At 65.8% G+C, this 57,671-nt stretch carries 47 protein-coding genes and 6 pseudogenes (2 of these 53 running past the window's edge); 24 read left to right on the forward strand and 29 right to left on the reverse strand.

Features of this window, described 5'->3' with window-relative positions; all coding sequences use genetic code 11:
- The 4 genes from ACTPOE_RS11260 to ACTPOE_RS11275 form a co-directional block, all read left to right on the forward strand.
- On the forward strand, window positions 1-744 hold the 3' portion of the coding sequence (locus ACTPOE_RS11260) for a c-type cytochrome (RefSeq protein WP_458872815.1). 156 nt of this gene lie to the left of the window's left edge; 744 of the gene's 900 nt are visible here — the last part of the coding sequence; its start codon lies off the left edge, out of view; its stop codon occupies window positions 742-744.
- Between the two features lie 267 nt (window positions 745-1,011).
- A complete protein-coding gene (locus ACTPOE_RS11265; protein WP_458872267.1) occupies window positions 1,012-1,989 on the forward strand; it encodes an NAD(P)H-dependent flavin oxidoreductase in 978 nt (325 codons plus the stop codon).
- Entirely contained in the window at window positions 1,986-2,726 is a 741-nt protein-coding gene (locus ACTPOE_RS11270; RefSeq protein WP_458872268.1) for an enoyl-CoA hydratase/isomerase family protein, read from the forward strand. The genes ACTPOE_RS11265 and ACTPOE_RS11270 overlap by 4 nt, the downstream gene beginning before the upstream one ends.
- A 185-nt stretch (window positions 2,727-2,911) precedes the next feature.
- The gene (locus ACTPOE_RS11275) at window positions 2,912-3,142 is read left to right on the forward strand and encodes a hypothetical protein (protein ID WP_458872269.1); all 231 of its coding nucleotides are present in this window, start codon (window positions 2,912-2,914) and stop codon (window positions 3,140-3,142) included.
- 48 nt (window positions 3,143-3,190) lie between these two features.
- On the opposite strand, the gene ACTPOE_RS11280 is transcribed toward ACTPOE_RS11275, so the two are convergent.
- The 3 genes from ACTPOE_RS11280 to hemE form a co-directional block, all read right to left on the reverse strand.
- Window positions 3,191-5,413 (reverse strand): UvrD-helicase domain-containing protein, encoded by a 2,223-nt coding sequence (locus ACTPOE_RS11280; RefSeq protein WP_458872270.1) that lies wholly within the window; start codon window positions 5,411-5,413, stop codon window positions 3,191-3,193.
- A 4-nt stretch (window positions 5,414-5,417) separates the two neighbouring features.
- Entirely contained in the window at window positions 5,418-7,553 is a 2,136-nt protein-coding gene (locus ACTPOE_RS11285; protein WP_458872271.1) for a primosomal protein N', read from the reverse strand.
- Window positions 7,554-7,942: 389 nt separating this feature from the next.
- Window positions 7,943-9,013 (reverse strand): uroporphyrinogen decarboxylase, encoded by a 1,071-nt coding sequence (gene hemE, locus ACTPOE_RS11290; protein ID WP_458872272.1) that lies wholly within the window; start codon window positions 9,011-9,013, stop codon window positions 7,943-7,945.
- A 291-nt stretch (window positions 9,014-9,304) separates the two neighbouring features.
- On the opposite strand from hemE, the gene ACTPOE_RS11295 reads away from it, so the two are divergent.
- From ACTPOE_RS11295 to ACTPOE_RS11310, 4 genes are all read left to right on the forward strand, one after another.
- Window positions 9,305-12,583 carry a TonB-dependent receptor domain-containing protein gene (locus ACTPOE_RS11295; RefSeq protein ID WP_458872273.1) on the forward strand — a complete coding sequence of 1,093 codons (3,279 nt, stop codon included), beginning with the start codon at window positions 9,305-9,307 and terminating at the stop codon, window positions 12,581-12,583.
- A gap of 153 nt (window positions 12,584-12,736) precedes the next feature.
- Entirely contained in the window at window positions 12,737-13,618 is an 882-nt protein-coding gene (locus tag ACTPOE_RS11300; RefSeq protein ID WP_458872274.1) for a Slam-dependent surface lipoprotein, read from the forward strand.
- Window positions 13,619-13,638: 20 nt separating this feature from the next.
- A complete protein-coding gene (locus ACTPOE_RS11305; protein WP_458872275.1) occupies window positions 13,639-15,129 on the forward strand; it encodes a surface lipoprotein assembly modifier in 1,491 nt (496 codons plus the stop codon).
- Window positions 15,130-15,240: 111 nt separating this feature from the next.
- Window positions 15,241-16,002: a Crp/Fnr family transcriptional regulator gene (locus tag ACTPOE_RS11310; protein WP_458872276.1), complete on the forward strand. Its 762-nt coding sequence runs from the start codon at window positions 15,241-15,243 to the stop codon at window positions 16,000-16,002.
- Between the two features lie 16 nt (window positions 16,003-16,018).
- Here ACTPOE_RS11310 and ACTPOE_RS11315 read toward each other — a convergent pair whose 3' ends face one another.
- From ACTPOE_RS11315 to ACTPOE_RS11330, 4 genes are read right to left on the reverse strand one after another with little or no spacing between them, the layout of a single operon-like run.
- On the reverse strand, window positions 16,019-17,332 hold the full coding sequence (locus ACTPOE_RS11315) for an NnrS family protein (RefSeq protein WP_458872277.1): 1,314 nt from the start codon (window positions 17,330-17,332) through the stop codon (window positions 16,019-16,021).
- On the reverse strand, window positions 17,329-18,075 hold the full coding sequence (locus ACTPOE_RS11320) for an ABC transporter ATP-binding protein (protein ID WP_458872278.1): 747 nt from the start codon (window positions 18,073-18,075) through the stop codon (window positions 17,329-17,331). The genes ACTPOE_RS11315 and ACTPOE_RS11320 overlap by 4 nt, the downstream gene beginning before the upstream one ends.
- A 14-nt stretch (window positions 18,076-18,089) precedes the next feature.
- Window positions 18,090-18,944: an ABC transporter permease gene (locus ACTPOE_RS11325; RefSeq protein WP_458872279.1), complete on the reverse strand. Its 855-nt coding sequence runs from the start codon at window positions 18,942-18,944 to the stop codon at window positions 18,090-18,092.
- On the reverse strand, window positions 18,937-20,007 hold the full coding sequence (locus ACTPOE_RS11330; protein ID WP_458872280.1) for an ABC transporter substrate-binding protein: 1,071 nt from the start codon (window positions 20,005-20,007) through the stop codon (window positions 18,937-18,939). The genes ACTPOE_RS11325 and ACTPOE_RS11330 overlap by 8 nt, the downstream gene beginning before the upstream one ends.
- Window positions 20,008-20,316: 309 nt before the next feature.
- Between ACTPOE_RS11330 and ACTPOE_RS11335 the strand changes: the two genes are divergently transcribed.
- Complete coding sequence (locus tag ACTPOE_RS11335) at window positions 20,317-22,335, forward strand: autotransporter outer membrane beta-barrel domain-containing protein (protein ID WP_458872281.1); 2,019 nt, start codon at window positions 20,317-20,319, stop codon at window positions 22,333-22,335.
- A 218-nt stretch (window positions 22,336-22,553) separates the two neighbouring features.
- Window positions 22,554-23,912, forward strand: coding sequence for an alanine/glycine:cation symporter family protein (locus ACTPOE_RS11340; protein WP_458872282.1), 1,359 nt, complete (start codon window positions 22,554-22,556; stop codon window positions 23,910-23,912).
- A gap of 37 nt (window positions 23,913-23,949) precedes the next feature.
- Here the strand turns inward: ACTPOE_RS11340 and ACTPOE_RS11345 are convergent, their stop codons facing one another.
- Window positions 23,950-24,759, reverse strand: coding sequence for a helix-turn-helix domain-containing protein (locus tag ACTPOE_RS11345; protein WP_458872283.1), 810 nt, complete (start codon window positions 24,757-24,759; stop codon window positions 23,950-23,952).
- A gap of 139 nt (window positions 24,760-24,898) precedes the next feature.
- A complete protein-coding gene (locus ACTPOE_RS11350) occupies window positions 24,899-25,120 on the reverse strand; it encodes a hypothetical protein (RefSeq protein WP_458872284.1) in 222 nt (73 codons plus the stop codon).
- A 50-nt stretch (window positions 25,121-25,170) separates the two neighbouring features.
- On the opposite strand from ACTPOE_RS11350, the gene ACTPOE_RS11355 reads away from it, so the two are divergent.
- The 3 genes from ACTPOE_RS11355 (at window position 25,171) to ACTPOE_RS11365 (ending at window position 27,066) form a co-directional block, all read left to right on the forward strand.
- The gene (locus ACTPOE_RS11355; protein WP_458872285.1) at window positions 25,171-25,620 is read left to right on the forward strand and encodes a precorrin-2 dehydrogenase/sirohydrochlorin ferrochelatase family protein; all 450 of its coding nucleotides are present in this window, start codon (window positions 25,171-25,173) and stop codon (window positions 25,618-25,620) included.
- Window positions 25,521-25,862, forward strand: a complete 342-nt coding sequence (locus ACTPOE_RS11360; RefSeq protein WP_458872816.1) for an SAM-dependent methyltransferase — start codon at window positions 25,521-25,523, stop codon at window positions 25,860-25,862. The genes ACTPOE_RS11355 and ACTPOE_RS11360 overlap by 100 nt, the downstream gene beginning before the upstream one ends.
- Window positions 25,863-26,109: 247 nt before the next feature.
- A complete protein-coding gene (locus ACTPOE_RS11365) occupies window positions 26,110-27,066 on the forward strand; it encodes an ATP-binding protein (protein ID WP_458872286.1) in 957 nt (318 codons plus the stop codon).
- Window positions 27,067-27,100: 34 nt separating this feature from the next.
- Here ACTPOE_RS11365 and ACTPOE_RS11370 read toward each other — a convergent pair whose 3' ends face one another.
- From ACTPOE_RS11370 to ACTPOE_RS11415, 10 genes are all read right to left on the reverse strand, one after another.
- Entirely contained in the window at window positions 27,101-27,709 is a 609-nt protein-coding gene (locus tag ACTPOE_RS11370) for a glutathione S-transferase (RefSeq protein WP_458872287.1), read from the reverse strand.
- A 75-nt stretch (window positions 27,710-27,784) separates the two neighbouring features.
- Window positions 27,785-29,488, reverse strand: coding sequence for an FAD-dependent oxidoreductase (locus tag ACTPOE_RS11375; protein WP_458872817.1), 1,704 nt, complete (start codon window positions 29,486-29,488; stop codon window positions 27,785-27,787).
- A 2-nt stretch (window positions 29,489-29,490) separates the two neighbouring features.
- Window positions 29,491-30,216, reverse strand: coding sequence for an SDR family NAD(P)-dependent oxidoreductase (locus tag ACTPOE_RS11380; protein WP_458872288.1), 726 nt, complete (start codon window positions 30,214-30,216; stop codon window positions 29,491-29,493).
- A gap of 15 nt (window positions 30,217-30,231) precedes the next feature.
- On the reverse strand, window positions 30,232-30,987 hold the full coding sequence (locus ACTPOE_RS11385) for an SDR family NAD(P)-dependent oxidoreductase (protein ID WP_458872289.1): 756 nt from the start codon (window positions 30,985-30,987) through the stop codon (window positions 30,232-30,234).
- Window positions 30,984-31,703: an ABC transporter ATP-binding protein gene (locus tag ACTPOE_RS11390; protein ID WP_458872818.1), complete on the reverse strand. Its 720-nt coding sequence runs from the start codon at window positions 31,701-31,703 to the stop codon at window positions 30,984-30,986. The genes ACTPOE_RS11385 and ACTPOE_RS11390 overlap by 4 nt, the downstream gene beginning before the upstream one ends.
- Entirely contained in the window at window positions 31,696-32,463 is a 768-nt protein-coding gene (locus ACTPOE_RS11395; RefSeq protein WP_458872290.1) for an ABC transporter ATP-binding protein, read from the reverse strand. Before ACTPOE_RS11395 ends, ACTPOE_RS11390 begins: the two co-directional genes overlap by 8 nt.
- Window positions 32,460-33,419, reverse strand: a complete 960-nt coding sequence (locus tag ACTPOE_RS11400) for a branched-chain amino acid ABC transporter permease (protein ID WP_458872291.1) — start codon at window positions 33,417-33,419, stop codon at window positions 32,460-32,462. Before ACTPOE_RS11400 ends, ACTPOE_RS11395 begins: the two co-directional genes overlap by 4 nt.
- Complete coding sequence (locus ACTPOE_RS11405) at window positions 33,416-34,318, reverse strand: branched-chain amino acid ABC transporter permease (protein WP_458872292.1); 903 nt, start codon at window positions 34,316-34,318, stop codon at window positions 33,416-33,418. The genes ACTPOE_RS11400 and ACTPOE_RS11405 overlap by 4 nt, the downstream gene beginning before the upstream one ends.
- Before the next feature lie 95 nt (window positions 34,319-34,413).
- On the reverse strand, window positions 34,414-35,637 hold the full coding sequence (locus tag ACTPOE_RS11410; RefSeq protein WP_458872293.1) for an ABC transporter substrate-binding protein: 1,224 nt from the start codon (window positions 35,635-35,637) through the stop codon (window positions 34,414-34,416).
- 54 nt (window positions 35,638-35,691) lie between these two features.
- The gene (locus tag ACTPOE_RS11415; protein WP_458872294.1) at window positions 35,692-36,474 is read right to left on the reverse strand and encodes an SDR family NAD(P)-dependent oxidoreductase; all 783 of its coding nucleotides are present in this window, start codon (window positions 36,472-36,474) and stop codon (window positions 35,692-35,694) included.
- A 199-nt stretch (window positions 36,475-36,673) separates the two neighbouring features.
- Here ACTPOE_RS11415 and ACTPOE_RS11420 point away from each other — a divergent pair, with 199 nt between their 5' ends.
- Window positions 36,674-37,381, forward strand: coding sequence for a GntR family transcriptional regulator (locus ACTPOE_RS11420; protein ID WP_458872295.1), 708 nt, complete (start codon window positions 36,674-36,676; stop codon window positions 37,379-37,381).
- Between the two features lie 303 nt (window positions 37,382-37,684).
- Here ACTPOE_RS11420 and ACTPOE_RS11425 read toward each other — a convergent pair whose 3' ends face one another.
- The 8 genes and pseudogenes from ACTPOE_RS11425 to ACTPOE_RS11460 all read right to left on the reverse strand — a co-directional run bounded on the left by ACTPOE_RS11425 (window position 37,685) and on the right by ACTPOE_RS11460 (window position 43,803).
- Window positions 37,685-38,014 (reverse strand): YegP family protein, encoded by a 330-nt coding sequence (locus ACTPOE_RS11425; RefSeq protein ID WP_458872296.1) that lies wholly within the window; start codon window positions 38,012-38,014, stop codon window positions 37,685-37,687.
- Window positions 38,015-38,239: 225 nt separating this feature from the next.
- Window positions 38,240-38,434 (reverse strand): YqaE/Pmp3 family membrane protein, encoded by a 195-nt coding sequence (locus ACTPOE_RS11430; protein WP_458872297.1) that lies wholly within the window; start codon window positions 38,432-38,434, stop codon window positions 38,240-38,242.
- Window positions 38,435-38,523: 89 nt separating this feature from the next.
- Window positions 38,524-39,486 carry a DUF4351 domain-containing protein gene (locus ACTPOE_RS11435; protein WP_458872298.1) on the reverse strand — a complete coding sequence of 321 codons (963 nt, stop codon included), beginning with the start codon at window positions 39,484-39,486 and terminating at the stop codon, window positions 38,524-38,526.
- Between the two features lie 273 nt (window positions 39,487-39,759).
- Window positions 39,760-41,130 (reverse strand): group II intron reverse transcriptase/maturase, encoded by a 1,371-nt coding sequence (gene ltrA, locus ACTPOE_RS11440; RefSeq protein ID WP_458871249.1) that lies wholly within the window; start codon window positions 41,128-41,130, stop codon window positions 39,760-39,762.
- Window positions 41,131-41,596: 466 nt separating this feature from the next.
- On the reverse strand, window positions 41,597-42,049 hold the full coding sequence (locus ACTPOE_RS11445) for an Hsp20/alpha crystallin family protein (protein WP_458872299.1): 453 nt from the start codon (window positions 42,047-42,049) through the stop codon (window positions 41,597-41,599).
- The gene (locus ACTPOE_RS11450) at window positions 42,034-42,201 is read right to left on the reverse strand and encodes a hypothetical protein (protein ID WP_458872300.1); all 168 of its coding nucleotides are present in this window, start codon (window positions 42,199-42,201) and stop codon (window positions 42,034-42,036) included. The genes ACTPOE_RS11445 and ACTPOE_RS11450 overlap by 16 nt, the downstream gene beginning before the upstream one ends.
- A 65-nt stretch (window positions 42,202-42,266) precedes the next feature.
- Entirely contained in the window at window positions 42,267-42,614 is a 348-nt protein-coding gene (locus ACTPOE_RS11455; protein WP_458872301.1) for a two pore domain potassium channel family protein, read from the reverse strand.
- Window positions 42,615-42,769: 155 nt separating this feature from the next.
- Window positions 42,770-43,803 (reverse strand): annotated as a pseudogene (locus ACTPOE_RS11460) (IS630 family transposase).
- A gap of 195 nt (window positions 43,804-43,998) precedes the next feature.
- On the opposite strand from ACTPOE_RS11460, the gene ACTPOE_RS11465 reads away from it, so the two are divergent.
- Window positions 43,999-45,270 carry an O-antigen ligase family protein gene (locus ACTPOE_RS11465; protein WP_458872302.1) on the forward strand — a complete coding sequence of 424 codons (1,272 nt, stop codon included), beginning with the start codon at window positions 43,999-44,001 and terminating at the stop codon, window positions 45,268-45,270.
- A 6-nt stretch (window positions 45,271-45,276) separates the two neighbouring features.
- On the opposite strand, the gene ACTPOE_RS11470 is transcribed toward ACTPOE_RS11465, so the two are convergent.
- Entirely contained in the window at window positions 45,277-47,097 is a 1,821-nt protein-coding gene (locus tag ACTPOE_RS11470) for a polysaccharide biosynthesis protein (protein WP_458872303.1), read from the reverse strand.
- 243 nt (window positions 47,098-47,340) lie between these two features.
- Window positions 47,341-48,899, reverse strand: a pseudogene (locus ACTPOE_RS11475) (IS3 family transposase).
- A 32-nt stretch (window positions 48,900-48,931) separates the two neighbouring features.
- Between ACTPOE_RS11475 and ACTPOE_RS11480 the strand changes: the two are divergent.
- The 9 genes and pseudogenes from ACTPOE_RS11480 to ACTPOE_RS11520 all read left to right on the forward strand — a co-directional run.
- A pseudogene (locus tag ACTPOE_RS11480) lies at window positions 48,932-49,236 on the forward strand (helix-turn-helix domain-containing protein); the annotation flags it as partial.
- Between the two features lie 263 nt (window positions 49,237-49,499).
- The gene (locus ACTPOE_RS11485; protein ID WP_458872304.1) at window positions 49,500-50,423 is read left to right on the forward strand and encodes an integrase catalytic domain-containing protein; all 924 of its coding nucleotides are present in this window, start codon (window positions 49,500-49,502) and stop codon (window positions 50,421-50,423) included.
- 112 nt (window positions 50,424-50,535) lie between these two features.
- Window positions 50,536-50,778, forward strand: a pseudogene (locus ACTPOE_RS11490) (IS5/IS1182 family transposase); the annotation flags it as partial.
- 48 nt (window positions 50,779-50,826) lie between these two features.
- Window positions 50,827-52,385 (forward strand): annotated as a pseudogene (locus tag ACTPOE_RS11495) (IS3 family transposase).
- Between the two features lie 43 nt (window positions 52,386-52,428).
- Window positions 52,429-53,511, forward strand: a pseudogene (locus ACTPOE_RS11500) (IS5 family transposase); the annotation flags it as partial.
- Between the two features lie 339 nt (window positions 53,512-53,850).
- Window positions 53,851-54,834, forward strand: a complete 984-nt coding sequence (locus tag ACTPOE_RS11505; protein ID WP_458872305.1) for a glycosyltransferase family 2 protein — start codon at window positions 53,851-53,853, stop codon at window positions 54,832-54,834.
- Window positions 54,824-55,702 (forward strand): class I SAM-dependent methyltransferase, encoded by an 879-nt coding sequence (locus tag ACTPOE_RS11510; protein ID WP_458872306.1) that lies wholly within the window; start codon window positions 54,824-54,826, stop codon window positions 55,700-55,702. The genes ACTPOE_RS11505 and ACTPOE_RS11510 overlap by 11 nt, the downstream gene beginning before the upstream one ends.
- The gene (locus ACTPOE_RS11515) at window positions 55,703-56,944 is read left to right on the forward strand and encodes a polysaccharide pyruvyl transferase family protein (protein ID WP_458872307.1); all 1,242 of its coding nucleotides are present in this window, start codon (window positions 55,703-55,705) and stop codon (window positions 56,942-56,944) included.
- On the forward strand, window positions 56,931-57,671 hold the 5' portion of the coding sequence (locus tag ACTPOE_RS11520) for a Coenzyme F420 hydrogenase/dehydrogenase, beta subunit C-terminal domain (protein ID WP_458872308.1). Its footprint extends 603 nt past the window's final position; only the first 741 of its 1,344 coding nucleotides appear in the window; its start codon is at window positions 56,931-56,933; the stop codon falls past the right edge of the window. Before ACTPOE_RS11515 ends, ACTPOE_RS11520 begins: the two co-directional genes overlap by 14 nt.

Consider the following 57,671-nt stretch of genomic DNA (forward strand, 5'->3'; position numbering starts at 1 on the left):
TCCGACAGCCAGTCGGAAGAAGCCATCGCCCGGCGCATCCAGCCCGTGGCCGGCTTCAAGCTGGTCGACGCCGATGCGCCCAAGGTCCTCAAGACCGGCGAACAGGTCTTCCAGTCCACCTGTTCGGCCTGTCACGGCACGGGGGTGGCGGGGGCGCCGAAATTCGGCGACAAGGACGCCTGGGCCAAGTACATCGCACTGGGCTACGATGAATTGGTCAAGAACGCCATCAACGGTATCCGCGCCATGCCTCCGAGGGGAGGCAATGCCGCGCTGGCCGACCTCGAGGTCGCGCGCGCCGTGGTCTACATGACCAACCAGTCAGGCGCCCACTTCGACGAACCCAAGGAACCGGCGGCCGGTGACGCCGCCGCCAAGACTGAAACGGCCGCCGCGCCGGCCGCGCCGGCCGAAGCCCCGAAGGCCGCCGAAGCCAAACCCGCCGAAACCCCGGCCGCCGCGCCCCAGGCCGAGGCCAAGCCCGCCGCCCAGGCCGACGCCGGCAACGCCGTCGGCAAGAAGCTCTACGAGTCGGTCTGCATCACCTGCCACTCCATCGGCCTGGCCGGCGCGCCCAAGTTCGGCGACAAGGCGTCCTGGGAACCCTTCGTCAAAACGGGCCTGGACACCATGCTTAAGAACGCCATCTCCGGCATCAAGGCCATGCCCCCGCGCGGCGGCTCGCAAGCCTCCGACGAGGAGCTCAAGGCCGCCATCCAGTACATGGTGGATGCCGCGAAGTAGACATTCGACGCGCGCCGCCCCGACCGCCCTCGTCATCGCGGTCCCTCCACCCCGGCCCGAAAAAGCCGGGGTTTTCATTTCCGGCCGACGGGACCGGTCCGGTCTCGGTATATCCACTATGTTTTCAAACAATTGTTTGATTTAGAATGGGGCACCACCCGGCGGGCCAGCCGGGGTTCGTCCGCCCGAGCCGGCGCCGACGGGCGGCGTTCCAGCCCGCCCCGGCCGGTCCTGGCGGCCTCATGCTCACGCGGGAGACCCATCCTCATGTCCCACCCCATTGTCACGGCGCTGCACCAGTCCATGACGCTGCCCGTCATGGCGGCGCCCATGTTCATCGTCTCGAGTCCGGAACTGGTGATCGCCCAATGCGCCAGCGGCATCATCGGTTCGATGCCGGCGCTCAACGCGCGGCCCCAGGAAAAACTGGGCGAATGGCTGACGCAGATCGAGACCAGCCTGGCGGCCCTGCGCGCCGCCGATCCGGAAAGGCCGGTTCCGCCTTACGCCATCAACCACATCATCCACCAGTCCAACGACCGGCTGCAGCACGACCTGGAAGTCTGCGCCGAGCACCGTGTGCCGCTGATCATCACCAGCCTGCGCGCGCCCAATCAGGTGGTGGACGCGATCCATGGCTGGGGCGGCAAGGTCTTCCACGACGTGACCACGCTGCGCCACGCGCAAAAGGCGCTGGACGCGGGCGTCGACGGCCTGATCCTGGTGTGCGCGGGAGCGGGCGGCCACGCGGGCACGCTGTCGCCCTTCGCCCTGCTCGGCGAGATCCGGCGCATCTTCGACGGTCCGGTCTGCCTGTCGGGGGCCATCAGCCGGGGCCAGGACGTGCTGGCCGCGCGCGCCATGGGCGCCGATTTCGCCTACATCGGCACGCGCTTCATCGCCAGTACCGAAGCCAACGCCCAGCCCGAATACAAGCAGATGATCGTCGACACGGCCGCCGCCGACATCGTCTACACCCCATATTTCACCGGCATCCCGGGCAACTACCTGAAGCCCTGCGTACGGAACATCGGCCTGGATCCCGACAACCTGCCGGCCGCCCAGGGCACGAACTTCGGCAGCGACAGCAAGAAGGCCTGGCGCGACATCTGGGGCGCCGGCCAGGGCGTGGGCAACATCGACGGCGTGCTGCCCACCGCCGACATCGTGGCCCGCCTGCGCGACGAATATCGCGAGGCCGCCCAGGCGCTGTGCGACCACTTCGTCGAGGAGGTCCGCGCATGATCCGCGCCGAACGCCAGGGCGCCGTCCTGGAAATCCTCATCGACCGGCCGGAACGGCGCAACGCCCTGACCGACGCCATGTACCGCGACATCGAGCGCGCCCTGCGCGAGGCCGACGCGGACCCCGCCTGCGCGGCCGTGATCCTGCACGGCGCGGGCGGGCATTTCACCGCGGGCAACGACCTGGCGGAATTCCAGATGCCGCAGGACAGCCGCGACGTGGGTTCGATCGCCTTCCTGCATGCCCTGGCGTCGGTGGATGTACCGGTGATCGCCGCTGTCCAGGGCCAGGCGGTGGGCGTGGGGGTCACGCTGCTGCAACACTGCGACTTCGTCTATGCCGCCCCCGACGCCGTGTTCCGCCTGCCCTTCGTGTCCCTGGGTCTGTGTCCGGAAGGCGCCTCCAGCCTGCTGCTGCCCCGGATCGCGGGCGATCGCCGGGCCGCCCGGTGGCTGCTGGGCGCCGAGCCCTTCGGCGCCGAGGACGCCCTGGCCGGCCAACTGCTGACCGCCCTGGCGGACGACCCGCTCGCCGCTGCGCGCACCTGCGCCCATTCGCTGGCCGCCCAGCCGATCCAGGCCGTGCGCGCCAGCAAGCGCCTGCTGCGCGAGCCCGGGCGCGCCGAGGTCCATCGCGTCCTGGACACGGAGGCCGCGGCGTTCTTCGAACGACTGAAGTCCCCCGAGGCCCAGGCGGCTTTTCGGACGTTCTTCGCCCGCAAGGAATCCGCCGAGTAGGCGGCGCCGGCTCCGGCGCGCCTCGCTCCGGAGCCGGGTTCCGTCCCGCCCGGATCCGCCTGTTGTTTTTCAGGCAGCAATTTCTTTCTCTTACGGAATATTAGGGTTTTCCCCTATCTTTATCCTAGGGTTTACCCTATACTGACTCTTGTTGAAATCTGAAGCTTCTGAAACAGGAGTCAGTCATGTACGCTACGCAAACCCCGAATCTGCTGTCCGACGCCCTCGAACGCGCCTACAGCCGCTCCCTCCTCGACGCCACACAGCAGCCCCTGCAACTGGGCAAGGCCATCCGCGGCCTGGGCCGCACGCTCGGCCGCGCCGCCGTCGCCACCGGCCGCTTCATCGCCAACGTGATCAACGCCCAGGCCGAAGCCCGCGCGCGCGACATGCGCTACAGCCGCACTCCCTGGTAATTCCCAGTATTCTCCAATTCGCTGAGGGGCCTCTGAATCAGAGGTCCCTCAGCGTTTCAGCAAGGCCTTCAGCCGATCCAGCGTCCGGTCCGGATCGGTGTCGCCGACCGGCCGCGGCGCTTCGGCCCTCAGGCCCATTTCCGCGATGAAGCGCGAGGGCTCGCAGATAGTGTCCTCGCGCCCGCGCCGCCGCTTGCGGCACCAGCTGATCCGCAGCGTGCGCTGAGCGCGCGTGATGCCCACGTACATCAGGCGTCGCTCTTCCTCGATGCGGCGCGCGCGGGCCGCCACGGCGGCCTCGCCGACATCTCCCTCGTCGTCGCCGCCCCGGTGGGGCAGCAGGCCTTCCTCGACCCCGATGAGGTAGACGTGGGGGTATTCCAGCCCCTTGGACGCATGCAGGGTGGACAGCTTCACCGCATCGGGCTCCTCGTCATCGGCACGCTCCAGCATAGTGACCAGAGCGACGTGCTGGACCAGTTCCAGCAAGGTCATGTCGTCCTCGTCCGCCTTGCGCTTGAGCCAGTCCAGCAATTCCAGCACATTGGCCCAGCGGGACTGGGCCTGGCGCTCGTCCAGCGTGTCGTACAGGTGCCGCTCGTAGTTCATCGCCGCCAGCAGGTCGTCCAGCACCCGGCCGGCATCGTCGCCGCGCAGGCCGTCGATGCCCGTGGCGGCGCCCGCCAGGCCGGCCGGCACGCTGGTCCGGGCCGCCCGCAAGGCTTCCGATGGGAGGCTTCCCGGCGCACGAGCGGCCGGGTCCGCGTCGAACGCCGGCGGATCCGGATCGAAAGCCAGCAGATCGCCCTGGATCTCCGCGCCCGGCAAGGGAGGCGCCACGCCGCCGCGCCGCGCCGCGCGCGCCTGAAAGTGGCCCACCAGCCGGACGAAGCCGCGCACGGCCTCGCACTGCCGGGCGGATGGCAGGACGGCCTCGGACACATCGGCGGCCACTGCATACAGCGACACGCCGCGCCGGGCAGCCTCGGCGCCCAGGGCCTGCAAGGTGCCCTGGCCGATGCCGCGCCGGGGAGTCGTCGCCGCGCGGATGAAGGCCGGATCCTCGTCCTCGTTGGCGATCAGCCGCAGCCAGGCCAGCACGTCGCGAATCTCGGCTTTGTCGAAGAAGCTCTGTCCGCCCGAGACCGTGTAGGGAATCCTCAGCGTGCGCAGGGCCTGCTCCATCACCCGGGCCTGATGATTGCCCCGGTACAGCACGGCGAAATCCTTCCACTGGGCCTGGCGCTCGAAGCGCGCCGCCGACAGGCGCATGGCGATGGACTCGGCCTCGGCCTGGTCGGAATCCATGGGCGTGACCACGATGGGCTCCCCCACCCCCAGGTCCGACCACAGGGTCTTGTCGAAGGTCTTGGGATTGTGGCCGATCACCCGGTTGGCCGCCTCCAGGATGGTCTGGACGGAACGGTAGTTCTGCTCCAGCTTGATCAGCCGCAGCGACGGATAGTCGCGCGCCAGCTGAGCCAGGTTTTCCACCGTGGCGCCGCGCCAGGCGTAGATCGCCTGGTCGTCGTCGCCCACCGCCGTGAACATGGCCCGGTCCCCGCACAGCATGCGCACCAGCTGGTACTGACAGGCGTTGGTGTCCTGGTATTCGTCCACCAGCAGGTACTGGACCCGCGCCTGCCAGCGCGCGCGCAGGGCCTCGTCGGCCGCCAGCATCCGCGCGGGCAGACGGATCAGGTCGTCGAAATCCACCGACTGGTAGGCCCGCAGGGTCGCCTCGTAGCTGCGGTAGACGCGCACCGCCTCGGCCTCGTCGGGCCCCTGGGCGATCCGCGACGCGCCGTCCGGGTCCAGCAGGGCGTTCTTCCACAGGGAGATCGTCTGCTGTACCGCCCGCAGGCGGGCGCGGTCGGTCGTAGCCAGCAGTTCCTGGACGATGCCCTGGGCGTCGGTCGCATCCAGGATCGAAAAACCGCGCTTCAATCCCGCGCCGGCGTATTCCTCGCGCAGGAAACGCAGCCCCAGGGAATGGAAAGTGCCCACTGTCAGCCCGCGCAGCAGCCGGGGGTCCACCAGGGCGCGGACCCGCTCGTTCATTTCGCGCGCCGCCTTGTTGGTGAAGGTCAGCGCCACCACGTGGCGGGCCTGATAGCCGCACTCGCGCAGCAGATAGGCCATTTTCTGGGTGATGACGCGGGTCTTGCCGCTGCCCGCGCCGGCCAGCACCAGGCACGGGCCGTCCAGGTAGAGCACGGCCTCGCGCTGGCGGGCGTTCAGACCCTGCGGCAGGGTGGATCCCGGCACCACGGCCTCAGATCTCCTGGGGATCGATCTCGATCCCCCAGTGCTGGACGGCGCCCCGGGCCAGTTCGTCCAAGCCGGGCAGCAGCGCCCGCAGCAGCCGGTGCAGCGCGCCGCGCCCGTCCGATTCGAACAGCAACTGGGCGCGCTCGACCCGCGCCACGCGCACGATGCGCAGCGGCACGGGATCGTGGATCCGCACGCCGGCGGACTCGGGCAGCGACCGCGACCGCGCGCGCGCGGCTTCCAGGAAGTCCAGCGCGTCGCGCACCCGGACCGCCTGCGCCGTCAGCAGCGCCTGGCAGGAGAACGGCGGCAGGCCCAGATCCCGGCGCTCTTCCAGGGCGTAAGCGGCGAAGCCCGCGTAATCGTGCCGCAGCAGCGCCTGGTAGACCGCCTGCTCGGGATAGTCGGTCTGCACGATGACCCGGGCGCCGCCCTCGCGCCGGCCGGCCCGGCCGGCCACCTGCATCAGCTGCGCGAACAACCGCTCCGGCGCGCGGAAATCCTGGGAGAACAGCATGGCGTCGGCGTTCAGCACGCCCACCAGCCCCAGACGCGCGAAATCGTGTCCCTTGGACACCATCTGCGTGCCGACCAGGATGTCGGCCTCGCCGGCGTGCGCCCGGGCGAACAGGGCCTCGGCGCTGCCCTTGAGGCGGGTGGCGTCCGCATCGATGCGCAGGACGCGCGCCCCGGGAAAGCGTTCCGCCAGGAATTCCTCGACCCGCTGCGTGCCCCGCCCCATGGGCTGGATGTCGGGGTCGCCGCAGTCGGGACAGGCGCGCGGCACCGGCATGGCGTCGCCGCAATGGTGGCACTGCAGCACGTGGCGACCGCCCAGGCGGTGCAGCACCATGTGCGCCGTGCAGCGCCGGCACTGGCTGACCCAGGCGCAGGACGCGCAGCGCAGCACCGGCGCATAGCCGCGCCGGTTGATGAACACCAGGCTCTGCCCGCCTCGCGCCAGACGGGCTTCCAGCGCATCCAGCAACTGGGGCGTGAAGCCCTGTTCCAGCCGGGCGCGGCGCGTGTCCACCAGGCGGATTTCCGGCAAGGGCTGGGCCTGGGCGCGGTCCGGCAGCGACAGCAGCCGGTAGTCGCCTTCCTGCGCATGGCGCCAGGTCTCCAGGGACGGCGTGGCCGAGCCCAGCACCACCGGGATGCCCAGGTCGTGGCCGCGCCACACCGCCAGGTCGCGCGCCGAATAGCGCAGGCCGTCCTGCTGCTTGTAGGACGCGTCGTGTTCCTCGTCGACCACGATCAGACCCAGGCGCGACAGGGGGGTGAACAGGGCCAGTCGCGTGCCCAGCAGGATATCGGCCTGGCCGCGCGACGCCCGCAGCCAGGCGCGCAGGCGATCGCCTTCGGACAGGCGGCTGTGGATCACCGCCAGCCGGTCGCCCAAACGCGCGCGCACGCTCTGTTCCAGCTGCGGGGTCAGGTTGATTTCCGGCACCAGCAACAACGCCTGCCGCCCCGCCGCGATCACCCGCCGCGCCAGACGCAGGTAAAGCTCGGTCTTGCCACTGCCCGTCACGCCATGCAGCAGCGCCACGCCGGCGCCGGCCGCCAGCAGGTCCTCCAGACCGGTCAGGGCGCGGACCTGCGCGTCGGTCAGGGCCTGGACGGCGTCCTTGCGCTTGCGGGCGGCGCGCGATGCGCCGGGACGCCGGTCGGCGCGGCATACCGGACCGCCCGCCGAGCGCGCGCCGGTATAGGCGGCGGGCTTGCGCAGGGACGGCGGCAGCACCGGCAGCAGCACTTCGCCCAGCGGACGATGGTAATAGTGCGCGGCGAATTCCGCCAGGCGCAGCCAGTCGGCCGGCATGGGCGGCAGGTCGTCCAGGACCGCCTCGATCGGCCGGACACGGTCCGCCGCCACGCCGGGCGTGTCGCGCACGGCCCACACCATGCCCACCATGGCCCGGCGGCCGAACGTCACCCGCACGCGCACCCCGGGCGCCACGGGCCGGTCATGGGAATAATCGAACAGGCCGGGCAAGGGCACGTCCAGCGCCACGGCCAGATAGACCGTTTCTCCCGTCCCGGGGGGCGGCGCGGACGCCCGGACGGCGTCCGGGGCCGGAGCGCCGGAACCGCCCGCATCGCCGGAAGCCGCGTCCGCCGGCCGTTTCACCGGCATGGCCGCTCCGCCGCCGCTCTGATGCGCCCAGCCTGTGGATAACTTTGTGGAGAATCACAGCGCAAAGAGGTCAACACCAAGCCGCTCAAATGGTCAAGTCTCTCGATGCTTTCCGCAAGAGACTAATTTATGTATTAAAAACAATGCATTGCGCGATATAGCGAGAATCGGTCTTCAATAATCAGCGTAAACCCTGATTCTTGATATTTTTGTGCATAAGCACAAAACCTCGAAGCCGCCGCAAGCCGCATCAAGCGGGGTTTTCGACTCCAAACAGGCCGCCACACGCCAGTTTCCGGGTCCCGGGCGACGAAAGACCCCGGTCCCGGGAGAGTCTGAAGCACACCATTTCCCCTGAGCCGAAACACCATGCGCCACAACGCCCGGGATCAACCCCCATGATACGCGCGGCTGGCGGCGTGGACCTCGTCCACCAGGACGGACACGGCCTCCGGCGGCGTGTGCTGGGAAATCCCGTGCCCCAGGTTGAAGACGTGTCCCCCGGCCCCGACCGTGCCGAAATCGGCCAGCACCCTGCGGACCTCGGCGCGGATGGCCGCCTCGCCGCCGAACAGGGTCATGGGGTCCAGGTTGCCCTGCAGGGCAACCCGGTCGCCGACCCGGCACCGGGCGGCGGCCAGGTTGGTCGTCCAGTCCAGCCCCACGGCGTCGCAGCCTGTGCCAGCGACGTCCTCGATCCACTGTCCCCCACCCTTGGTGAAGACGATGACCGGCACGCGCCGGCCCTCGTGTTCGCGGATCAGGCCGTCCAGCACCTGGCGGGTGTAGGCCAGGGAAAACTGCTGGAACAGGCCGTCGGCCAGCACCCCGCCCCAGCTGTCGAACACCATCACGGCCTGGGCGCCGGCCCGGATCTGGGCATTCAGGTAGGCCTGCACGGCCTGGGCGTTGACCGACAGGATGTGGTGGAGCAGGTCGGGCCGGCCGTACAGCAGCGTCTTGATCTGGCGGTAGTCGGCACTGCCCGCGCCCTCGACCATGTAACAGGCCAGGGTCCAGGGGCTGCCGGAAAAGCCGATCAGCGGCACCGCGCCGGCCAGTTCACGGCGGATCAGCGACACCGCGTCGAACACGTAGCGCAGGCGGTCCAGATCGGGGACCTGCAATGCCTGGATCGCGGCCTCGTCGCGCAGGGGGCGCTCGAAGCGCGGCCCTTCGCCCGCGACGAATTGCAGCCCCAACCCCATCGCGTCGGGAACAGTCAGGATGTCGGAAAACAGGATGGCCGCGTCCAGGTCGAAGCGCCGCAGCGGCTGCAGTGTGACCTCGCAGGCGTATTCCGGATTCTGGGCCAGCCCCATGAAGGATCCGGCCCGCGCCCGGGTCCGGTTGTATTCGGGCAGGTAGCGCCCGGCCTGGCGCATCATCCACATCGGGGTGTAGGCCACGGGCTGGCGCAGCAGGGCGCGCAGGAAGGTGTCGTTTTTCAGTTCGGGCACAGCGGATCCTAGGAGAACGGCGCGGGATCCGGTGGTACGGGTGCCCACCACGGATCCGGGAAATCGTCCGTGCGGGGACGTTGCCTGGATTTTACCCGGCCTGGGGAATCGGGGCCGGAAATGGCGGTGCCCGCGCAGGAACCGCCGCCGATCTCCCGCCAGCGCATCCCGAATCCGGGAAAACTATACTTGATAATTATCATTCTCATTTAGATCGCCACCCCCGTAAGGTACACCCGAAAGCCGCCCGCCGGTCCCGCCGGCGCGCGTGGCACCCTTCGTCTCCTTTCCGTGGCCATCATCATGTTCTTCGAGGAAACCGCGCCCGCGCCGCAAGCCGCCGGGCCGACCGTCCTGACCTCCCTCGCCGCCGCCCTGTGCCTGGCGGCCGCCGTCCCTGCCCCCGCCATCGCGCAAGCTGTCCTCGCCGATGGCGCACAAGCCGCCCCTCGCCAACAAAGCACGACAGAGTCCGCGGACAAAGCGGCCGGGGACGACGCCGCCGTCAAGGCGCTCACGCCGGTCCTGGTCCGGGGCATCCGGGATCCGGACGTTCAGGGACACGAAAACGTATTCCGCAAGAACGTCACCAACCTCTACGTCGACCGCAAGGAGCTGGACCGTTACCAGACCACCAACCCCGCCGACGTGTTCAAGGGCATGAACGGCGTCTACAGCATGGACTCGCGCAACGGCTCGTCGATCACCCCGAACATCCGCGGGCTGTCGGGCGAAGGCCGGGTGCCGCTGACGGTGGACGGCACCGAGCAGTCCGTCAACGTCTGGCTGCAGGTCTACGGCGCCGGCAACCGCAACTACGTGGACCCCGCCCTGTTCCGCAGCATCGAGGTGGAAAAAGGCCCGTCGCTCTCCCGGGGCATCAAGAGCGGCATCGGCGGCGCGGTGAACGTGCGCACCATCGACCCGTCCGACATCATCCCCGACGGCGACAGCCTGGGCCTCGAAGTCAAGCTGGAGACCTCCGGCAACACGATTGCGCCCGCCGTCGACGCCAACAGCTATTTCGGCAAGGACTACCGCGACATTCCGGGCGCGACGCTGGGTTCGGACTACGCGGTCAACATCCCCCAGCCCGTGCCGCGCGACCGCGGCGCCGGGGACGCCATGAATTTCCAGGACAAGAGCTTCATGTTCGCCATCGCGGGGCGCAACGACCGCACCGACGCCCTGCTGGCCTACAGCTACCGCAAGCGGGGCAATTATTTCGCCGGCAAGAACGGCGCCGACGCCTACACCGACAACGACGCCTACGCCAAGGACACCTCGGCCTACTTTCCCAACCTGACCAAGCTCTACCACCCGGGCAACGAGGTGCTGAGCACGGCCAGCAAGACCGAAACCCTGCTGCTCAAAAACCGCTGGTACCTGCCGCACGACCAGCAGATCGGCCTGAGCTTCATGCGCACCGACCTGGATTTCGCGGAAACCTCCACCGGCCAGTCGATCATGCTGATGGGCATCGCCGAGGAACTGTCCAAACCCTCGGGGCAGGGTCTGCCCGGCCAGCTCGTCGCCGAATATCCCCGCTCGAACATCCGGCTGGACACGTACAAGCTCGACTACGAATGGAAGCCGGAAGGCTCGCGCATGGTCGACCTGGAAGCCCATCTCTGGATGACCAAGACCGACAGCGAACGCCACCAGAGCGGCAGCGCCGCCTACTACATCCCCCGCAGCGGGGCGCTGGACGCCTACCAGACCCTCAAGGCCGACTGGGACGTGTGCCGGGGCAACCCGTTCGCCAATCCGACCCTGCCCAGCGGCGCGCTCAATTTCACCTGCTTCACCAACCCGGCCCTGAACCCCGCCCTGGGGGGTACCGCGCCCGTCGAACCCGACCACGATGGTCATATCTTCGCCGGCAGCGCGCAATGGACCAGCCACGACCGCAAGGGCTTCGATTTCAGCAACCGCTTCACCCTGACCGACCGGCTGCGCCTGACCGTCGGCGGCGAACTGCAGCACGAAAAGCTGGACGAGCGCGTCGTCAACCTGGACCTGACCGGCGGCGCCACCGGCCTCGGCGGCGCCGCCCTGGCCGAATCCACCATCAAGTTCGGCCCGCGTTCCGGCACCCGCCGGGAATGGGCCGCCACCATGAACCTGGAATGGCGGCCCACGGACTGGCTCACCCTGACCGCCGGCACCCGCTACAACGAATATTCGGCCTACGACGACGGCCTGGCCGAACGGCGCGCGAACCAGGTGGACGGTTCACAGATCACCGGGCAACGGACCGGGGTCCTGTTGCAATACGGCCAGTTGCTGACGGATGCGGAAGCATCCCAATGGCATGCATTGTTTAACGCCACCGCTGCCGCTCAATCTGCCCTTGTCCAGGCAGACAATGATCAACTCGCACTCGGCATCACGACCCCCGCCATGGCGGCTTATCTGGCTCAGAGAGCCACCTACGACGCCTTTCTCTACGGCGATGACAGACAAGGCACCTTCCTCCAAACGAATGCCCTGTACTGGAAGAAAGAAATCGTCGTCCCCGTGGTGGACGGCAAGGTCGATGCCTCGCAAAGCCCCTTCGCCGGTGGCGGCATTGATCCCTCCCAGACGGCGACCAACCCTCAAGGCAAGACCGGAGAGTTCCAGGAAATCATTCCGGTCGGCACCTCCACCGTCTACGCCACCCCCGCCGCCGGCCAGCAATGGGCGCCGCCCAAGCGGCAATACGGCCACGCCTGGTCGCCGGTCTTTTCCGCCACGACGCGCGTCACCGACACCATCAGCGTCTACGCCCGCTACGCGCAGATGACGCGCTTTCCCAGCATCTTCGAGATCGCCTCCACCTCGGTCGGCCTGGGCAACACCTATTACCTGGGCAGCGGCGCCGGCAAGCCGGAACGCAGCACCAACTGGGAAATCGGCTATGCCCAGGACCTGGCCCCGTTCCTGCCGGGCCTGCGCCAGGCGGACGTGCGCCTGAGCTATTTCGACACCACCATCCAGGACTTCATCGACCGCGATGCTTACCTGAACGTGATCCAGTTCGACCGCAAGAAGACCACCGGGATCGAGTTCCAGTCGCGCTTCGACAGCGGCCGGTTCTTCGGCGGCCTGGGCGCCACCTACCGGCTCAAGCAGGAACTGTGCGACAAGGACTACGCCTACGGCCTGGACCCCTTCTACAACCGCATGCCGGAATGCATGACCGGCGGCTTTCCCGACATGCTGACCGCCACCAGCCTGCAGCCGCGCTATTCGATCAATGCCGAACTGGGCACCCGGCTGCTGCAGAACCGGCTGGAACTGGCGCTACGCGCCGTCTACCACTCGAAGGCGGAAAACAAGCAACTGGACGACCTGCTGAACACCCCCTACGGCCCATCCATCTGGAAGGAAAACAGCATGCGCCAGCTGTACTGGCACCCCGTCATGCTGCTCGACGCCTCGGCCCAATGGCGCGCCACCAAGAACGTCACGCTGAGCCTGGGCGTCACCAACATCACCGACCGCTATTACCTGGACCCCATGGCCAAGATCCCCGCCCCCGGCCCGGGCCGCACGATCACCGTCGGCATGCGGGCGCAGTTCTAGCAGTCCCGAAGTTCCAGGGTTTCCTGGCTTTCCCGAAAAAGCCCCCACGCCGCGCCTTCGGCTTGCCTCCCCCCAAGGGGGCCGCTTTTTGCCTTGGAGCGGTCCGGCGGCAAAAAAACCAGGTCTTTCCATCGTTTTCTTCAAGGAGTTGATATGAAACGATCCCTGTCCCGCGCCCTCCTCGGCGCTTCCCTGGCCCTGGCCGCTTCCCACGCCCCGGCGGCCACCGTGCTGGGTGGCACGTCCAACGCCGCCAACGTCAACCCGGCGTCCTCGACGCTGTTCGGATCGGGCAACGCCGGCCTGATCTTCAACGGCGGTTCGGCCGCGATCGATCTGGCCGGCGGTCCCGTCGCCCAGTCGAACAACGCCATCAGCCGCGGTCCCGACGCCAGCGGCAACACCTACCTGAAAGGCAGCGACATCAACTTCCTGGCCGGCCTGATCCTGGGCAACACCCAGATCGCCCAGGTATGGCGCAACGACGTGGTCTACAACGGCGACACCACCACGATCAACAGCGTGCGCCAGATGATCGTGCCGCCGCTGCCGTTCATGCCCGACTTCGGCGGGCTGGTGATCGGCAAGGTCGACGGTTCGCCGGTCTACTTCGGCGAATGGGCGCCCAAGGGGCCGAACTATTCCGCCCCGGACAACGCCGACCTGAACATGGGCAGCGCCGACCGCACGGTGTGGTACGTGGGTGAAAACCCCACCGCGTCCATGCCGACCCTGGTCAGCGCCCAGTACAACGTCGTGGGCATCAATCAGCACAACCCGGAAAACCCCAGCGTCTACCAGGGCGTGCTGACGGCCAACTACGGCAGCGGCAACAACTCGCTGACGGGCAGCATCGTGCGCGGCGCCGATTCCGTGAATTTCGTCAACACGACGATTGATCAGCACGGCGCATTCACCAACAACTCGACGATCTCCGGCCACTTCTACGGCTCGCAGGCCGAGGCCCTGGCGGGGATCTACACCGGCGGCTCGTCCGTGCAGGATCACGTCGCCTTCGGCGGCGCGCGGCAGTAAGCGGGGACGGGACCGGCACGATGACGATCCACTGGACGCAGCTTCACTTCCCGCCGGCCCTGCTCCTGGCCTGCGCCCTGCTGCCGTCCCCGCCCGCCCGGGCGGACGAGGACGACACCCGCTACCTGCTGGACCAGGCCGGACGCATCGGCCGCCAGCGGGACAGCGGGGCGGGGGCGCTGGCCCCGCACCCCGGGGGCCTGATCCTCACCATCGAGGGCCGGGCCTATCGGGTCAAGCCCACCTTGCAGGACCTGGAACCGGCCCTGTACGTGGCCATCAACCGGGGCCAGTGGGGCGAGGCGCGCGCGCTGGCGGATTCGTACCGCCGGCTGGCGGGCCACAAGCCGCACCTGGTCCTGCTGGCCGACGGCCTGGCGGCGCGGGCCGAGGGCGACTACGGCCGGGCCATCGGCCTGCTGGAAGACGCCCGCGACGACGCCCCCGGAGACGCGCGCACGCAGATGGAACTGGCCCGCGCCTACGCCGAGGACGGCCAGGACCGGGAATCGCGCGCCCTGTTCGAGCAGGCCATCGGCAACAGCCTGCCGCCCGACACCCGCCAGCTGCTGCAGAGCTATGTGGACGCCGTGGACCGGCGCGGCGACTGGCAGGGGTCCATCGCCGTGGGCCGGGGCCACAACGACAACATCAACCAGGCCAACGGCTTCGAGCAATGTTCGATGTATTTTCTGACCCTGTGCCTGGCGCGGCTCAAGCTGCCCGACCCGATCGCATCGACCTTCACCAATTACGACCTGGTGCTGAGCAAGCGGATCGCGCTGGCCGGCCATCACAATCTGCTGCTGCGCCCCGTCAGCTACGGGACGTTCTACCAGGAGACCGCCCCGGAGGGGCGCGCGATCGAGGACTACAGCCAGCAGACCCACGTGCTGTACGCCGGCTACCAGTACGCCGATGCGCGGCGGAAAATCAGCCTGCTGCCGTTCATGGAGCTGTACGCCCGCGACGGCCACACCAATTACCAGGCCCCCGGCCTGCAGGCCGAATGGAGCCGGGCACTGACGCCCAGTCTGCGCCTGACGGCCCAGGCGAGCGTCAAGCGCTACGCCTACAAGGCACAGGACAGCCGCTATTTCAGCGACTACACGCAAAAGGCCGCCGGGCTGGGAATCGCCTGGATGCCCACGGCGAACACCAGTCTGCAGGCGGGCATCGACTTCACCCGCCGGAAATACCCCATGTCCACGGAAAGCGGCAAGGACCTGGCCGTGCGCGCCGGGGTGTACCACGCCTTCGGGCAGTCCGGCGCCTTCGTCAACCTGCTGGCCCTCTACCGCGTCAGCCGCAACGACGAGCGCGATTTCTTCCTCGGCGTCCGGCGCCGCGACGAACAACAGCTCTACATCGCCACCCTGGGATCGACGCGGCTGTCGGTCTGGGGCGTCTACCCCGAACTGCGCTTCAAGCACATCGTCAACCACAGCAATTCGATCTTCTACGGCTATACGCAGAATGAAGTCTCGCTGCAGCTGCGGAAGAATTTCTGAGGACGCCGCCGGCGCGTCCGAACGTCCGGCGGATGACCTTTTAGATAGTATTGATAATTATTCTCATCAAAAATACAATGAGCTTCCAGTCGCCACGGTTCCCGGACCATCATGTCTTCCTCATTCCTGGACAAGGCCTTCGCGAGCTTTCCCGCGTTCCGCCACGCCGACCCCGACGGCCTGAGCGCACTGGCGGCCAGCGCCCGGCGCATGGTGTTGTCGGCCCGCCAGCACCTGTTCCACCTGGGCGAGCCCGCCGATCATTTCTACTGGATCGAGACCGGCGGCGTCACCCTGTACCTGCCCAGCTACAACGGCGACGAGCGCGTGTTCCAGGTCCTGGAGGACGGCTGCCTGGTGGCCGCCACCGTGATGTTCTCGAACGACCGGCGCTACCCCGTGTCCGCCCAGGCCAACGCGCGCACCGTGCTGCACCGGCTGGACGGCGCGCCGCTGCTCGACATGGCGCGGCGCTCGCCGGAATTCTCCTGCGCACTGCTGCGCGTCGTGGCCGGCCAGATGACGCAGGCGATCGGCCGCATCGACCTGCTGACCATCGCCAATTCGATGCAGCGCCTCGTCACCTACCTGTTGAACCTCTACGTCGAGCAGGGCAGCGCCTGGCTGACCCTGCCGGCCCGCCAGCGCGTGCTGGCGCGGCAGCTGAACATGACGCCGGAAAACCTGTCGCGCATGCTGGGCGCCTTCCGCCGCGACGGCCTGATCGGCGGGCGCAACAGCGAACTGGTGCTGCTCGACGTGGAAGCCCTGTGCAGACAGGCCCGGCTGCCGCCGCCCGACCCGAAACGGCGCGCCGCGCCCGCCATGGGCCCGCAGGACGAGGGCTTGTTCAGTTGCTGCACGCTGCACTGAAGGCCGCGCCGCCTCCTCAGCAGCCGGATTCCGGCCCCGAGAACGGGCTGGGCGCCTTGCCGGCGGGCTCGGCGCAGCCCGCGCGGCCGTCGGCGCGCGGCCCGGCCAGCACCGGCCAGGCATGCCACAAGTAGGCCGCGTAGGCCCCCGCCCAGACCGCGCCCGATGCCAGGATCAGCGCGCCGGACCACGGCGCCAGCGCCGGCAGCCCGGCGGCGGCGCGCGCCAGGGCGGCGATCCCCAGGGCGCCGGCCGCCGTCAGCAGCCAGGGCCGGCGATCCAGCCACAGCCCGGAATGGATGCGTCCCGCCAGGCTCATGATGGTGAAGACCGACAGGCCCATCGCCCCCGCCGTCAGCAGGTGGCGGCCCGCCGACGCGGACCCCAGGTCCAGCAGCCAGGCCAGGCCCATGGCCCCGTACCCCAGGGCGATGAGCCAGAAACAGGCATACAGCATCAGCGCCCAGCGCGTGAACAGCGCCCGCCCGACGTGCCAGTCGTTCAGCACGTTGAGAATCGCCGCACTGGCGGCCAGCGCCGTCCAGCCGGCCACGGGGCCGCCGCCCAGGCCCGCCTGCGCCACGCCGCACAGCCCGATGGCGAAGATCGCCAGGTAGCGGCGCGGCGGGCGGGCCAGGTATTCGTCCGACGGCGGCGGCGCGCCCGGACGGCCGGCCTCGATGTAGCCGTTGAGCACGCTCATGGACACGCGGCTGCCAGCCAGCAGGATCAGGATCATCGTCAGGTCGATGGCACCGTGGATCCAGGCCAGCCCGTCGCCGCCGGCGAACAGCGCGGCGAAGAACCCGGCCTGCGCCAGCAGCAGGCCGCTCAGCGTCCAGGCGAAGCCCAGGTGCGCGCGACGCGGATCGCGCCACAGCGCCGGCGCCAGGTATCCCAGCAAGAATGCCGTGAAGAGCAGGTTGGGCGCCGCCGCCAGGACGACGGCCGCGCCCGGCGGCAGCCACTGGCCCAGCGCATAGGCGACGCGGCCCGCCAGCCACAGGGCCGCCAGCCCCGCCAGCGGACGGGCGGGAATGGGCGCGGCGCCGGTGAATTCGGGAATCGCCGTCAGCAGGAAGCCGGCCGCGGCCGCCAGGCCGAAGCCGAACACCAGCTCGTGCGCGTGCCAGGACAGCACGCCGCCCGGCGGCGCCCAGCCCGACGGACCCGCGCCGACCAGGATCAGCAGCCAGACGGCCAGGAAGCCGACGGCGCCCGCGGCCGTCAGCACGAAGAACGGCCGGAAGCCGCAGGACCACAGCGGACGGGCGGTCCATCCCATGTCCCGGCCGATCAGGCTTTGGCCGTCCATGCCTCGGCCGCTCATGCCCCGGCTTCCAGGGCCGGCGCCAGCCCGAAGCATTCGCGCACCGGCGGCATGCCCATCAGCTCGGCCGTGGTCCGGTGGATCCAGGCCTCGCCGCGCGCGCTCTGGGGACGTTCCACGGCGAACTCGTGCAGCACGCGGCCCGGCCCGCTCGCCATCACGGCGATACGGTCGGCCAGCCGCACGGCTTCCATCAGGTCATGCGTGATCATCAGGACCGCGCTGCCGCCCCGTTCCACCTGCCCGCGCAGCACGGCGTAGAGCTCCAGCTTCAGGCCCACGTCCAGCGCGGCGAAAGGCTCGTCGAGCAGCAGCAGTTCGGGCGCCACCGCCAGCGCGCGACCCAGCGCCACGCGGCTCTGCATGCCGCCGGACAGCTCGTGGGGGTACTTGCGCCCGTCCCCGGCGGCCAGGCCCATGCGCGCCGCCCAGTCCAGGGCGCGGCGGCGGCGCGCCGCCGCCGGCACGCGCAAGGCCTTCATCCCCAGGGCGATGTTGTCCACGGCGTTCTTCCAGGGCATCAGCCGGGGCTGCTGGAACACGCAACCGATCCCTCGGAACGTCGAACGCACGCGCCCCTCGGACGGTTCGAGCAGGCCGGCGACGACATGCAGCAGCGTGCTCTTGCCGCAACCGGAGGGGCCGACCAGCGCCAGAGTCTCGCCCGCCCGCAGGTCCAGGTCCACGCCCGACAGCACGGAGGTCAGGCCGTAGCGGTGGCCCAGGCGGCGAATCGTCAGCATGCTCATCGCCGGCCCTATGCGTCCACCGCGCGCCAGCGCTCGATGGTGCGCTTGAGCGGTTCCAGCAGCAGGTATTCGATGCCCAGCAGCAGCCCCAGCACCGCCACGATCCAGCCCATCGAACCGGCCATGTCCAGTTGCGCGCGCGACACCGCCAGCGCGGCGCCCGCGCCGTCCGAGGCCGCCAGCAGTTCGGCCATCACCACGACCTTCCAGGAAATCCCCAGGGCCGTGATCCAGGCCGGCAGCAGGTACGACACCACGTGCGGCAGATGCACATCGAGCAGCGTCGTCCACCAGGGCAGCCGGTAGACCCGCGCCACATCGGTGAGCTGGCCGTCCAGCGTGCGCGCACCCTGCATCGCGCCGGCGAAGACGATCGGGAAACAGGCCACAGCCACCGTGAACACCGGCGTGGCGTCACCCATGCCGAACCACAGCATGGCCAGCACCAGCCAGGCGATCGGCGGCATGCCCAGCAGCAGCGTCACCAGCGGACGGGACACCAGCGCCGCCGTCAGGGAGCGTCCGGCCAGCATGCCGAGCACGCTGCCCGCAAGCACCGCCGCGCCCAGGCCCGTCAGGGTGCGGCGAGCCGAGATCCACAGTTCCGGCGCGGCCAGGCCCGAGGCCAGCAGGTCGCCCAGCCGCTCGAACGTCGCCAGCGGCCCGGGCAGGATCAGCGGCCCATAGTATTGCCCGCCCCATTCCCACAGCGCGCAGAACAGCAGCAGACTGGCCATCGCGCCCCAGCCGCTCCACAGGTAGGCCAGGACCGCTCCCACGCCGCCGGCCAGGCGCCGCGGCGCGGCGGTCATCCATCCGGCGGACGCATCCGGGCCGCGCATCGAGTCCGGCGCATCAGGCATAGAAGCCATCGTCCGGCAGCCGCCCGCCCACCAGCGCGGGCTGTCCGCCGAGCAGACAATTGAAGAAATATTCCAGTTCCGGCCGGGCCTCGCGCGCGTCCACCGCGCGCTCCCGCGCCTGCGCGATCGAATCGGCGACCGCCTCGGGCGTGAGCATGGGAATGTGCCGCGCGACGAGTTCGCCGCATTCTCCGGGATGCGCCAGGCACCAGGCCAGCGAATCGGCGTGGGCCCGCCGCACCCGGTCGGCCAGGCGCGCGTCCGCGTGCAGCGGTCCGACGGCCGCCACCCCGGCCTGCGGGATACGCGGTTCGCGGCCCAGGATTTCGCCCCAGGCCCGCGACAGATCCACGCCGCGATACAGCGTGGGCGCCACGACCGACACCGGAAAGGACTCGCTCTTGCGCAGCACCATCGACACGGCCGGTTCCGGCAGCAGGGCGTGGTCCGCCCGCCGGGTCAGCAGCAGCTGGATGGCGTCGAAGGGCGTGGGCACGTAGCGCAGCGAGAAATCCCGCTTCGGGTCCAGCCCCAGGCGGTCCGCCAGCAGGCCGAACAGGATGTCGGGCATGTCCGACCGGAACGGCATGGCGATTTCCTCGCCCCGGAAGTCTTCCAGCGTGCGACGAGACTCATCGCGCGTCACCAGCCACAACATGCCCCAGGTGGATACGTCCAGCAGACGCAGCGGCACGCCCTGGTTATACAGATTGGCCGCCACGTTCGACGGCACCGCCATGAAATCCGCGCCGCCGCGCACCGCCCAGGCGCGCAGCTGGTCCGGGTTCTGCCACAACTGGAACCGCGTTGCGGGCGCCAAGTCGGCCAGCGCGCCGGAATCCGCCATGTGGACCAGGGGATAGGACACCGTGGCCGGGGGTCCCGACAGGACCAGGGGCCGGTCGAGCGGCGCGGCGGACGCATCGGGCGTCCGGGCATGAGCCGACGCGATCGACAGCAGCCCCAGCGCGGGCGCCAGGCCCAGCAGTGCGCGGCGCCGAGCGCCACGGACGGGCAGGCCGCCGGAGGGCGGAACGAGAAACGGAGGAAGTCGGGAAGTCATGCGCAACAGCCGGAACGAATCCTTTGGATTGTCGGCAGAAACCCTACTAAACGCAAATGATAATTATCAAGCTTCAATAACAAAGAGCGGAAATACACCATCCCAGCCACTGATCGGGACACCCGCCCGGACATCCGGGGATGGGGAGCAGCGCCACCCATGGCAGGCGGCGGACAATTGACAAACAAACGTTTGTTTTAAAAAATACTTGAATTAAGGAACCACTTCCGATCGAAAAACCACCCAATAGAGCCGTGCATGGAAAGGCTCTTTCACAAAAACGGCCATCCACGCCAAACAAGGAGACATATGAAACATCCCGCACTGACCGCCATGGCGTTATCCGTCGCCCTGGCCTTGCCCGCCGCCGCGCAGGCTTACAGCAACATTTACTTTTTCGGCGACAGCCTGTCGGACGTCGGCGCATTCGGCGGCCTGGGCGGCCTGCCGGCCAACGCCCGCTGGACCACCAACTACGGCGCCAACTGGACGGATGCCCTGGCCGCCCACTTCGGCCTCGCCTCCAGGCCGAACAATTCCGCCAACCCCCATGTTCCCGGCGGCGGCAACAATTACGCCCAGGGTGGCGCCCAGGCGAATCCGGCCGGCACCGTGCTGCAGCCGACCGATCCGACGGGCGTTCCCACCGGCGACGCCATTCCGGTCGCCAACCTTCAAGGGCAATTGGGCACGTATCTGGCGCAGCATGGCCGAGCTGACGCCAACGCCCTGTATTCCGTCTGGATCGGCGGCAACGACGTCATCGCGGCCGCCGGCCTCGGCCCAGGGGCGACGGCCTATCTGACGACATCCGCCGCCAGCACGGTCGGTGTCGTCGGCGCCCTGAAAGGCGTGGGCGCACAGACCATCCTGCTGCCCAACCTGCCGGACGTTGGCGCCGCGCCCCTGGCCGTCTTCGCCGCCATCCAGACCGCCGCGCCCGGAGCCATCGCCGCCGCCTGGGGCGCGGCATGGGCCAGCCTGTCGACCGCGAACGGCGCCTACGACCCCGCCGCCATCGCCCGGGCGCTGGCGGCGGCCGACGTCGCCGCCGGACTGCAGCCCGGTACGCTTGCGGGCGTCTACGCCCTCGTCCGGCCCGGGCTGCAGCAGGCGTCCTCCGGCTACAACCAGCTCGTGGACATGGGGTTGAACACCACCGGCCAAACCCACGGCATCATCCGCGCGGATATCAATGGCCTGTTCCGGGAGATCCTGGCGGACCCGGCCGCCTTCGGCTTCACGAATGTCGTGGGCGCCGCCTGCCCGGCCAGCGCCCTGTATTGCAACGATCCGACCGGCGCGACGGCCGGCTATGTCTTCACCGACCAGTTGCACCCGACTCCGGGCGCCCACGGCATCATCGCCGATTACATCACCGGCCTGCTGCAGGCGCCCTACTTCGCCGGCGGTCTGCCTGAAGCCGGGCTGGGCAATGCACGCCAGCTGAGCGCCGGCCTGGACAACCGCCTGGCGGCCCTGCGGGCGCAGCCCCGCCTCGCCGGCACCACCAGCCTGTACGTCCAGGGCGGCTTCGACGGCACCAAAACCGAATCCGGTCCGACCGGCCTCGACGACCACGGACAGCTTTACACCCTGGGAATCGATCTGCAGACGTCCGAAGCCTTTGTCATCGGCATGGCCGTATCGCGCCAGACGGGCGACACGGATCTGAGCTACCGCGGAGCGCCCGGCAGCGTGAAGGACCGCAGCACGCTCCTGAGCGCCTATGCCGGCTATGCCCCCGGCGACCTGTGGATCGACGGGACGATCCACGCCGGCAGCGGAAAGCTGCACACCCGCCGTCAGGTCGTCCTGGGACCGCGGACCCTGACCCTGGAAGGCAACCCGAACCAGCGCCAATACGGCCTGGGCCTGCATGGCGGCTACGATGCGACGATCGGCCGCATCCGGACCGGGCCAGTGATCGGCCTGGACTACGCCCGCGTGAAAGTCTCCCATTTCACGGAACAGGGAGACAGCAGCAGCCGCATGCGCTTCTCGGACCAGAAGATCGAATCCCTGATCGGTCGCCTCGGATGGCAGGCGCGCATGGACATCGCGGGCCGCTACACCCCCTATGCGAAAGTGGCGTTCGCCCACGAATTCAATCGGGATGAACGCACAGTCACCAGCGGCGTCGCCTCCACGATGGGAGACTGGACGACTCGCCTGGACGCGCCCGATGGCAGCTGGATGGAATGGACGGCGGGCGTCACGGCCAGCCTGAGCAAATCCGTCGACCTCTATGGACAGGTGACCGCCACGACGGGGCGCGACGGCGGCAGCCAGGCAGCGGGCAACATCGGCCTGGCCATCTCGTTCTGAAACCGTCCGGGCCGGCATCGCCGCCACGCCGATCCCGCCGGCCCGGCCCGCCCCCGCGGGGATGAGTGCCCATTTCCTGGCCTCATGGTTTACCCTTATTCTGACCTTTTTGCCATCTAAACAGGATTTTTTCCTGCCTATATGGAAATTTCAGGTATTTCATCTGAAACCACGGTGTTAGCATTCACGAAATTTCTATATCGGAGGGTGCTTTAGACATGGAATTCCTGAATCAACTTGTCAACCAGATCAACGGCCTGGTCTGGGGGCCGCCGATGCTGGTCCTCATCCTGGGGACCGGCTTCTTCCTGATGGTGCTCCTGAAGCTGATGCCGCTGCGGCGCATCGGCACGGGCTTCGCGATGATCTGGCGCGGCCGCCACCGGGGCGACACCGCCACCGGCGAGATCAGCCCGTTCGAGGCCCTGATGACCTGCCTGGCCGCCACCGTCGGCACCGGCAACATCGCCGGGGTGGCCACCGCCATCGCCGTTGGCGGTCCGGGCGCCCTGTTCTGGATGTGGTGCACGGCCCTGGTCGGTATGGCCACCAAATACTGCGAAGTGGTGCTGGCCGTCCATTTCCGTGAAAAGGACGACCGCGGCGAACACGCCGGCGGCCCCATGTACGCCATCAAGAACGGCCTCGGCCGCAAATGGCTGTGGCTGGGCGTAGCGTTCGCGATCTTCGGCGGCTTCGCCGGATTCGGCATCGGCAACATGGTCCAGGTCAACAGCATGGCTCAGGCCCTGGAATCGGCCTTCTCCATCCCGCTGTGGGTGACCGGCGTGGTCACGATGATCCTGATCGGGCTGGTGATCCTGGGGGGCATCAAGCGCATCGGCGCGGTCGCCGCATCCCTGGTGCCCTTCATGTGCGTGGCCTACGTGCTGGCCGGCCTGGTCGTGCTGGCCGTCAACGCCGAGCGCATCCCCGAATCCCTGGACCTGATCTTCACGCACGCCTTCTCGCCCATCGCCGCCACCGGCGGCTTCGCGGGCGCCGCCGTCATGGCCGCCATCCGCTACGGCGTGGCGCGCGGGATATTCTCCAACGAGGCCGGCCTGGGATCGGCCGGGATCGCCCAGGCCGCCGGCACCACCACCAACGCGGTGCAGTCGGGCCTGATCGGCATGATGGGCACCTTCATCGACACCATCATCATCTGCAGCATCACCGGCCTGGCCATCGTGTGCTCCGGCGTCTGGAGCAGCGGCGCCAGCGGCGCGGCCCTGTCGGCCGCCGCCTTCGAAGTGTCCATGCCGGGCATCGGCGGGGCCGTCCTGACCCTGTCATTGGTCGTGTTCGCCTTCACCACCATCCTGGGCTGGAGCTACTACGGCGAGAAGTGCTGGGAATTCCTGCTGGGCACGAAATCGACCTTGCCCTACCGCATCGTCTGGGTCCTGGTGATCCCCTTCGGAGCCATCAGCCAGCTGGATTTCGCCTGGCTGCTGGCCGATACGCTGAACGGCCTGATGGCGCTGCCCAACCTGATCTCGCTGATCCTGCTCAGCCCGCTGGTGGTGAAGCTGACGCGGGAATACTTCCAGGAGCAGGGCGGCCGGCGCGCCTGACCGCCGCTCCCCCCCGTAGCCCGCATGCCGCTCCGCCTCATCCCGAGGCCGGCGTGCGCCGGTAGGGCGCGGGATCGATGTCGTGCTTGCGCATCAGGGCCCAGAACGCGCGGCGGTGTTTCTGGGCCATGCGCGCCGCCAGGGTGATATTGCCCGCGTGCCGCCCCAGGGCCGCGCGGATGTAGGCGCGCTCGAACCGGGCGACGACCTGGCATTTGGCGGCGCGGAAGGATTCCCGCGAGGTGGCCCGCTGCATGGCCACGGCCACCGCATAGGCCTCCAGTTCGTTGCCGGACCGGTCCAGAATCGTGTCGCAGAACGCGATCTCGGACTCGGAGACCGGGGGATCCGCCGCGCCTGCCCGCACCGCGGACGAACGCGGCGACACCGGTCCGGCCCCAGGCCCCGACAGGCCGGCACCATAAGCCGGGACGTGCTCGGAGATGCAGGCGGGGGCCAGGCGGTTCAGGGCATGGTCCAGGCGGGCGCGCAGTTCCTCCGGGCAAAAGGGCGGGCGCAAGAAATCGGCCGCTCCCAGCGCAATCAGGTCGCGCACCGCCTGGGCGCGCAGGCCCACCGCGTAGGCCAGCAGCACCGCCGGCGGGCGGCCGGCCAGGGCGGCCAGCGCCGTGCGCCAGTCGCGGATCGAGGCCTCGTCCACATACAGCAGCCCGGCGTCGTAGCGGCCCCGCGCCATGGCCGGATCGGCCAGCGCGGCGGCGGCCGAACCATGCGGCTGCTGCGGAACATGCAGCACCAGCCGTCCCCCCAGATGGGGGCCGCGCAGGGCCCCCGCCCAGTCTTCCCTGCCCGGCGCCAGAACCGCGCAATCCAGTCGTTCCCGCATGTCGCTGCTCCTGTTCGTATGGTGGGGACAGGATAGAAGAACGGCGACACCGCGGACAGTCGCAAAACTACGGCCGTAGTTTCCACAATAGGGCGCAGCGGCACTGGACCCCGCGCATCGACCGTGGCCCGAAAACGCGCTACCGCGTCCCCGCCACGTGGCAGCGGTACGCGTGCAGCGGCGCGTCGGGCCGGGCCTGCAGCGTCTGCGGCCGGTCGCACAGGTGGCGCACGACCGCGACATTGTGCGAAATCAGCACGTAGGTCAGACCGTGCGCGCGGCGCAGTTCCCCCAGCAGATTGAGGATCTGCGCCTGGACGGAGATGTCCAGCGCGGAGGTCGGCTCGTCGAGCACGATCACGTCGGGGTCCGGCGCGACCGCCCGGCCACCAGCCCCACGGCCTGCCCCGCATGAAGGCCCTCTACCCCCTGTTCGCCGACCTGGGCGGCCATCCGGTCCTGATCGTGGGTGGCGGCGCCGTGGCCGAGCGCAAGGCGCGCGCCCTGCTGAACTGCGACGCCAAAGTGCGGGTCGGCGCGCCGCGCCTGACCCGCGCGCTGCGGGCCTGGGCCGACGAAGGCCACCTCGCGCACCTGGACGGCCCGTTCCGGGACGATTGGCTGGCCTCCGCCTGGCTGGTCGTGGCGGCCACCGACGGCCGCGCGCTCAACGCCCGCGTCAAGGCGGCGGCGGACGCCCGCCGCATCCCGACCACGGCGCGCGCCGCCGCTTCTACGACTGGCTGTACGACGGCCCGGTCCTGGAACAATTGCGCGCGGACGAGGCCATCGAAGCGGGACGCGCGCTGCTCGCCCGCCTGGGCGATGCCGGCGCCGAACCCGCGCCGCCACGTCGCCTGAGCTGGATCGCCCCCTGCCCCGCCGACCCGGGCGACATCACCCTGAGCCAGCTGCGCGCCCTGAACGAGGCCGACGTGCTGATGCACGACGCGCGGGTGAGCGAGGCCGTGCTGTCCCTGGCGCGGCGCGACGCGGACCGCCGGCCGCTGGACATGGACCGGCACGAGGACGCCGGATCGCGGGAAGCCCGGGTGCTGACGCTGTGCGCGGGGTATCGGCACGCGGTGGCGCTGGTGGCGTAGCAGCCAGGCGAGACCGAGGTCCCGCTCTCATGATAGAGTTAAGCACAAAAAATCATGCTTAACTGGATTCTTGGATGAGAGACGTTTCAAATCAACAGGTTACGGATCATCTTAAGAGACTGAACCTGTGGTGGCAAACCGGTCGGATGGATGCCGACACATTGGCCATGCATCCCAGGGCCTACCTCGCCCCCATCCGGCAACTGCTGTTGGAACCCGGCCTGCACCCGATTCGGTGCTCTGCCGCTTGAGCACCGAATCGGGCGCAGGCCGCTTCACCGATTTTCTGCTGCCGCCGCTCACCTTTTCCGAGTACCTGCAGCTCCGTCAGGAGCCCCCCGCCATTCTGGAAGAAACCCCCGGCCTGTACGCGCTCAAGGATATCCATCATCTGAATGACCAATTCGTCGATTACGTGAAATTCGGCGGATACCCCGAACTTGCCCTGTCGCCCGCCATCCGCAACGATCCCGAACGCTTCGTCAAATCCGACATCGTGGACAAAGTGCTGCTTCGGGATTTGCCACAGTTATACGGCATCAAGGACATCCAGGAACTGAATTCCCTGTTCACCTTGCTGGCCTTCAACACGGCGGAAGAAGTCTCATTCGAGCAACTGTCCAAGCGCAGCGGCGTAGGCAAACCCACCATCCAGAGATATATCGAATACCTGGAGGCCGCCTTTCTCATCAAACGGGTATTCCGTGTCGATCAGGACGGCAAGCGCTACCAGAGGGAGCGCAATTTCAAGATATACCTGACCAACCCGGCCATGTACACGGGGCTGTTCGGCGTCAGGTCTCCCGACGACGCCGACTTCGGGCATCTGGTGGAAACCGCGCTGTTCGCACAGCGTTTCCACGAAAACGCCCGATTGAACTATGCGCACTGGGGCACTGCGGACAACGAAGTGGACCTCGTGGAATCATCCCCGGCGCTCAAGCCCATCGCCGCATTGGAAATCAAATGGAGCGATCGTTTCATCAGCCGGCCGGAACTCCTGAAAGGACTGATGAAATTCGTACACAACAACCATCTGCCCATCGCCTGGTCGACGACCCGCACACAGTTCGGCAAACGACAGGTCGATGGCAGCGAGCTGCGACAGTGGCCCGCGGCGGTGCTGGCCTTCTATTACGGCACACGCGCAATCCAGGGTCGTCTGGCCGACTACGAAGCGCAGGTCAAAGGCATCACGGACTGACCCCGACCCGCTGAAGACCGGCAGCCCCGCCGCGTCAGGCCTTCAGCACCGTGGCCCGCATCGAAGGCCGCTGGTCGAAGACGGCGAACCAGGCCGACAGGCCGGGACAAGCGCCGCGCCAGTCCAGGTCCGGAAACCGCAGGTCCAGATAGCCGAGCGCGCTGGCCAGCGCGATCACCCCGATGTCCAGCCGGCCGGCCGGCCATCCGCCCACCGCCTGCTCGAACCGGGCCAGCGCGCCGCGCGCCTTTTCTTCCTGAGTCTCGCGCCAGGCCGGCCATTGGCGCTCGGCGGGACGCAGCACGACTTCGTAGCGCATCAGCAGCGCGGCGTCCAGGATCCCGTCGGCCAGGGACTGGTCGACCAGGGCGGTCCATTTGCCGCCGCCGGCCGGGATCAGCCCGCCCCCGCCCAGATCGTTCAGGTATTCGCACACGACCCGGCTGTCGTACAGCGCCTGGCCGTCGTCCGTGATCAGCGTCGGCAGCTTGCACAGGGGGTTGTCCCGCATCAGTTCCGGGTTGTGCGCCGTGGGCATGGTGACGACCGGGGCCAGTTCGATGCGGTCGGCCAGGCCCAGCTCATGAGCGGCGATCAGGCATTTGCGCACGTAGGGCGAGGTGGACGAGTAATACAGTTTCATGAAGCTCTCCAAGTACCAGAATTCCAATATCCCGATCCGGGCCGCGAACGGCCCGGCGCCCGCGCTCCTGCGCGTTCAGCCGTCCGCCGCCAGCGCGCGGCCCGCCACCCAGCCGAACGTCAGCGCGGGCCCCAGGGTGATGCCCGGCCCCGGATAAGCGCCCCCCATCACCGACTGCATGTCGTTGCCCGCGACGAACAGGCCGGGAATCGGATGCCCCTGCGCGTCCAGCGCCCGCGCCCGTTCATCCGTCCGGATGCCGCAGGCCGTGCCGATGTCGCCCGCCACCACCTCGACGGCATAGAAGGGCCCCCGCCCCAGGGGACGCAGGCAGGCGTTGGGGCGATGGGCCGGGTCGCCCAGGTAGCGGTTGTAGGCGGTCGACCCCTTGCCGAAATCGGTGTCCTCGCCGCGTGCGGCCAGGCCGTTGTAGCGTTCGACCGTCGCGGCCAGGCGCTCCGCATCGATCCCCAGGCGCGCCGCCAGATCGGGCAGCGTGGCGGCCCGGATCAGATACCCGTCGTCGATCAGATGCTGGCGCGGACGGCCGCCCGGCAAGGCCAGGCCCAGGCCCCAGGTCTCGATGAAGGCATGGTCGCAGATCAACCAGGCGGGGATTTCCGGCGACGGATCGCTCCGATACATCACGCTGACGAACTCGTGGTACGAGGCCGATTCGTTGACGAACCGCTCGCCGCGCCGGTTGACGGCGATCAGGCCCGGCTTGGCGCGGTCCCAGACCAGGTGCGGATAGCGGACCACCGTGCCATCCGCCTTGCGCCACAGGGACACCGGCGCCCAGAACGCCGGCGACACATGGCCCGTTCCCATGACCGCCCCGGCCCCGCGCGCCAGGCCGATGCCTTCGCCCCGGTTGCCCTCGGGCGCCATGGACCAGGGCCCGGTGGGTTGCGGATAGCAGGCGGCCCGCAGTTCGGCGTCCCAGGGGAATCCGCCGGTGGCGACGACGACGCCCCGGAGCGCCCGGATGCGCCGCGCGGCCCCGCCCTGCTCGACCTCGACCCCCGCGACGCGGCCCTGCGCGTCGCGATGCAGCCGCCGGGCCGGCGTGTTCAGGCGGTAGGGGATCCGCTCCCGCAGGACGGCGTGGAACAACCACGCGGCCAGGGCGTTGCCCAGCAGCAGGCGCGTGCCGCGATGATAGCCGCGCAGGCGATCCATCCAGTAGGCCAGCACCAGCCGGCCGCCGTGCCGGAATGATTTGAACGAGCGCCAGGCGCCCAGCAGATGGTAGACGTCCGTGACGTTGACCATCATGCCGCCCAGGACGACGAATTCCTTCAGGGGATCGCGCAGTTCCTTGAAATGCGCGCCCAGCCGCTTGCCGTCGAAGGCCAGCGGGTCCATGGCCCGGCCGCCCAGGGACGCACCGGGCCTGTCGGGATAGTAGTCCGGCGAATACGGCCGCGCCGCCAGCGCCAGCGCCCCGCGCGCCTGCAGGTATTCCACCATGGCGGGGCCGTTGTCCAGGTAGGCCCGCAACATCTCCGGCGGCGAGGCGTCGCCCACGGTCCGCCGCAGGTATTCCAGGACCCGCTCGATCGTATCGTCGCCGTGGCCGGCCGCGGCGGCCCCCGGGTTCAGAGGGATCCAGACCGCCCCGCCCGACACCGCGGTCGAACCGCCGATGCGATCGGTCTTTTCCAGCAGCAGCGCCCGCAGGCCCTCGAAATGACACGTCAGCGCGGCCGACATGCCGGCCGCCCCCGATCCCAGCACCACCACATCGACGGTCTCGTCCCATTGCACGTCGTCCATCTTCACGCTCCCGATCCGCCCAGGGATTTGCCCCCGTCGACGAACAGCACCTGTCCGGTGATGAAGGACATCGCCGGCCCCGCCAGGAACGACACCGCGTGGGCGATGTCCTCGGGCGTGCCCGCCTGGCCCGTCGGCTGCAGGGCCAGCTGGGCCGCCAGCCGCTCCGGCGTCAGCGCGCGCAGCATCGGCGTGTCGATCAGGCCCGGCGCGATCGCGTTGACCAGGATCCCCCGTTCGGCCAGCTCCATCGCGCTCGCCCGGGTATAGCCCACCAGCGCGGCCTTGGACGCCACGTAGTGCGCGTGGTGGCGCGCCCCCAGGTAGGCGCGCGAGGCGATGTTCACCACTTTCGCGCCGGCCGCCATCCGCGCGGCGGCCTTCTGCGTGAGGCTGGCCGCCGCGATCAGATTCACTTCGAACATGCGGCGGAAATCGTCCTGCGACACCTCGAAAAACTTGCGCTCGTCGAACAGGCCCGCGCTGTTCACCAGCGCCGCCAGCGGCGGCAGCCCGCCGATCAGCGCATCGATCCGCGCCTCGTCGGCCAGGTCCGCCACGCGCGGATCGATCTCGAGTCCCTCGTCCCGCAGACGGTCAGCCAACGCGCGCAGGGGCGCTTCGCCGCGATCGACCGCCACGACCCTGAAACCGTCCAGCGCCAGACGCCGGACGATCGCCTGCCCCATGCCGCCCGCCGCTCCGGTGACCAATGCCACTGCCTTCATGCCGATTTCCTCGCTTCAAGCCGATAAAAAGCCGCCGTCCACCGGCAGCACGACACCCGTCACATAGCTGGCCATCTCCGAGGCCAGGAACACGACGGGGCCGACGATTTCCCCGGGTTCACCGCCCCGGCCCATCGGCGCGCGCGTCATGAACCAGTCCGCGCCGCCGGGCGCCGCGAGCTGCGGCGCCGCCATCTCGGTCAGCATCAGGCCGGGCGCCACCGCGTTCACGCGCACCCCGAACGGCGCCAGATCGCGCGCCAGCGCCTGAGTGAAGGAACGCACCGCGCCCTTGGACGCGACGTAGGCCGCCGACGAAATCCCGCTGACGAAGGCCACGACCGACGACAGATTGACGATGCAGCCGCGCGTGGCCTTGATCTGCCCGACGAACGCGTGCGTAACGTTGAACAGGCCGTCCAGGTTCACCGCGACCACCCGGTCCCAGACCTCGCGGGACTGCGGATCGTCGATGCGCGCGCGGCCCGCGACCCCCGCGTTGTTCACCAGGATGTCGATCGGCCCCAGGCGCGCCGCCAGGTCCGCGGCCCAGCGGTCGACCGCCTCGCGGTCGGTCACGTCGATCGCCTCGCCCCAGGCCTGGCCGCCCCCGGCGCGGATGCGATCGGCCAGATCCCGGGCGCGCGCGCCGTCCAGATCGGCCACGATCACCCGCGCGCCCTGCGCGGCGAACCCTTGCGCGATGGCCGTGCCCAGGCCGCCCGCCGCGCCCGTCACCAGGGCCAGCTTGTCGTCCAGCAGCGCCATCATCCCCCCAGGTAGGCCCGCTGCACGGCCTCGTCGTTCCGCAAGTCCGCCGAGGCGCCCTGCAGCACGATCTCGCCGTTTTCCAGGATGTAGGCGTGGCTGGACACCGACAGGGCCAGCTTCGCGTTCTGCTCGACCAGCAGGATGGTGATGCCCTGCTCGCGGTTCAGCGTGCGCACCGTCTCGAAGATCTGCTCCACCACCAGCGGCGCCAGCCCCATGGAAGGCTCGTCCATCAGGATCATGCGGGGCCGGGCCATCATGGCGCGCGCCGTGGCCAGCATCTGCTGCTCGCCCCCCGACAGGGTGGCGGCCTTCTGGGCGATGCGCTCGCGCAGGCGCGGAAACAGGTCGCACACCGAATCCAGGTCGCGAGCGACCGCCGTCCTGTCCTTGCGAGTGTAGGCGCCCATCTCCAGGTTTTCGCGCACGCTCATGTCGCGAAAGATCTCGCGTCCCTCGGGCACCTGGATGATGCCCTGCCGGACGATGCGATCGGTCGCCATGCGATGGATGGACTCGCCGTCGAAGCGCACCGTCCCGCGCGTCGGGCGCACCAGGCCCGAGATCACGTTCAGGGTCGTGGACTTGCCCGCGCCATTGGCGCCCAGCAGCGCGACGATCTCGCCCCCGGGGACTTCCAGGGACACGTCGTGCAGGGCGGAAATATTGCCGTAGGAGGCCGAGACGGACTCGATCGAGAGAAACGGCTCACGCATCATCGGTCCCCTTGCCCAGGTAGGCTTCGATCACGCGCGCGTCCGAACGGATCTCGGCCGGCGTGCCCTCCGCGATCTTGTGCCCGAAGGACATCACCGTGATGCGATCCGAAATCGACATCACCAACTGCATGACGTGCTCGACCAGCAGCACCGTCACACCCTCGCGCTCCGCCAGTTCGGTGAGGATGCGGTCCAGTTTGTCGATTTCGCGGTTGCGCAGCCCCGCCGCCGGCTCGTCCAGCAACAGCAGCTTCGGCTTGATCGCCAGCGCGCGCGCCAGTTCCAGCATCTTCTGGCGCCCGAAATCCAGGCCATTGGCCTTGGCATCCGGAAAATCCGCCAGGCCGACGCGTTCGAGCAGGTGACGGGCGAATTCCCGGTTCTCGGCCGACGGGCGGCGCAACAGCCGCGACAGGCCCCGGGCGCCGTAGGCATAGGTGCCCAGCAGCACGTTCTCCTCGACCGAAAGCTCGTTGAAAAGCTCCAGGTTCTGAAACGTGCGCGCGACCCCGAGCGCCGCCATATCCGAGGCGCCGCGCCGCGTGATGTCCTCGCCCGCGAGCGCGATCGCGCCGCCCGAGGGGTCGTAATAGCGGGAAATGCAGTTGAAGGTGGTGGACTTGCCGGCTCCGTTGGGTCCGATCAGGGCATGGATCCGTCCCCGGCCGACCTCGAAGGACAGGTCGTCCACGGCGGTCAGGCCGCCGAAGCGCACCGTCAGGCCGTCGATCGACAGCATCGTCGGGCTCGCGCTCATGTCCCGGCCCTCCCGGCGGACTCGCCCGGCGCCGCCTTGCGCGCGCGGACGCGTCCGCTGAACAGGCCCCGGGGCGCGAACATCATGAAGCCGATCAGGATCAGGCCGTAGATGATTTCCTGGAAGGACAGCACCTGACGCAACAGTTCCGAGATCAGGCCAAAGATCACGGCGCCGATCACGGCGCCGCGCACCGAGCCGATCCCGCCCACCACGATCATGATGAGGATCAGGATCGTGGTCCAGAAGCCCAGGCTTTCGGGATGGATGAAAGACGCGAAGGTCGTGTACAGGCCGCCCGCCACCCCCGCGTAGGCGGCCGAGCACATAAAGGCGACCCGCTTGACGATGTTGACGTCGATACCCATGGCCCGCGCCGCCACGTCGCTCTCGCGCACCGCGCGGAACGCCGCGCCCAGCTGCGAACGCGACAGCCGCACGGTCAGCCACAGCATCAGGGCGGCGCCCAGGACCACGAAGGGATAGGCGCGCAGGTCGGAGGTCAGTTCGAGCCCGAAAAACCGCGCCGGCGACATCTGGTAGCCGTTCGAGCCGTTGGTCACTTCGGTCCAGTTCAGGAACACCCACTGCATGGCCTCGCCGAAGGCGAAGGTGGACAGGGCCAGGTAGATGTCGCGCATCCGGATCGCCAGGGCGCCCAGCAGATAGCCCAGCGCCGCCGTGATCACGCCGGCCGCCAGCACCGACACCACGAAATTCGGATGCCAGGTGTTGTTGATGATGCCGGCCGCATAGATGCCGATCCCGTAGAAGGCGGCGTGCGACAGGGCGAACTGCCCGGTCTCGCCGATCACGATGTGCAGGCCCAGCGCCAGCACGATGTAGATCATCAGCAGGTTGACGATATACAGTACGTAGCCGCTGGCCGTGAACGGCAGCACCGCCAGCACCACGGCCAGCGCCGCGAGGCCCCATGTGTCGAAATGGTTTTTCATACTTTCTTGACCTGCGCTTTGCCGCCGAGGATGCCTTGCGGGCGGACGATCAGAACGATCAGGATGGCCAGGAACGGCGCCACGACAATGGCGTTGGTCGACACGAACAGGCCCACCAGGTTCTCGGCGACGCCGATAATGAAACCGCCCACGACCGCGCCCGGGATACTGGTGATGCCGCCCACGATCGCCGCGGCGAACGCCAGGATCGCCACATGGCCGATGTCCGGCGTGATCAGGATCTTGGGCGTGATCAGGATCGCCGACACGGCCGAGATCAGTCCGGCCAACGCCCAGACCGCCATGCGGATGCGCACCAGGCTGACGCCCACGATCTGGGAAGCCCGGGGATTCATGCCCACCGCCCGCATCGCCTTGCCGATGCGCGTGTGGTTGAACAGCATGTACAGCGCCAGCATCACCGCGACCGCCGCGCACAGGATCATCAGATCCAGGCGCGTCAGTACCGCGTCGCCGATCATCACGGTATCGGACGAGACCAGCGCCGGCAGCGAACGCGGCGCGTCCCCCAGACCGGTCTGACGCACCGCGCCCTTGAGCACGTAGGCCAGGCCCAGCGTGGCGATCACCAACTGCACGCCCACGCCCTTGGCCCGGATCACCCGTTCCATCACCACGCGCTGGAACAGTGCGCAGATCGCCGCGACCGCCGCCAGCGTCGCCGGGATGACCACCGCGTAATGCCAGTCCAGCACCAGGATCATGAACAGCGCCACATAGCCGCCCACCATGAAGATCTCGCCCTGCGCGAAGTTCGGCACGTCCGTCGTCTTGAACACGATCACGACCGCCACCGCGAGCAACGCGTAGATGCTGCCCGTCACCAGGCCGGACCACACGCCCTGCTGCAGAAAAAGCCAGATATCCGCAAAACTCATCGATTGCTCCACAGACGCCGCGCCGCCGGCGCGCCCATCGGCGAACGCTCCGCCGGGCCGGGAACGCCGAGGCGCTCCCCGACCGGGCGAAGGGCTCACTGCTTCGGCTTGTAGGTCCAGGCGCTCTTGAAGGAGCCCGAGATCAGGTCCTTGTGCTGGCCGTCGAACTTCAGGTAGATCGCCGACTTCTGCGCCGCGTGGTCGTCCGGCGTGAACTCGACCGGACTGGCCATCACGCCCGTGTCCAGCTTGAAATGCTGCAGGGCGGCCAGGACCTTTTCGCGCGTGGGCTCCGGACCCGCGTCCTTCAGCGCCTGCACCACCGTCATCGCGGGCGGCAGGCCATAGGGCATGTAACTCTGCGGGTGCCCCGGCTTGGCGGCCAGGTCCGGGTAGTATTCCTTGTACATGTCGTAGACCCACTTCATCTTCGGATCCGACGGCAGGCCCGCCACCACGTCCTGGATGTAGAAATTCTTCAGGGCCGCCGGGCCACCGACATTCTCGACCAGCTGGGTCAGGTCGGCCGTACCGGTGACCGCCAGCACGATGGGCTTGTTCCAGCCGAGCTCGTGCGCCTTCTTGATGAGTAGCGCCGCCGGGCGGGCGTAGGTCGTCAGCAGAAGCACGTCGGGATTGGCCGCGCGCACCTTCAGCATCGGCGCCGTGACGTCGTTGATGCCCGGATTGACCGACTGCACGCTCAGCGAGACGCCGTCATGCTGTTTGGCCTGGAATTCCGCAGTGGTGAGGTTCCAGCCGCCATAGGCGTCGTCGTGGTTGATGTAGCCGATCTTCCTGGCCTTCAGGTGCTGGACCGCGAACTCGACCATCGACCCGCCCACCGCGTACTGCGAGATCGAGAACGCGCCGTAGATGTATTTCGACGGCGGATACAGGGCCCCGTCGCCCGAGGCGTTCAGCATCAGGAAGGGGACCTTGGCGCGCTCGACGTATTCCTTGGCCGCGACCACCGCCGCCGAACACGAGCCGCCGTTGAGCAGGAACACGTGGTCCTGCTCGACCAGCTTCTTGACCGCCGCCACCAGGTCGTTGGCATTGCAGCGGGTGTCCTCGACGACCAGCTCGATCTTGCGGCCGTGGATGCCGCCTTCCTTGTTGACCTTGTCGTAGTACATTTTGGCCGCGTTCACCACGTCGAACCCGTAGGCCATGCCGCTGCCCGACAAGGGCGAGAACAGGCCGATCCGGATGGTGGAATCGGTGATGCCGGGCTCGGCCGCCCGGGCGGACATCCCCAGGCCCAGGCCCGCGACCGCCGCGCACAGGGCCGCTTTCTTGACGATGCTGAATTTCATGATGTCTCCTCGTGGATTGCTCGTTGACCTCCGCCCCGGCGGCGCCGGTCCGGCCTACTGCATGCGATAACCGCCATTGACGTCGATGACGCTGCCCGTGATGTAGCCCGACTGCGGCGAGGCCAGGAAACCGACCGCGTCCGCGACATCGTCGGGCGTGCCGATCCGCCCCAGCGGGATGGCCTCGGCCGCATCCCGCAAGGCGCCGCCGCTGCTCACCGTGCTGCGCAGCATGTCGGTGTCGATCAGCCCCGGCGACACGCTGTTGACCGTGATCCCCATGCGCGACACTTCGCGGGCCATGGCCTTGGTCAGGCCCAGCACGGCGGACTTGGCCGCGATGTAGGAAGCACTGGAGCGGTAGCCCCCCAGTTGCGCGGCCACCGAGCTGAACGTAATGAAACGGCCGTCCGGGACCGGCCGGCTCTCGCGATGGCGAATGTAGGCGCGCGCGCACAGGAAGACCCCGCGCGTGTTCACGGCGAAACTGCGTTCCCAGGTGTCCAGGGGTGTGGACTTGATCAGCGGACGCTGTCCATCGGGCTGGAACAGCAGCAGGCCGGCGGCGGACACCACGGCGGCGATGGGCCCCAGCCCGGCCTCGATCTCGTCGAAGGCCCGCTCGACCCGGGATTCGTCGCTGACGTCGAACGCACGCCACTGGTGCCCGCCCTCCAACCCCTGGACCGCCGCAGCCGCCCGATCCTCAGCCAGATCGCATGCCACGACCCGGTAGCCGTCGCCGGCCAGCCGGTGGCAAATCCGCGTCCCGATGCCCCCGCCCGCTCCCGTCACCAGAGCGATCCTGCGCTGTTCCGTATCTGAATATCCCGCCATGCCCGACCCTTCATGTATACATAGAGAATCGAATCCCGGAATCATTCCTATCAGTTCCAAGGAAAAATTACGGAAATTCTTGATCTAGATTTATTATGCATACATGAAAACCAGCCAGTTATCCGGGTTTCCCCCTAGACTCATGGATTATGGCCCTTTTGTTTCATCATTTTTTATGGTTCATGTATACAATAATCCGATGAATACCCTGGCTGAACACGTCACCGAGACCCTGCGCAACTGGATCCTGCAAGGCATCCTGGCTCCGGGGGAACGCCTCGAGGAAATCCCCCTGGCGGGGAAGCTCGGGGTCTCGCGCACCCCCATCCGCGCGGCGCTCGCCAACCTGGGCAACGAAGGGCTGCTGGAACACCAGCCCAAGCGCGGCTACGCGGTGCGCGTCTACCAGTACGAGGACATCATCGGCGCCTACGAAGTGCGCGCCGTGCTCGAGGGCCTGGCCTGCCGGCGCGCGGCCCACAAGGGCCTGTCCGGCCTGGACATCAGCCGGCTCAAGGCCTGCCTGGCCGAAGGCGATGCGATCCTGGCCAAGGGCGTACTGCTGCCCGAGGACCACCAGCCCTATCAGCGGATGAACATCACGCTGCACGAAACGCTGCTGAAAGCGGCGGAGAACTCCTGGGTCACACGTTTCGCCACCCAGGCGCAGACGGCGCCGTTCGCGTCGGACCGGATCATGCTATGGGACGACCATGGGGTGATCCTGAGGTCCCACAACGACCACCACCGCATCGTCGCCGCCGTCATCGAGCGCGACGGCGCGCGCGCCGAACAGCTGATGCGCGAGCACGTGTACTACGCGGGACTTCTATTGCGGGACAATTACGAACGGCTGAGCGGAAAGGCCGTGCCGCCGGTGCACGGACCGGACGGCAGGCAGGCATGATTCAATGGGCCGGCGGCACGGATCGCCGGCGGCCCCGCGGCAGCCCGGCAAAAAATGCCCCCACGCCGCGCCTTCGGCTTGCTGCCCCCCGAGGGGGCGCTTTTTGTCTTGGGACGGCCCGGCGGCAAAAAATGCCCCCACGCCGCGCCTTCGGCTTGCTGCCCCCCGAGGGGGCGCTTTTTGTCTTGGGGCGGCCCGGCGGCAAAAAATGCCCCCACGCTGCGCCTTCGGCTTGCTGCCCCCCGAGGGGGCGCTTTTTGTCTTGGGGCGGCCCGGCGGCAAAAAACGGCCGGGGGACATCCTTCAGGTTTCGTCCTTCACCACGCCGGCCGGGCCGTTGGCCTTGACCGAATCGATGCCCTTGTCGCGGGCGGCGGCGGTCGTGTACATCTCGCTGCTGCCGATGATTTCGCCATTGGCGGCGGCCAGATTGAAATAGAAGGAGCCATCCTTGGCCGTCAGGCGGTTGTAGCGGGCATCGGCGGCGGCGTTCTTGCGCACCGATTCGATGCCCTGCTGGGCGGATGCCTTGGAGGCGTACCGCTGGCTGGTCAGGATCACCTGGTGGTTGCCGGACCTGAGGTTGAACATGAATTGTTCGCCGCTGCGCTTGAGGATGTAATCGCCGCTCATGGATTCGTCTCCGGTTCTTGAGATCCTGATCTTCCGGGCGCGGCGCTGACCGCGCCCGCCCTTGCCCGGACACTATATCGCAAGCGGTCCCGGCCACGCTTTCCCGGCTGGGGTTTTATCAAAATTTGACACTTCAAGCAGGTAAGCTCGGCACCACCACGCACCCTGCCAGAGCGAAATCATCGGATGGAGCAATGCCGCCGAAAACCAGCAGCCCGCTGGAAATCAGGCACGGCCGCCCATCGCCTTTTCGATCTTCTTGTCGGTGTTGTACTGGCTGAGCGCATAGACCGCCCAGATCGCCGCCGGGATCCAGCCGATCAGCGTGATCTGCAGGATCAGGCAAATGATCCCCGCGATGGGGCGGCCGATGGTGAAGAACGCCAGCCAGGGCAGAAGCAGAGCAATGATGAGGCGCATATCGCACGTCCAATGGTTGAGTAATGGAGCGGATATTCTACCGGGAGACGCGACGGACGAAGCTTCGCGCGCCAGACGCCCCGACGGGTTCAGTCCCCGAAGACCTCGTTCAGAGTCGCCGCATCCACGAAATTCAGCGACCAGGCCTCCAGATCCGCCAACCGGGCGGATTGGATGCGCTGGGCGGTGCTGGCATCCACGGCACCGAAACGGCGGTGGATCAGGCGCAGCAACAGGTCGGCTTGGCCTTTCTCCATGCCTTTTTCCATGCCTTTTTCCAGTCCCCGCTTCATGCCCAGGCGTTCCGCGATCGTGACATAGCTCATCTTATGCTCCTGTTCCAGGTGTCCCACAGCCGCCAGATAGACCGGCTCCAGGTCTTCGGGCAGGCGCAGCATCCATTCGATCAGCCGCAGCAACGGCTGGATCCGGTCCCGATCATAGCCGTACCCATACAGCATCCGCACCAAGGACACGGCGGGCTCCACCCGCCGCGACCAATCCCGATATTGCAGGGCCCGTAACTGCGCCATGATCACCACGGCGAATGGATTGGTTCGGGCCAGCGATTCCAGTTCGTCCCAACAGCGCAGCCATCGAGCCAAGTGTACGACAGGAAAGGAAAACCTCACACCCTGGCCGAGGAATTCGCACCGGTATTCCAGGTAATCGGGACCTGAGCGGCTGGCCACCAGGATGCACAGGCTGAAGAGCGCGGGCGAAGCCTGCCCGGCCCGAGAACTGAGCCCTTCATGCCGGTCTCCGATGCGCATGCGGTAGCGATACATGCGGTGTGTGATCCGGGAGATCGCCCGGGGGCCAACATCACCGCCCTGCACTTCGACGTGAACCAGAATCCAGGCGTCCGCACCATTCCGGTGACGCACCTGGACCAGTTTGTCGGCATGCAGCCGCCCCTCGCCGTGAAAGCCGTCGGGAATCCCGATAGTCTGCAACTCCTTGTCCAGGAACCGCGGGGCGGCCGACCAGTCGATGATCGCGTACAAATCGGGGGCCAACAGCTCGATGGCTTGCTGGAAGAAGATTTCCAAGGCCTCCTTCCATGGGCTGTCGTGGTCATCGGAGGGTGCGACGGACGGTGGAGCATTCCGGGCGGGCATGAGGCGCTTCCTGAGTTGGAAGCCTCATTCTGGGCAAGACCCACATGCCCCCGCCAGACTGGGAAATACGAACGGATGCAAAGGTCGCGGTGGCACCCTCAGACAACTCTCCCAGAATCGGCATAGGGGGCAGTTCTTATGAGCTGCGCCCCTGCCACACCACCCGGCATGCGGGTCCGCACCGGGCGGTTCGAGAAGTTGAGGTCAGGAGAGCCGAGGTAATCCGAGGCGATCAAACCAGGCTAGGTCGAGCACGCTATTGAGCAGTTTTCCACTGTTACGCCACCAGCGACGGTTGTTAGCCGCCACACGCTGGGCAACCGCGACTGAAGCACCCAGCGCGCGCAGCGCCCGGAACATGGTCTTGCCACGTTTCCACTGCTTAAGTTGGATAGCCCGCAGCCGATGCCGCATCCATTCATCCAGCGTTCGCCAGATTCCCGGAGTCTGCGCCAACCGGAAGTAACCCCTCCATCCCAGCAGATAGACCCGTAGCCGATCAACCACCTGCTGCATGCTGCGCCCACCTGAGCGGAGCGTCAGTTGCCGCACACGTTGCTTGAACGTGGCCAGCGCCTTGGTCGCCATCCGGCGCTTGATGACGCCTTTCGGTGCCACCCAGAAGCTGTAGCCCAGGAATTTACGATCAGCAAAGACGCTCGTCACCGCGCTTTTGGCCTCATTGACCTTCAGGCGCAGCTTGGCGTACAGCCGTCGCAATAGACCCATTACCCGCTCGCCCGCCCGACGACTGCCAACATAGACGTTACAGTCATCGGCGTAGCGCACGAAGCAATGCCCCCGGCACTCCAGCTCACGATCCACCTCATCGAGCAAGACGTTGGCCAGCAACGGCGAGAGCGGCCCGCCTTGCGGCGTGCCCTCATACCGTTCGATGACCACACCACCCTCCATGATGCCGCTGTTCAGATACGCACGGATCAGCCGGATGACTCCAGCTTCCGGGATACGTTTCCGTAAGCGGTCAATCAGGATGTCGTGGTTGACCCGGTCAAAGAACTTCTCCAGATCCACGTCCACCACAATACGACGACCGGACTGCACATACGACTGAGCGGCAAGTACCGCATCATGCGCACGCCGCCCCGGCCTGAAGCCGTAGCTGTGTTCGCTGAAGGTGGGGTCAAGCAAGGGTTGCAGCACTTGCAGCAGTGCCTGCTGGATCAGTCGATCCGTCACCGTCGGGATGCCCAGCTCGCGCTGGCCGCCGTCGGGCTTCGGGATCATCACCCGCCGCACCGGACTGGGCCGGTACGTTCCCGCCAGCAGCGCTTCACGGATGGCAGGCCAGGCTGCCACCAGGTGGCCGGCGGTCTGGTCAATGTCCAGGCCATCCACTCCAGCGGCGCCTTTATTGGCCCGCACCCGCTTGAATGCCGCTTGCAGGTTCTCCCTCGTCAACGCCGCCACCAGCAGCGTTGACCCTGTATCCTCATTGCCATGTCGCGGGCATCCTGTTTCCTCGCTGGCTGAATCACCTGCGGCTTCACCGCAGGCTACGCCCGCCCGCTCCACCGACGTGGACATCTGAGGCAATACAAGCTGCATCGACATGTCGAGCAATACTCCTTCTCGTTTGGTCCTTCGCCGCCTCGCTCTCAGCCTCACCGGCCCCGCTACCACGACTACTACGACCGCTGCTGAGACCTCGCTCCGGCTCGACGCCGTTACCCTTTCAGGATCAAGGCGAGGCGTCCCCAGATAAGAGCGCACTCCTTCATCGCACAACCGCCGCATCTACGCCGCTTCGCCTTGGTCACGAGAGCTTTGCGGTTTGTGGCCCGCTCGCCCTGCTCGGCAGCGCCTTCTATGCAGTTCTTGTTCATCGGCTCACGATTTACGCTTCACGCTTCCTCCCCACGCTCGGTCACCCTCGCGCAGTTGCGCTTCACTTCGCTCGTTGTGACCAACTCGCGGCGGGACTCGCACCCGCAGGAGTACGCCCATGCTGGGCGTACCGCAAAAAAGGCGGAACGGCTTGAAAGCCGCTCCGCCTCTGTTCCGAAGGGCCAACGCCCGCCTACTGGATGTCCAGCTGCCGGGCGCCCTGGCTGCTCTCCTTCTTGGGCAGCGTCAATTCCAGCACGCCGTCCGCGCAGCGGGCGGACGCCCCGGCCGCGTCGATGTCGTGGCCCAGGCTGAAACGGCGCATCTGCACGCCGTGATAGCGTTCGCGACGCAGCACCGTCTCGCCTTCCTTCTCCACATCTTCCCGGGTCTTTTCCACCCGGATCGACACCACATTGCCCTCGATCGAGACCTTGATGTCTTCCTTGCGAGCGCCGGGGACCTCGGCCTTGACGGCATAGGCCTGTTCCGTCTCGGTCACGTCGACGTTCAGGCGCGGCTCGTCGCCGCGGCCGGACAGTGCCGAAGTCAGCGGGAAACGATTGAAGAAGTCGTCGATACCCCGCAGGCTCTCGAAACCCGCCAGATCCCCGAACGGATTGAAACGTGTCAGATGATTTGCCATGTCGAACCTCCCAATGCGGTCAACCATAAGAAAAGGCGCGGACGGCGCACATGGACATACACCACCCCGCCCATGCTTTCAATATGGGTTTTCTCGTACTGGAATTCAAGCGGCCCGGGCGTGGAAAGTGAAGCGTCATTGACGGCGGTCAACCGACCAGTCCGGTGCCCTCACTTCTGTCCAATGCCCTCACTTCTTCAAATCCGCCATGGCGGCCTCAATCGTCCGCCTCGTCCAAATGAAACTTGTGCATGATGCGATGAGCGATCGGCGCCAGCACGACGCCCAGGGTCGCCATCACCACCAGGCCGACGAAGAAACCGTAGACGGCGAAAAAGATCTTGCCGCCCGACGACTCCGGCATTGCATAGGTGCCGATGCCGCCGATGACGAACGCCGCGTTCATCAGCGCATCGTGCCAATCATGGCCGCCAATGAACCTGTGGCCGAGCGCCCCTATCAGCAAGGTTGCGGCGACGAGCAGCAAGGCATAGCCAATATGCCAGGCCAGGCGGCGGCGGAAATGCGCGGGAAGGAGCAAGGGCTCGTTGCGGGATTCGTACATGGGAAGCGCCCCTTTTTATTGATCGTGGACACGCCAACGCCAGGATGCCTCGCAAGCCCGAGGACTGCCTGAATTGAATCAGTGACAGTCTACCCAATTCAACGAATAAGTCACGGGGCCGGCCTTCTCCCTATTGATCCGACCCTCAAACAGTTTTACGCAGCGTATTTGACGTGGAAGTCTTGGAAGTAGGCTTTGACACGTGCCGGCTCGCTGGCGACGGCTTGCATGTGCTCTTCTGCAGCGGCGCGTAGTTTGGCCTTCGTGCGTATCGGAACCTTGCGCCCGATGACGTGTTTGAGATCGGCATTCAAGCGTTCTTTGGGATTGAGTTCGGGGCTGTAACTGGGCAGATAGAACACTTCCATCTGATCGGAGTGTGCGGCCAACCACGCCTTCACCGGCTTGCAGTGATGCACGCCCAGGTTGTCCAGGATCAGAAACACCTTGCGCCCGGCATCCTGGACCAGCGACTCGAAGAACTCGATCAACTTTTCGTGATTGAACGCGCCATCAATGATCATCCAGCGTGCCTTGCCCTGGTTGGTGACGCTGGCGATCATCGACAGCTTCTGCCGCGTCCCGCCAATGGCCATCGCCACCGGAGTCTTGCCCTTGGGCGCATAGCTGCGACCGCGCACGTCGGTGTTCACCAGCGCCGTCTCGTCACCCCAGTGGACCTCGCCGCCCTCGGCCTTGGCACGTTCGGCGATGGCCGGATACGTGTCCTCCAACCAGGTTTGCACCGCGGCGGGCGATTGCTCGTAAGCACGCTTGATCGGCTTCTGCGGGGTGAAGCCCCAGCGGGCCAGATACTTGCCCACCGAGCGCACATGCAGCGTCACACCACACTCGCGCTCGATCAGCTGCATAACCGCCGCACGGCTCCGTCCTTCGGCTTGCGCTTGAGCGTGTAGTCGAGCACGCGGGCCTCCAAGCGCGGCAAGTTGCGGCGCGGCGCACGTCCCGAGTGCCGACCGTACAAACCCGCCAGCCGCTCTTCGCTAAAGCGCGCTCTCCACGTCGCAATGAAGCGCGAATCGCAGCCCAGCGTATTCATGATCGCGTCCCGCGACATCCCGTCATCGAGCAGAAGCATCAGCTTCGCGCGTCGCACCTGCGCCACTGGCGCCGCGCGCTTGCGCTGCAAGCTGGTCAGTTCATCCCGTTCGGCCTTGCTCAGGTTCATTTTTCCCATACATCCTATATGGGGTGCGATCTAATTGTTTCAATGGGCTAGCATGCACCATCTATGCGCCTCCAAAGCATCCACAGCTAGCCCGACAGCAACACCATTCCACATTACAATTCGAGGCTCCCTTCATATCCAGCATTTCCCTCAATGCGCCCGATCCCAACTACGCCTGCTTGGCTCTCAACCTGGATGTCAGCCAGCGCCGCGCTATTTCTTCTGCTGACGCTGTCGACGCCGTCAGGGTATTCCTTGGGTGGTGGCTTACTGTTGCTGGGCGGGCTGGCGGCATGGTGGGCAGGTCGACGCACCACGTCACAAACTCCGCACACACTGCAACCGAGTAGCCAGGAGCACATCGCCGCCCCCTGGACAACTGAAGATCGCACGCTGTGCGCCTTATTGTTGGCCGTGTTCGCCATCAACGCGCTGGCTGTGCTGTGGCATGGAGATTCGGGAAAATATCTGGATCAAGGCATCCGCTACCTGCTGGCTATCCCCATCTTAGTTGGGTTGCGGCGCGTCCAGTTACGGCTGGATTGGCTGGCGATAGGATTGGCACTGGGCTTGTTTGCCACAGCGGGGGTTGCTGCGTGGCAGACCCTCGGACAAGGCATCGAACGTGCAACTGGTTTTGTCACCAGCGCCATTCCATTTTCTGATATAGCGCTGACCCTGGCATTCTGGAGTCTGATGGGAACAGCCTTGGCAGCGATACAGCGATGTTGGGGCTGGGCAGCCTTGCTGCTGGCGGGCGCTCTGGCGGGCACGTATGCCATGATCGCTGCCGTCACACGTGGCAGTCTGATCGCACTACCGATCCTGCTGATTTTGGCAGGCATGACCCTACTACACCGCGCACATCTACGCCTTTTGTTGGTGGGCATCGCCATCCTGACCGCAGCCGTGGCTCTCATGCTGGCGACCTTGCCAATTGGCCAGATCACCGAAGGCCGCTACACGGCCGCCCTGGCTGAGTGGCACGCCTACAACCAACAGCACAAAGCCTCGAGCAGTGTCGGCGCCCGCCTGGAAGCCTGGAAAGCCGCACTGATCAGCATCCCTGACCGGCCCGTGCTAGGCTGGGGACAAGCGCAGTACGATACACATCTGCAGGATCTAATCGCAGCCGGGCGCATCGCGCCTTTCACCAACACGCTGGCCAATACACACAATCAATTCTTGGAAGTCTGGCTGCATCAAGGTATTCTAGGGCTGTCGGCTCTGCAGGCACTGCTAATCACCAGTTTCTGGTTTTTCTGCCGCCGCCTGCGCTCGCCCATCCTGATCGTGCGGGTACTGGCCTGCTGCGGGGCCGCGCTACCCGCCGCATTCTCCGCCTACGGTCTGACCCAGGCTATTCTGGGCCGCAACAATGGCGTAATGTTTTTTCTGGTGTCCCTGACCGTGCTCTGGGCAGCAATGCGACAGGCGGAAACGACTGCACGTCTCGGACAACCCTGAACACGATTACATCTTCGGCTCATACTCCGGCACCCATCGCTTCAACTCTGCCCGGACATCGGCATCCTCTTGCGGCTCCCGCGCCAGCCACGCCAGCACACCCTCATAAAGCCCATCCGGCACCGCGCGTGAACGTGCGATGCGCAGCTTTTCGTGCGGAGTCGGCAGGGTTTCCTCCGCATCGGCCAGCAGTTCCTCGTACAGCTTTTCCCCGGGGCGCAGTCCGGTGAATTCGATACGGATCTCGTCTTCGGTGAAACCCGACAGGCGGATCATGTTGCGCGCCAGATCGACGATCTTGACGGGCGCCCCCATGTCCAGGACGAAGATCTCGCCACCCTGCCCCATCGCGGCGGCCTGAAGCACCAGTTGCGCCGCTTCGGGAATGGACATGAAATAGCGATTGATCTCCGGGTGCGTCACAGTCACCGGTCCGCCATGCGCGATCTGGGCCTGGAACTTGGGGATCACGCTGCCCGTGCTGCCCAGCACATTGCCGAAGCGCACGATATGGAAGCGCGTCGTGCCCGGGCCGTTCTGCAGCACCTCGCAGGCCATTTCGGCGACGCGCTTGGTCGCCCCCATCACATTGGTGGGGTTCACGGCCTTGTCGGTGGAAATCAGCACGAAGCGCTCCGCCCCCGCGTCCCGCGCGGCACGCGCCACGACCAGCGTACCGGCCACGTTGTTGCGCACGGCCTGCCAGGCGTTGCCGACCTCCATCAGCGGCACGTGCTTGTAGGCCGCCGCGTGGAACACCACCTGGGGGCGGTGTTCCGCAAAGACCTGGGCCATCCGGGATTCGTCCTTCACATCACCCGCCAAGCACACGACGGACACTTCCGGCCAATGCTCGCCGAACCACTGCTCGATCATGTACAAGGCGAATTCGCTGGATTCCAGCAGGACGATACAGGCCGGTTCGAAGCGGGCCAACTGACGGCACAATTCACTGCCGATCGATCCGCCGGCGCCCGTCACCAGGATGCGCTTGCCGGTCAGCATGGCCCGCACGTTGTCGTTGTCGATGCGCACCGATTCCCGGCCCAGCAGGTCTTCGATCTTCACCGGCCGCATCATGTTGATGGCGACGCGGCCGCTCATCAGTTCAGCCAGGCCGGGGATCGTGAACAGGGCCGCCCCCGCCTGCGTCGCCAACCTCGTCACCGCCTGCAGAGCCTCGGCCGACGCCGAAGGCATGGCCAGGATCACATGCCGCGCCCCATGACGCTGCAGGATTTCAGGAAGATCCCTGGTCGCGCCTTCTACCCGGCAACCGCTCAATTCCAGGCCTCGCTTGTGCCGATCATCGTCCACCAGCGCCACGACCTGCCAATCCGAGCTGCGGGCCAGTTCCCGCAGCAGCATCGCGCCAGCAGTTCCCGCGCCGACTACCACAACCGGCTTGCGCTCGGCATCCGATACAGGCGCCAGCCGAGCTTCCTTCCACAAGCGCCACGCGATCCGTCCACCGCCCATGATCATGAGTAGCAGCAAGGGGTAAAGCAGGACAATCGAGCGCGGAATCAACAGCCAGGTGCCACCAAACGCGGCCAGGGCCAGCACGGCGATCATCGACACCGATACCGCTCGGATCAAGCGCCGCAGATCCGGCAGGCTGGCAAAGCTCCACATCCCACGATACAGCCCCGCCCAGCGGCACGCTGCCAATTGTGCCGCCATCAGGATCAAAGCGCAGTAAAAAATCTCCCGCTGAAACGCTCGCGGCCATTCCAGGTTGAAGCGCAGCAGAAACGCCCCAACCCAAGCAGCCAGTACCGCAGCTAGGTCAAAGGCAAAGACTAGAAACGATCGGACATTGATCATGCGGCGGTTTTTTCAATAGGGAGCAAAACACAAGAACAGCGGAAGCGAGTCAACACGTCACAGCCTAGATGATTGACTTGGCGGCGAGACATTGTAAGCCTTCAGGACGCCCTTCAAGCTCCTCCAGATCTGAATCCTAGCCCATTGAAACAATGAGATCACACCCCATATAGGATGCATGGGAAAAATGAACCTGAGCAAGGCCGGTGATTGTCAACCTATCTGTCGCATTTTCTGAGTGACTCAAGCCGCCCGCTTGAGGTCTGAATTTCGCTTGGCACAGGACGCGTGACCCTTCTGCGGGTTGAGGAAGACCTCGTCGACTCTTGTCCAGTTGCGGGTCCTGCCGCTCCAGCGCTCCGGGTGCTTTTCGCGGGCCGCCCGATAGAGGGCATGGCGCCGTTCGAGCAGGCCGCGATCGCGCCCACAGTGACGCTGCTCAGGCGTCACGAAGCCGATAGCGCTGTGCCGGTGCTCGGTGTTGTACCAGCGCACGAACTCACCGACCCAGGCCCGGGCAGCCAGCAGACCGGTGAAGGGCTTGCGAGGGTAGCGGGGGCGGTACTTCAGAGTCCTGAACAAGGACTCTGAGTACGGGTTGTCATTGCTCACCGCTGGCCTGCTGAACGATGGCGCCACACCCAGCTCCCGTAGTGTCGCCAGCATGGTGGCGCCCTTCATCGGGGAGCCATTGTCGCTGTGTAACACCACCTGCCCTGGGAGGATGCCCTCGCGGCGGCAGATATCGCGCATCAGCTCACTGGCACGGGCGCTGTCCTCGGTGTCATAGACCTGCCAGCCCACGATGTGACGGCTGAACAGGTCAAGAAACAGGTACAGGTAGTAGTACTGGCCCCGCACGGTGGCGGGCAGATAGGTGATGTCCCAGCTGAAGAGCTGCCCTGGCGCAGTAGCCGTCAGCGCCCGAGGCCGATGCACCGGGCCAGGCGTGCGATCAGGCGTGCGATGCACCAGTTGCCCGGCGGTACGCATCAGCCTGTAGATCGTCGATTCACTGGCCAGATAGACCCCCGTATCCGCCAGGCGTGGCACGATCTGAGAAGCGGGCAGGTGGCCGTACTCGCTGCTGTTGACCACCCGCAGGATGCGATCACGCTCGGCATCGCTCAGGCGGTTGCAGGGCCGCTGTACCCGCGTGGGGCGCCCATCGCCTTGCTCCGGGGCCCGCCGCCAACGTTGCAGTGTGCGTGCGCTCAGATTGATTGCTTCACAGGCGCGTGCCTGTCGAGCACCAGCCGTGACCGCCTCAGTAATCAATGCCATGATCTGTCGGCGCTGTGTCAGTGAGGTCATTTGTCCTCGTCCTCCCACAGCGCCTGGTATTTTTTTTGCAGTACCAGCAGGGCTGCCGCCTCCGATAACGCCTTGTCCTTGCGGGCCAAATCACGGCGCACGCCAACCAGTTCCTCTTTGAGCCGACGCAGCTCCTGGATATCGGCTGCGGGCTTGTTCCCCGACTGTTCGAGCTCATGCTTCCAGGCCGTGAGCTGATGGGCGAAGATGCCCCGTTCCCGGCACCAGGCGTTGCGCGCCTCTTCGGCCAGAGAATGGGTCTCAAGCAGGGCCTGCAGCCGCTGTGCGGATGTCCACCGACTGGCGGGGGCCTCTTCTGAGGATTGCCTGCGCAAATGAGCCATCTTCGGATTGCGAATCCAGTTCTTCAGCGTATGGACCGACATGTTCAACTCCTGGGCCATGTCAGCCACCGTGCGCGTGCCGCGCTGCAGGGTCTTGCGGATCGCCTCCTCTTTGAAGGCCGTGCTGTAGGTCGTCAAATTCATCTAATCGTTCCAAATCCGATGCGACAACTAGTCTGACACAGGGGGAGGCCGAACGGGATGAACTGACCAGCTTGCAGCGCAAGCGTGCGGCGCCAGTGGCGCAGGTGCGACGCGCGAAGCTGATTCTTCTGCTCGATGACGGGATGTCGCGGGATGCGATCATGAATACGTTGGGCTGCGATTCGCGCTTCATTGCGACGTGGAGAGCGCGCTTTAGCGAAGAGCGGCTTGCGGGTTTGTACGGTCGGCACTCGGGACGTGCGCCGCGCCGCAACTTGCCGGCTTAGAGGCCCGCGTGCTCGACTACACGCCCAAGCGCAAGCCGAAGGACGGAGCTTTGGCCGCGGATCGTCGATCATCGAGAGATGATCTTGACCTTACACGACGAACGGCTCACCAGCCTGGAAAGCCTGGAACAATTCCTGGCCGGCACCGCTGGCCTGGAGCCACAGGTCGCCGCTGGCACCGAAGCGCAGCGCCAGGCGCACGTCCTGTCGGTGCTGCAGCGCTTAGATACCCCTCGCTCACTCGCGTCCAGAAGGGACTGGTCATCCGCTACCTGCTCGCGACCAGTGCTACTCACGCCAGCACCTGAGCCGATTGATCGCCCGATTCCGCGATCACGCCCCGCTTGGGCAGCGCCACGCGCCCGCGCACAGCTTTACGCGCCGCTACACCGAGGGGGACATCACCGCGCTGGCCAGGCTCGATGCCCTGCACGAGAACCTGAGCGGGGCGGCCACCCGCCACCTGTGCCAACGCGCCTGGCTGGTCTACGGCGACGCGCGCTATGAGCGCCTGGCCACGATCTCCGTCTCCCACCTGTACAACCTACGCCACCAGGCGCGCTACCGGCAGACGCGCGGCCACTGGGAGCCGACCCGACCCAGCCGAGCCGTCTCCATCGCGATCAGGAAGGCCCCCGAGCCCGCAGGCCGCGCAGGCTTCATTCGCATCGACAGCGTGCACCAGGGCGACTACGACGGCATCAAGGGCGTGTACTACATCGACGCCGTGGATTGCATCACCCAGTGGCAGGTCGTCGCCTGTTGCGAACGCATCTCCGAGGCGTTCCTGCTGCCCGTGCTCGAACAGATGCTCGCCTGCTTCCCGTTTCGCATCCGCGGGGTTCATGCCGATAACGGCGGCGAATACATCAACCACCGCGTGGCCGCCCTGCTCGACAAGCTGAACGCCGAGTTCACCAAGTCCAGGCCCCGCCACACCAACGACAATGCCCTGGTCGAGGCCAAGAACGGCGTGGTCATCCGGCGCACCTTCGGCTACGCCCACATCCCGCAAAAGCACGCCCGGCCCATCAACGCGTTCTGTGAGCAGCACCTCGTGCCCTACCTGAACATGCACCGCCCTTGCCTGTTCCCCGAACAGACGATCGATGCCAAAGGCAAGATCCGCACCACCTACCCTCAAGCGCTCGTGCGAACCCCGCTGGAGAAGCTGCACAGTCTGCCGGCGCCTGCCCGTGGGCTCAAGCCCGGTATCACCCTACAGAGTCGGTCCTGAACAATCCAGATCGCAAGCATTCATGCGGGTTTCAGGGCAATCTCCGTGGTCTTGAATTGCAGGATTTGAGATAATGCAGGCTCGTTTTCCTGCAAATTTATCCGGATTGACGATGGGTCCCAAGCCGATGACTCCTGCGTCTGGCGAATTGTTCCGCCCAACGCTGCGTGAACAGATCAACCTGAAGCATCCGCTGGTTCGCCTGGCCGATCTGATCGATTGGGATCGCATCGAGGCGGTCTGCACCACGCGCTTTGTCTCCAAGCGTGGCAGGCCCGCTACAGCGCCGCGCCTGATCGCCGGTCTGCTGTACTTGCAGCATGCCTTCGGCCTGTCCGACGAAGACGTGGTGTGGGGCCCCCCTGTGTCAGACTAGTTGTCGCATCGGATTTGGAACGATTAGATGAATTTGACGACCTACAGCACGGCCTTCAAAGAGGAGGCGATCCGCAAGACCCTGCAGCGCGGCACGCGCACGGTGGCTGACATGGCCCAGGAGTTGAACATGTCGGTCCATACGCTGAAGAACTGGATTCGCAATCCGAAGATGGCTCATTTGCGCAGGCAATCCTCAGAAGAGGCCCCCGCCAGTCGGTGGACATCCGCACAGCGGCTGCAGGCCCTGCTTGAGACCCATTCTCTGGCCGAAGAGGCGCGCAACGCCTGGTGCCGGGAACGGGGCATCTTCGCCCATCAGCTCACGGCCTGGAAGCATGAGCTCGAACAGTCGGGGAACAAGCCCGCAGCCGATATCCAGGAGCTGCGTCGGCTCAAAGAGGAACTGGTTGGCGTGCGCCGTGATTTGGCCCGCAAGGACAAGGCGTTATCGGAGGCGGCAGCCCTGCTGGTACTGCAAAAAAAATACCAGGCGCTGTGGGAGGACGAGGACAAATGACCTCACTGACACAGCGCCGACAGATCATGGCATTGATTACTGAGGCGGTCACGGCTGGTGCTCGACAGGCACGCGCCTGTGAAGCAATCAATCTGAGCGCACGCACACTGCAACGTTGGCGGCGGGCCCCGGAGCAAGGCGATGGGCGCCCCACGCGGGTACAGCGGCCCTGCAACCGCCTGAGCGATGCCGAGCGTGATCGCATCCTGCGGGTGGTCAACAGCAGCGAGTACGGCCACCTGCCCGCTTCTCAGATCGTGCCACGCCTGGCGGATACGGGGGTCTATCTGGCCAGTGAATCGACGATCTACAGGCTGATGCGTACCGCCGGGCAACTGGTGCATCGCACGCCTGATCGCACGCCTGGCCCGGTGCATCGGCCTCGGGCGCTGACGGCTACTGCGCCAGGGCAGCTCTTCAGCTGGGACATCACCTATCTGCCCGCCACCGTGCGGGGCCAGTACTACTACCTGTACCTGTTTCTTGACCTGTTCAGCCGTCACATCGTGGGCTGGCAGGTCTATGACACCGAGGACAGCGCCCGTGCCAGTGAGCTGATGCGCGATATCTGCCGCCGCGAGGGCATCCTCCCAGGGCAGGTGGTGTTACACAGCGACAATGGCTCCCCGATGAAGGGCGCCACCATGCTGGCGACACTACGGGAGCTGGGTGTGGCGCCATCGTTCAGCAGGCCAGCGGTGAGCAATGACAACCCGTACTCAGAGTCCTTGTTCAGGACTCTGAAGTACCGCCCCCGCTACCCTCGCAAGCCCTTCACCGGTCTGCTGGCTGCCCGGGCCTGGGTCGGTGAGTTCGTGCGCTGGTACAACACCGAGCACCGGCACAGCGCTATCGGCTTCGTGACGCCTGAGCAGCGTCACTGTGGGCGCGATCGCGGCCTGCTCGAACGGCGCCATGCCCTCTATCGGGCGGCCCGCGAAAAGCACCCGGAGCGCTGGAGCGGCAGGACCCGCAACTGGACAAGAGTCGACGAGGTCTTCCTCAACCCGCAGAAGGGTCACGCGTCCTGTGCCAAGCGAAATTCAGACCTCAAGCGGGCGGCTTGAGTCACTCAGAAAATGCGACAGATAGGTTGACAATCACCGGGGCTGGGTGGAGAACCCCTACTGGCAAGTGTTTACCGGTGAAACGTACCTGCAGATCGAGCCGCCGATTGATCCCTCGAGCCTGACGCGCTGGCGCCAGCGCCTGGGTGAGGAAGGCATCGAGGAGTTGCTGGCGGCCACCATCACCGTCGCTCAGCGCAGCGGCGCGGTGCGCAAGAGCAGCTTGAAGACGGTGATCGTGGACACCACGGTCATGCCCAAGGCCGTGGCGCATCCGACGGATTCTCGCCTGCTCGAGCGCAGTCGCGAGCATCTGGTCCGTGCGGCCAGTCAGTGTGGGCTGAAGCTGTGGCAGAATTACAACCGCGAAGCGCCCAGGCTGGCGCTGCAAATCGGCCGCTATGCGCATGCCCGTCAGTTCAAACGCATGAATAACACCCTGCGCACGCTGCGTTCGCGGGTCGGCCGCGTCTGGCGCGACATTGATCGTCAGCGTGACCGCGTCACGGGCGCAGATCGGATCAAGCTCGATGACTTGATGGCACGCACCCAACGGATCCTGGCGCAGCGGCCCAAGGACAAGCACAAGCTGTACGCCTTGCATGCGCCGGAGGTGGAATGCATCTCGAAAGGCAAGGCCCGCACGCCCTACGAGTTCGGGGTCAAGGTGTCGATCACCACCACGCTGAAGGAAGGCTTTGTGCTGGGTGCGCGTTCCATGCCGGGCAACCCGTACGATGGGCACACACTGCCCGAGGCGCTGGAGCAGGCGGCGATTCTGGGCGATACGGCGATTGAGACGGCGGTGGTCGATCGTGGCTATCGTGGCGTCGAGGTGCCGGGCACGCGCATCCTGCGATCAGGTCAACGCCGGGGCGTCACCAAAGGTCTGAAGGCGATGATCAAGCGGCGCAGCGCCATCGAGCCGACGATCGGGTACACGAAGTCCGACGGAAAACTGGACAGGAACTGGCTCAAGGGCCGGCTGGGTGACGCGCTGCATGCGATCCTGTGTGGCGCGGGCCACAATATCCGGCTGTTGCTGCGCCTGCTGCGGCGCTTTTACGCCTATGTGCTGATGTTCATGGTGAGCGTTATCGGCGGTCCGCGTCCCGACGCTGTGTGACGGCCTCGCGGAATCTATCAAAAACTGCTTTATTCAGAACCGACTACAGAGCCTGCTCATCCAGGCGCGGGCCATGAGTGATAATGAAGCCGCCGAACAGCTGCAAAAGGCACGCTCGGCGCTGTTTGCAACCATCCATCGACGATCCGCCGCCAAGGCCGCCTGAACAGCCTGTTCTCTGCAAGTTCAGACTCATCTACGGTTTGGAAAAGACTATGACTGATCAAGGTGCCTATTCAAATTAGACCATAGCAGCGTTCCCAACTATAATTTGAAAATTTGTCCGCTATTCGAGGCGACAATATCTCTACCATCTAGCAGGGTTGTTCAGGAGACGTGATGTATAAGGGCTTACAGGTGGCGGTGGTTGTTCCCTGCTATAACGAAGAGCGCAAAATTGCCGATGTGCTCCGTTCGATGTCGAAGTTGGTCGACCGCGTCTATCTCGTCGACGATGCGTCGCACGATGCAAGTGTCCAAGTAGCCGAACAGGCTGCCGTCGAGTGCGGCGTGGTCTTGACTGTTGTGCAGCAGGAAAAAAATGCAGGGGTCGGTGCTGCGATCTGTGCGGGTTACAAGCGTGCCTATGCGGACAATTTCGACCTGGTGGCTGTTATGGCCGGCGACGGCCAGATGGATCCTGATGACCTAGCGTCGCTGCTGGAACCCATCGCATCCGGATATGCAGATTACGCAAAGGGAAATCGATTTAAGGCTGCATCGGGCGACCGGATTCCACTGATCCGGTTATTCGGCAACTTGGTGCTGTCCGCCCTAACCAAAATCGTCTCCGGATATTGGCACGTTAGCGACACGCAGTGCGGCTATACCGTGATCAATCGGGCAGCATTGGCCGCTGTGCGCTGGGAAGACGTATATCCTCGTTACGGATGTCCAAACGACATTCTAACGCGCCTAAATGTGGCGGAAATGCGCGTAGTTGAAGTCGACGTCAAGCCCCGATACGGTGTCGACTGGAGCAGCAAAATGAAGATCACCCGTGTCGTTTTTCCCATTCTAGGGTTGATGTGGAGGCTGTTTCTACATCGAATGTATCGCAAATACATATACTTGAGTGGTCACCCCATCGTCCTGTACTACTTGACCGCTGGGCTATTTTTTTCCCTTTCCGGGGCGCTATTCATATATCTCATTATCAAATGGAGTATGACAGGAGCCATTCCAATGCTTGCAATGATCATGTTCAGCACAACATTCAGCGTGATGATCCAGTTGCTATTGAATGCATTCGCACTTGATTTCCAAGTCAATAAGGAGCTATGCGTCGAAGTCCGGCGGACGAGGCCTCAACATGCCGATTGAGTGCGGTAATGCCGAGAGCAAGACTTGCCCTGTCTGTCAAGGGACGGCAACCGCAAAGATTTATGAGCTGAATTCGCCTTATATCGACAGCCTATTTTATACGATACATAGGTGCAATAGTTGCGGACATCGCTACGCAGTCGGGCCAATTTCCCAGGAAATTCTCGACCAAGTATATGGTGCTGCATTTCATTCAACCAGTCAGCAGCGAGCGGCTGGCCCCGGCTCTTCGATATCTATCAATGCGACACAACGTGTACGCTGGTTGACAGCCAATGGTTTGCACGGAAAACTGCTGGATGTGGGGGCAGGTCGCGGCTATTTTGTACAAATGGCGTCGTCAGTCTTCGACGCGCAAGGCATCGACTACTCGAAGGATGCTCCGAAATATGGACGAGAACTCGGTATACGCTTGTCGAGCGGTGCTTTTCTTGAGGCAAATTATACTCCCGGATTCTTCGACGTCTTGACGTTCTGGGATGTCCTCGCAAGCATGACAAATTTACATGCAACCGTACAGAAATCGGCTCAGATCCTACGGCAAGGAGGGCATGTCATTTTTACCTTGCCAATGGGGGATTCGCTTGCTTGCCGCATTGCCGGGGCACGCTGGCCGCTGTGGATCCCACCGGTGAACCTGCATTATTTCTCGAAGAGAAGTATTAAGGAATTATTGGACAAGCATAGTTTCGAGATCGTGCGAATGGAATATCTAGCCAAGCGTGTTTCCGCCAATTTTATGCTATTGAAATTGGCGCGCAGCTTTGGATTGAAATATCTGGAAGGTCCATTAGCGGGCGCTTCGTTCTCCTGGGCTATTCCGGTCAACCTGGGCGACATCCTGACGGTGATAGCAAGAAAGGTATAAATGAGTATTTTCCGTTTCGTGATAACAGGGGTTACTTTGAGCGGCAATATGGGGGGCGCCGCCATGCTGTCGGCCGCATTGCAACAGCTACGCCATCGTTATCCCAGTGCGCACTTTCAATTGCTCAGCATTTATCCCGACGCTGACCGCGCCATCGGTGGCGATGCAGATCTCGAAATCATTGATGCACGGCCGCTACGACTGCTTGCGTGGTATATGCCCCTTACGCTTCTCGCCGGCCTGAGCGAGTGGTTGCGTCGGTCAATGGCTCAGCACAGTCTATTCTTTCATGCTATCGCGGAAGCAGATGCGGTGATCGATCTATCGGGTATTGCCTTCGTAGACAAGCGCGGCCTGTCGTTACTCTGGTACAACATGTCGTGCGCGCTGCCCGGCATCATATGGGGCAAGCCAGTGTTCAAGCTATCGCAGGCATTGGGACCATTCCACACCAATGCGAATCGCCTAGCCGCGCGCTTGTTGTTACCACGCTGTGCTGCGGTAATCGCACGAGGTGAGCAGAGCCGACAGTTCCTGGAGGAATTGGGCATACGGGATGCGGAGGTACTACCTGATGTGTCATTTGCGATGATAATCCCACCGGAAATCGAGGCTGAGGCGCAGGCCTGCCTCCGAGATCTGGGGGCACAGGAGCGGCCATGGATTGTCGTTTCGCCCAGCCGGGTCGTGAGCAGGTTGTGCCAAAAGCGGGGCATCAATTTCCTCGGCCAGATGGCAGCCTTTATCGAGACGCTTCTGGGGCGGTACGACGCGAACGTCCTGATATTACCGCACAGCCTTGGCACCGGTGCGAGTAAAAACAACGATATCGACCTTTGTCAACAGCTTCATGCACGCTTGCACGGGCATGCGCAGGTATATATGCATGTGCCTCGGCAAGATCCGATGTTGCTGCGTGCCTTGATCGGACAGGCAGATTTCTTCATAGGTTGCAGGTTCCACGCGGTCGTTGCAGCCCTCATCATGTGCGTACCAACATTGATACTCGGCTGGAGTCATAAGTATCGCGAGATGGCGCAGGGTTTTGATGCCAATATCCCAAGCATGGATTTCGCAAATTTTTTCGAAGATGCACTAACGGATATGTTCGATAGTGCATGGCAGCGCCGAGTGGCAACTCGTAAGCGGCTGGTCAACAATGGTTCGGCGATCAAGGCGGCGGCGATACGCAATTTCGATATCGTCGAACGCCAATTGGGAGCATCGCATGCGCGTCACTGAATTGCCCACCGCAGTGGTGGAAAAGGGCCTGTGTATCGGCTGTGGCGTATGCACCGCGGCCAACGCCGGACGCAGCGAGCCGCTAGTACGCATGACATACAGCGCCAAGCATGATCATGCGATACCTATCGTTGTCGATGATGGGCGGGAAGCGCCGCAAGTGGTCTGTCCTGGCGTGGAAATGCATATGCCCGACATCGCGCGACAAAAGTACGGCCATGAACCTACGGATAGCTTGGTTGGCGAACATGTGCGGATTCGCGCAGCGTATGCCGTGGATGCGGACGTACGTCAAAGAGCGGCTTCGGGCGGCGTGACAATGGGGCTTTTAGGGTACCTGTTCGACCAGGGGGCGATCGATGCGGCCTACTGCGTCGTGTCGGAAGGCGATCCCAATACGCGTGCCGGAATGATCATACGCAACCGTGCCGGGCTGAAACACATCCACGGCTCCGTATATCAGCCTGCGGTACTGGGCGGCGAACTGCAGGCGCTGATCGAGGGCGACGAACGGTTCGCTTTCGTGGGCTTACCATGCGAAGTGGCGGCATTGGAGCGAATGAAAGCGGCCGATGCGCGGCTGGCCGCGCGTCATGTTCTTTCCATTGGACTGTTCTGCGGCGGCATAAACCGCTTCGGCGGCATTGACTACTATCTTCGGAAGTTCGGTGTTTCCCTGCAGACTTCGCAAAGCATCGATTATCGGTATGGCGCCTGGCCGGGTAAG

The sequence above is a fragment of the Castellaniella sp. WN genome, assembly GCF_054457555.1.

What these genes read in the sequence shown, in the direction of transcription:
- ACTPOE_RS11385 (WP_458872289.1), bottom strand. Translation starts at nt 30,987, where the DNA reads ATGATGGCGCTGCTGGACGACAAGCTGGCCCTGGTGACGGGCGCGGCG.
- ACTPOE_RS11405 (WP_458872292.1), bottom strand. Translation starts at nt 34,318, where the DNA reads ATGAGTTTTGCGGATATCTGGCTTTTTCTGCAGCAGGGCGTGTGGTCC.
- ACTPOE_RS11380 (WP_458872288.1), bottom strand. Translation starts at nt 30,216, where the DNA reads ATGAAGGCAGTGGCATTGGTCACCGGAGCGGCGGGCGGCATGGGGCAG.
- ACTPOE_RS11420 (WP_458872295.1), top strand. Translation starts at nt 36,674, where the DNA reads ATGAATACCCTGGCTGAACACGTCACCGAGACCCTGCGCAACTGGATC.
- ACTPOE_RS11400 (WP_458872291.1), bottom strand. Translation starts at nt 33,419, where the DNA reads ATGAAAAACCATTTCGACACATGGGGCCTCGCGGCGCTGGCCGTGGTG.
- ACTPOE_RS11285 (WP_458872271.1), bottom strand. Translation starts at nt 7,553, where the DNA reads ATGCCGGTGAAACGGCCGGCGGACGCGGCTTCCGGCGATGCGGGCGGT.
- ACTPOE_RS11415 (WP_458872294.1), bottom strand. Translation starts at nt 36,474, where the DNA reads ATGGCGGGATATTCAGATACGGAACAGCGCAGGATCGCTCTGGTGACG.
- ACTPOE_RS11270 (WP_458872268.1), top strand. Translation starts at nt 1,986, where the DNA reads ATGATCCGCGCCGAACGCCAGGGCGCCGTCCTGGAAATCCTCATCGAC.
- ACTPOE_RS11395 (WP_458872290.1), bottom strand. Translation starts at nt 32,463, where the DNA reads ATGAGCGCGAGCCCGACGATGCTGTCGATCGACGGCCTGACGGTGCGC.
- ACTPOE_RS11310 (WP_458872276.1), top strand. Translation starts at nt 15,241, where the DNA reads ATGTCTTCCTCATTCCTGGACAAGGCCTTCGCGAGCTTTCCCGCGTTC.
- ACTPOE_RS11325 (WP_458872279.1), bottom strand. Translation starts at nt 18,944, where the DNA reads ATGCCTGATGCGCCGGACTCGATGCGCGGCCCGGATGCGTCCGCCGGA.
- ACTPOE_RS11510 (WP_458872306.1), top strand. Translation starts at nt 54,824, where the DNA reads ATGCCGATTGAGTGCGGTAATGCCGAGAGCAAGACTTGCCCTGTCTGT.
- ACTPOE_RS11430 (WP_458872297.1), bottom strand. Translation starts at nt 38,434, where the DNA reads ATGCGCCTCATCATTGCTCTGCTTCTGCCCTGGCTGGCGTTCTTCACC.
- ACTPOE_RS11315 (WP_458872277.1), bottom strand. Translation starts at nt 17,332, where the DNA reads ATGAGCGGCCGAGGCATGGACGGCCAAAGCCTGATCGGCCGGGACATG.
- ACTPOE_RS11465 (WP_458872302.1), top strand. Translation starts at nt 43,999, where the DNA reads ATGTCAGCCAGCGCCGCGCTATTTCTTCTGCTGACGCTGTCGACGCCG.
- ACTPOE_RS11355 (WP_458872285.1), top strand. Translation starts at nt 25,171, where the DNA reads ATGAAGGCCCTCTACCCCCTGTTCGCCGACCTGGGCGGCCATCCGGTC.
- ACTPOE_RS11425 (WP_458872296.1), bottom strand. Translation starts at nt 38,014, where the DNA reads ATGAGCGGCGATTACATCCTCAAGCGCAGCGGCGAACAATTCATGTTC.
- ACTPOE_RS11370 (WP_458872287.1), bottom strand. Translation starts at nt 27,709, where the DNA reads ATGAAACTGTATTACTCGTCCACCTCGCCCTACGTGCGCAAATGCCTG.
- ACTPOE_RS11335 (WP_458872281.1), top strand. Translation starts at nt 20,317, where the DNA reads ATGAAACATCCCGCACTGACCGCCATGGCGTTATCCGTCGCCCTGGCC.
- ACTPOE_RS11265 (WP_458872267.1), top strand. Translation starts at nt 1,012, where the DNA reads ATGTCCCACCCCATTGTCACGGCGCTGCACCAGTCCATGACGCTGCCC.
- ACTPOE_RS11390 (WP_458872818.1), bottom strand. Translation starts at nt 31,703, where the DNA reads ATGCGTGAGCCGTTTCTCTCGATCGAGTCCGTCTCGGCCTCCTACGGC.
- ACTPOE_RS11305 (WP_458872275.1), top strand. Translation starts at nt 13,639, where the DNA reads ATGACGATCCACTGGACGCAGCTTCACTTCCCGCCGGCCCTGCTCCTG.
- ACTPOE_RS11330 (WP_458872280.1), bottom strand. Translation starts at nt 20,007, where the DNA reads ATGACTTCCCGACTTCCTCCGTTTCTCGTTCCGCCCTCCGGCGGCCTG.
- ACTPOE_RS11470 (WP_458872303.1), bottom strand. Translation starts at nt 47,097, where the DNA reads ATGATCAATGTCCGATCGTTTCTAGTCTTTGCCTTTGACCTAGCTGCG.
- ACTPOE_RS11275 (WP_458872269.1), top strand. Translation starts at nt 2,912, where the DNA reads ATGTACGCTACGCAAACCCCGAATCTGCTGTCCGACGCCCTCGAACGC.
- ltrA (WP_458871249.1), bottom strand. Translation starts at nt 41,130, where the DNA reads ATGTCGATGCAGCTTGTATTGCCTCAGATGTCCACGTCGGTGGAGCGG.
- ACTPOE_RS11455 (WP_458872301.1), bottom strand. Translation starts at nt 42,614, where the DNA reads ATGTACGAATCCCGCAACGAGCCCTTGCTCCTTCCCGCGCATTTCCGC.
- ACTPOE_RS11515 (WP_458872307.1), top strand. Translation starts at nt 55,703, where the DNA reads ATGAGTATTTTCCGTTTCGTGATAACAGGGGTTACTTTGAGCGGCAAT.
- ACTPOE_RS11300 (WP_458872274.1), top strand. Translation starts at nt 12,737, where the DNA reads ATGAAACGATCCCTGTCCCGCGCCCTCCTCGGCGCTTCCCTGGCCCTG.
- ACTPOE_RS11505 (WP_458872305.1), top strand. Translation starts at nt 53,851, where the DNA reads ATGTATAAGGGCTTACAGGTGGCGGTGGTTGTTCCCTGCTATAACGAA.
- ACTPOE_RS11320 (WP_458872278.1), bottom strand. Translation starts at nt 18,075, where the DNA reads ATGCTGACGATTCGCCGCCTGGGCCACCGCTACGGCCTGACCTCCGTG.
- ACTPOE_RS11410 (WP_458872293.1), bottom strand. Translation starts at nt 35,637, where the DNA reads ATGAAATTCAGCATCGTCAAGAAAGCGGCCCTGTGCGCGGCGGTCGCG.
- ACTPOE_RS11375 (WP_458872817.1), bottom strand. Translation starts at nt 29,488, where the DNA reads ATGGACGACGTGCAATGGGACGAGACCGTCGATGTGGTGGTGCTGGGA.
- ACTPOE_RS11445 (WP_458872299.1), bottom strand. Translation starts at nt 42,049, where the DNA reads ATGGCAAATCATCTGACACGTTTCAATCCGTTCGGGGATCTGGCGGGT.
- ACTPOE_RS11345 (WP_458872283.1), bottom strand. Translation starts at nt 24,759, where the DNA reads ATGCGGGAACGACTGGATTGCGCGGTTCTGGCGCCGGGCAGGGAAGAC.
- ACTPOE_RS11340 (WP_458872282.1), top strand. Translation starts at nt 22,554, where the DNA reads ATGGAATTCCTGAATCAACTTGTCAACCAGATCAACGGCCTGGTCTGG.